This is a genomic window from Microcoleus sp. A006_D1 (genome assembly GCF_036702805.1).
Taxonomy (GTDB): domain Bacteria; phylum Cyanobacteriota; class Cyanobacteriia; order Cyanobacteriales; family Microcoleaceae; genus Microcoleus.
In genome coordinates this window covers 57,672-105,756 of record NZ_JAUBVZ010000022.1, presented here as the reverse complement: position 1 = coordinate 105,756, position 48,085 = coordinate 57,672, and the positions used below count along the sequence as shown (strand labels likewise).

Here is a 48,085-nt window from a genome sequence, read left to right as displayed (position 1 = left end):
TGTCGCAGAAACCCGGTTTCTCGCCACGCAGCGGAAATTAGAGCGCACAAAAATCTCAGAAACCGGGTTTCTTCCGATATCTCTGGTACTTAACCGAAAATTGTCGCAGAAACCCGGTTTCGACGCACGCAGCTAATCTCAGATGACAAACGCCCAAACAGATGAGTTCAATCTATAATAAATCTATCCCAATTTAATTGGGCCTTCACGCTTCAACCTTCCCCTAACTCCCCCATGAACTCTGAACGCCAACCAGCCTATCTCAACCTGATTCATGAACTCCTCACCTGTCCCAACGGCGAAGAAGCGGAGATATTGAAAACTCACCCGGATTTGCTGGATGATGGCTTGGTGGCGGCCATGCTAGAAGAGGCAGATAATCTTAGGGAAAAAGGCGAACTAAAAAATGCTAATCGGTTGAAAAATTTTGCTGGGCTACTGGGTAAGGTGGATGGTGACTTCTTAGCGGGAATTGCACTAAGAGCGGAAGCAGACAGACTGTTAATACAAGGGAATCAGCAGAATGATATCAGTCGATTTCGAGAAGCTTTGCAGTTTTGGGAACAGGCATTAACTATCTATCTGGAAATCGGAGATCGCCAAGGAGAATCTCATGCCATCGGCAATTTGGGTATTGCTTACCAATCCCTAGGGGATTACAATCGGGCGATCGACTTTTATGAACAGTCTTTAGAGATTAAACAGAAAATAGGCGATCACAAAGGAGAAGGTGGCTCGCTTTGCAATCTGGGGAAAGTTTACAAATCCCTAGGGCAATATCACAACGCGATCAAGTTTTACCATAAGTCTTTACAGATTTTACGGGAAATAGGATATCGCGAATGGGAAGCTAATTCTCTCGGCGGTTTAGGCAATGCTTACTATGGTCTAGGGGATTACAATCGGGCGATCGACTTTCACGAACAGTCTTTAGTGATTTCACGGGGAATCGGAAATCGCCAAGGTGAAGCTGCTTCCCTCGGCAATTTGGGCAATGCTTACGAATCCCTAGGGCAATACAATCGGGCAATCGAGTTTTACGAACAGTCTTTAGTGATTGAACGGCAAATCGGAGATCGTCAAGGAGAAGGTGGCTCCCTTTGCAATCTGGGGAAGGTTTACCAATCCCTAGGGCAATATCACAACGCGATCGAGTTTTACCAGCAGTCTTTACAGATTTTACGGAAAATAGGATATCGCGCATGGGAAGCTAATTCCCTCGGTAATTTGGGCAATGCTTACTATTGCCTAGGGCAATACAATCAGGCTATCAACTTTTACGAACAGTCTTTAGTGATTCAACGGAAAATCGGAGATCGCAAAGGAGAAGCTTATGCCCTCAACAATTTAGGCGAAACTCTATTCACAATAAACAAATTCCCAGAAGCCGAAGCCAAACTCCGTGAATCAATCATAATTCACGAAACTATACGGTCTGAATTAGTCCATAATGACCACAAAGCATCAATTTTTGAAACCCAAATATCTGCCTATCGCAACCTGCAAAAAGTCCTAGTCGCGCAAAATAAATTTGACGAAGCCCTAGAAATTTCCGAAATGTCCCGCACCCGTGCCTTCGTAGAATTATTGCAACAAAACCTCTTAACAACTGACTTAGCAACCAACGAAATCACAAATACATTATCAATCGCCAAAATCCAACAAATCGCTCAACAAAAAAACTCCACAATCGTTGAATATTCGATTGTTGAACGAGACATTTATATCTGGGTAATCCAACCAAACGGCAACATCATCCATCGCGTCGCCAACCTCCAACCCCTCAACCAACCAAACCAATCCCTCAAACAAATCATCCTAAAAGCCCGCGTCTCCATCGGAGTAGAGGAAATCGATGAGGAAAAACAAAAAATTAAGATAGAATCCGAATACAAGCGAGACGAAACAGGCGGCTATCCCCTACTAAAAATACTTTATCAAATCCTGATCGAACCCATAGCAGATTTACTACCACCTGACCCCAACTCCCCGATCACTTTTATCCCCCACTACGAACTATTTTTAGTTCCTTTCACTGCCCTGCAATCCGCCAATAACCGCTATTTAATAGAAGATTATACCATCCTCACCGCCCCATCCATCCAAGTATTAGCACAAACCAGCCAACACCAAGAAAACATCAAAGGATTGAGACAAGCCGCCCTGATAGTAGGCGATCCAACTATTGCAGCAAAATTTCAAGAAAACCCCTACAAACTCCGACAAATATCGAGGGCAAAAGAAGCCGCCGAAGCCATCGCCGCGATTTTAGGAACCGCAGCAATTAGCGGAGAAAATGCCACCAAAGCCGCCATATTAGACCAAATGCTCAACACCCGCATCGTCCATTTATCCGCCCACGGACTCCTCGACGATTTCCAAGGTTCCGGCATTCCCGGCACGATTATTTTAGCTGCTTCAGGAGACGACGACGGCGCGCTGAATGCCGCCGAAATCCTGCAATTAAAACTCAATTCCGAACTGGTAGTATTAAGCGCTTGCAGCACAGGCCGCGGTACAATCACCGGAGATGGAGTCAACGGACTATCGCGCTGTTTCATCCTCGCGGGAGTACCGAGTATCATCGTCTCGCTGTGGAATATGGGAGTAATTTCAGCCAAGTTGCTGATGACTGAATTCTACCAAAATTTAGCGCGAGGCGATAACAAAGCGGCGGCATTGCGGTGTGCTATGCTAACAACAAAGGAGCAATATCCCCGTCCTAAAGATTGGGGTGCATTCACCTTAATCGGCGAAACCGAAAGTTTACCATTAGAAACTCAACAAATAGATTTAAGGAGGCTAAAAATGTCACTACCCGATAATTATACACCTGAAGAGATTGTCGCTGGTTTAGCTAAGTTATTGAAAACATCAGAACCGAAGTTATTTGTTAATGATTTAGCTGCGCTTGATCTGGAATCAACAGACAATGTGAATATTGTAGCAGAAAAAATCAGGGCATGGTGCGAAACTCGATCGCAAATTGAGGAGAATTTAGAGAACGAAATTGAGCAAGCTGGGCCTGGTGGTACTGATGGCGATGCACCGGAAGAAGTTGTGAGGGATTTGATGGAAGTGCTGATGGATAATAAGATGAGGTTGGGTTTGTCTCGGCCGTCGGTTTCGGTGGTTGAAACGGGTGATTCTGGGACGGAATCTTAGGAATTGCGTTTACCCAAAAGATAGCGGGCGATTGAAATCGCGCCTACACAAATGATGTCCGCCTCCGCGGACTAAGATAGATAGCGGGCGATTGAAATCGCGCCTACACAAACGATGTCCGCCTCCGCGGACTAAGATTGAATTAATATCTTGCAACCTGCGGAGGCAGGTTTTGTCTGTGTAGCCGCGATTTCAATCGCCGGGGCATTTATTGCAACCTGCGGAGGCAGGTTTTGTCTGTGTAGCCGCGATTTCAATCGCCGGGGCGTTTATAGCCGCGATTTCAATCGCCGAGGCATTTATTGCAACCTGCGGAGGCAGGTTTTGTCTGTGTAGCCGCGATTTCAATCGCCGAGGCATTTCGCCAAATATTTTTCGCAATATGTCTTATATTCCACAAGGTTTGATTATGAACGAACCAACGCAAATCAAAAATCCCAGCATCACTCTCTATCCTTTCCACCTGCGAAATGACGGAGACGAAGGCTACCAACAACCAGCGAAAAATGCCCAAGATGTCTGGCAAACCCTAGCCGATAATGTCGGCGAAAAATTAAATTTTCCTGAACTCAAATCCCTCCGAGATCAGCTAATCTGCTACAAAGACGGACAGTATCATCCAGCGGGCGAAAATGGGAATTTGAGCGACCAAAAACTGCTACCCAATGGCAAAATCTTAAGATTTCAGCCGCTTACTCTGTCCGATAATCTCAAACTATACGGCTCGATTGACGCAAGACGAATTCACGATACCTACGCCGCAGACTTGACTTTTTACTATAATAATGCTACGATTTTAGTGGCAGATTTAAAGCAATTTAATCCCCAAGGTTGCCTGCTACCGAATAAAATTCAAGCATCCATCGGACAAACATTATTGCTGTATGCAGAGCCTGTTGGGTTCTATAATGATTCTGCTTGTTGCGCGCTGGCTGAGGAATGCGTGCGGGCTTTGGTCGGAGAGGGAATCGCACCGGAATTGAAGTTAACCGTCGCCGGGAAGTTGTTTGGTAGTCCGATTTTTGAATATGATAATATTGCCAAAGAGTGTCATATCTTAGTGTGGTTTCAACAGCATCCCGATACTTTGAAGTCGCTAACATCAACTTTTAACTATTATTTGATCAATTTACTGTGTGCTCGCAGTAAAGTCTTGTTTGTCTACAATCAAGCTGAGCAAAGCTATCGCCTCGGACAACAAATCGCGAGCAAGTTAGAAAAATTACTGCCAGAATTTACTCAAATTGAAGCGCAAGCAAATCGAGAAGTTAAACTCACGGATTTAAAGAATTTGTTGGCTGCAATCAGCAGTCTAGTATTTGAATATGCTCAGGAATTGCGACATTTGCGAGAATTCAGTATTACGATTGATATTAATGCCGAAAATTATGCCCAAAATTATGCTAAAATTAAAGCATTGTCCATTGCTGGCGATGATTTGCAGTTTTTGCATAAGTTTCGGAGATTGTCCGATCGCAAATATCAAAGTCAAATCCAAAAATATTTAAACTACCTGATTGCGAATCAAGATTTGTTCCAGCAGACAATTTCCAGAATCAGCAGCATGGTGGCAATCGAACAGGTGGAATTGGACGCGGAACAGGCAAAAAGCGATAAAAATAGCGATCGCCAACTTGAGAATATCATATTTTTTGTCGGAACTGCGATCGGCGGCGGCCAAATCTTTTCAGCCGCCTATCCCCTAATCAAGGATACACCGATTTACTGGCGGCCAGATTTTTCCCTCCCGCTTCATCCCTTCACCGCCACGATTGTATGGAGTTTGTTTTTCGGTTTAACATTCGGCTTGCTGATATTGGGTATCCTGCTGCTGATCAGAAAAATATTGCACAGGTAGGGGCGAGTTTGACCAGCAACATTTATCGGCACCCAGCAAATCAATAAACATCATCCCGCACCACAAATGACTCTCTTAAGGAAAGATCAGAATAACCGGCTAAGGATTTATTAAATATTTGAAACTAGGTATGAGGTTTAAATAATTTAATATTTTGAATTCTTCAATAATCCAAAATATCAAATCTAAAATTACTAGGTTAGCAATCTAGATTTTGCTGTAATTGCTCCCACACACCACAAAATAGCATTGACAATCTCTGAACGCTGGATGTCCTCTTCAGCTAAAAAAATCGCAAACTCTTCCTGAATATTCAGGTAATCTGCAAAAGCATAAAGCACGCGCTTGTACTCTGTGGGCATCGGTGTTAATGTGACTTTAACTAAATTTAACAGCGCGTTCAAACAGTTAAGCATAATCCCAGATTCGTCAATATCTTCTGCATCGAGCAAGTACAGCGTTTCTGCAATGTCGCAAATAGCGTCTAATTGTGTTGGCGGCGTTCCCAGTTTGCTGATATTAATATCGCACAATTGGAGAGCGTTAATCGCTAGTTCTGGACGGGTAAAAAATACAAGTTGACCGCCGGCGACTAAAGGTGGCTCTTGTTCTCCATAGACAATTAGAGTGTATAGATTGGGTGTTTCGGTTTCGGGGTCGATGCGGAAACCGAACAGCCACAGCAATTTTTCTTGATTTGGGTTGGCTGTTTGCAGGGTTGTTGCGATTTTTTTGAGTTGTGACATGATTTTTTAATTCCGCTAAAATTTCTGCTATTAAACCTAGTTTATAGGCAAAATATGGGTGTTGTTGATAAATCTACAAATAAACTGGGTTTAAGCAGCAATAATCCGCAAGTTTTGTCTACAAATTTTGCTGAACAATAGCGCAGCATTCAACAACCGTTGCTCTTTTTTCCATGGCTGCAACTAAAGCTTCGTAAGCTGGTTTATTGCTTTCAATGAGGTTTTTTGCTCGCAGCGAACCCCAGTTTTGTTTGAGTTGAATTTCGGAACTGGGACGGCGCAGTTGTGTTAAGATTGCGCTGATTTTGGTGCGGTCTTCTGCGCCTCCTTGTGCACTGCCATAAACAATTTTTTCGGCGACTATTCCTGCCATCCACACGGTGCAGTATTGGTCTAAAAGTTGGACAGAAAGAGTGCCGTTTTGCAGTTGAGATGCTAATTGTTCGTCTGCAAATCGGACGCCGCCTTGGGCTGTTTGACCTTGTTTGAATGCTTCCCAAGCATTGAGGGCGTAGCTGGTTACGGGAATTCCTAACAGGTGGGCGACGAGGAAGTGTCCTGCTTCGTGGTGGAGGATGCGATCGCGCTTTTGCTTAGAACTTCCGCCCACCAAATCTACTAAAATTGTACCGCCTTGACCTTGCCACTGGAAACTGTCGAGGGTGGCTAGCCCCAACAGGCAAAAAGTGGCGATCGCAGGTACGGCCTCTGGTATGTTGAATAGGGGGCCCAATATTACCGAAACAACGATCGCGAAAATAGAAATAGCGATAATATTCAAAGAAGTGTCTTTCATAATCGGAATTGATAACTGGGAGTTGGTAATGGGTAAACTGGTTTGAGATGTAGAATCAGGTGCGATCGCGCATTCTTGTTTGGCGCCGTGTCCGGTCGAGCTCCGCGCCCGGACTTCTGACAAAAACACCATCTTCCAGTTTGACTGAAAATTGCCGATCGCAAGCCACCAATCTGAAAAAGATATTAAAATAAATTAAAGTCAAGTAAAAGTGTTAGTGGAATCCTTCATGTCAGTTTTGGCAGCGATCGCAGTTTTAGGTATCTTGATTGTCGTTCACGAACTCGGCCACTTCTTGGCGGCGAGACTGCAACACATTCACGTCAACCGCTTCTCCATTGGTTTCGGCCCCGTCCTCTGGAAGTACCAAGGCCCGGAAACCGAATACGCCCTCCGCGCCTTTCCCCTGGGAGGTTTCGTGGGTTTCCCGGATGACGATCCAGACAGCACAATTCCCCCCAATGACCCGAATTTGCTGCGAAATCGTCCCGTGCTCGATCGGGCGATCGTGATTAGTGCAGGGGTAATTGCCAACTTAATTTTTGCTTACTTCCTGCTGGTAGTGCAATTGACCACCGTCGGCGCGGCATCCCTGAATTACCTCCCGGGAGTTAAAGTCCCGGAAGTCGCCGCAGAAGTCAGTTCGGCCGCCAAACAAGCGGGAATTCGATCGGGCGACATTGTTCTGTCCGTTGATGGCAAGGAATTGGGCGCGAACGGCGAAGCAATCAAATCTTTAGTCGCAGCAATCCAAAATAATCCCAAGCAACCCTTGGCGTTGGAAATTCAGCGTGCAGAACAAAAATTTGTGGTGACAGTCACTCCCGAATTGTCACCTGACGGTAAAGGTAAGATTGGCGTGCAGCTAACTTCTAACGGGACTGTCGTGCGGCAGCGGGCGGGAATTGTAGAGGCATTTAGCAAGGCAGCGACTGAATTTGAGCGCATTGTAGTGCTGACGTTTCAAGGTTTTGGGCAGTTACTTAGCAATTTCAGCCAGACTGCCGAAAAGTTGTCCGGGCCAGTGGCAATTGTGGCTATTGGTGCAGGGATTGCGCGATCGGATGCAGCGAGTTTGTTTCAGTATGCGGTGTTAATTAGCATCAATTTAGCTGTGATTAATATCTTGCCTTTACCTGCTTTGGACGGCGGTCAGCTCGCTTTTCTGTTAATAGAAGGACTGCGGGGCAAACCTCTGCCGAACCGTATTCAGGAAAATGTGATGCAGACTGGTTTGGTACTGTTGCTGGGCTTGGGAATTTTCTTAATTGTTCGCGATACTGCTAATTTGGCTGGCTTTGATTTGATGCAAAGTCTTCGGCAGCAGTAGTCAGTTGATAGTTGACAGTTGGCAGTTGGCAGTTGAAAGTTGACAGTTGGCAGTTGGCAGTTGGCAGTTAGCAGTTGGCAGTTGATAGTTGATAGGTATCATTAGTGATTAGTCAGCAGCCATTAGTCATTACACCACTGATGACTGCTGAGTAATATAAATTAACCAGTAAAATTGGAGAAATAGCAATGGTCACACAACTGCAATCTCCCGAAAAAGCAAAGATTATCTATCCAGATGATAACGGTGAACCAATGTCAGACAATACCGAACAGTTTCGATTGATCGTCTGGATTAAAGAAAACTTAGAACTGTTATTTGCCAGCAGGGCTGATATTTTTGTAGCGGGAAACTTACTGTGGTATCCAGTAGAAGGAAACAACAAAATTGCTCAAGCGCCAGATGCGATGGTAGCCTTTGGAAGACCGAAAGGTTATCGAGGCTCCTACCAACAATGGAATGAAGATAACATTCCGCCGCAAGTCGCCTTTGAAATTTGGTCGCGGGGAAATCGCCTGACTCCGATGCTACAAAAACTGAGATTTTACGAACAGTACGGCATAGAAGAATATTATCTTTACGATCCAGCAAATGTGGATTTGACTATATGGGAGCGTCGAGAGGAACGATTAGAACCAATCGAACAAGTCAACGGCTGGGTAAGTCCAAGAATGGGAGTGCGGTTTCAAGTATCAGAAACTGAACTGGAAATATTCAGGCCTGATGGAACACCGTTTGTGAGTTTTGTGGAGCTCGCTCAACTTCGAGAACAAGCAGAATCAAGAGCCGAACAAGAACAGCAAAGAGCCGAACAAGCAGAATCAAGAGCCGAACAAGAACGGCAAAGAGCCGAACAGGCAGAAACTATGCTGGAGCAAGAACGATCGCGATCGCAGGCTTTAGAAGCTCGGCTCCGAGACATGGGAATTGACCCCAATCAGTTGTAAATGACTAATATCAAGTTGGGAGCATCTCAGTTTTAATTTTATAGTGCTGTCCCCGATCGCGATCACGACTCACGATCGGGGACAGCACTGTATAATTCCGTAGTTACCGGAAAAAATATAACTAATGACTGATGACTGATGACTGATGACTAATGACTAATGACTAATGACTAATGACTAAAAAGTTAAGTTTAAAACAAAAATCGCTCGAAATTCTGATTCGCCTCAAACGCCTGTATCCAGAAGCCCCTTGCACTCTCAACTACGAAACCCCCGTGCAGTTGCTGGTGGCGACGATTCTGGCGGCTCAGTGTACCGACGATCGCGTAAATCTGGTAACGCCGGCTTTGTTCGATCGTTTCCCGGATGCGGAGGCTTTGGCAAATGCTGATCTGGATGAATTGGAGCGTCTGGTGCGATCAACTGGTTTTTACCGCAATAAGTCTAAAAACATTAAAGCTGCTTGTTGGGCGATCGTCAATAAATTCAACAATCAAGTTCCGCAGCAAATGGAACTGCTGCTAGAATTGCCCGGAGTCGCCCGCAAAACGGCTAATGTCGTTCTCGCCCACGCTTTTGGTCTTCATCTGGGCGTGACGGTAGACACTCACGTCAAGCGTTTGAGTCAGCGGTTGGGATTGACCGAACACGCCGATCCGATTCGGATCGAGCGGGATTTGATGCTATTGTTGCCGCAGCCGGATTGGGAAAATTGGTCGATTCGGTTGGTCTATCACGGTAGGGCGGTTTGTAATGCGAGAAAGCCGATTTGCAATATTTGTGAACTTGCAGATTTGTGCCCTTCTGCTAATAGTTAGATTTGGCACCAGTGTCAGCAACAGGCAAGATGCCTGTTCCATAATTCGGAGCTATATCTCCCTGGCACCCCCCTTAAAAATGTGGGAACCAGAAATAAATCAAAGTCCCCCTTTTTAAGGGGGATTTAGGGGGATCTGGCCTCGGCTGTGAACGAGAGATACAAAAGTTTTTAAGAGATTGTTGACACCAATGGCATCTTGCCTGTTAGCAAAAAAGCTTAAATTCTTGTGGAACAGGCATCTTGCCTGCTGCCAAAAATCTTGTTAACAAAAAAAGTAATTAAAATAAAAGCGATCTAAAACCACCACAATATAGTAAAATAGTAGATTGTGATTTATCTAAGGATATAAACAGATTATGGCTAAAAAGAGCATGGTCGAGCGCGAGAAAAAGCGCCAAAGACTCGTAGACAAGTACGCTGACAAGCGCGAAGACCTGAAAGACCAGTTCAACCAAGCTCCGAATCAGATGGACAAAATGGCGATTCACCGCCAACTGCAACAGCTACCCCGCGGCAGTTCGCGGACTCGCCTCCGCAACCGCTGCTGGGCAACTGGTCGCCCCAGAGGTTACTATCGCGATTTCGGACTGTCTCGGAACATGATGCGAGAAATGGCTCACGAAGGTCTTTTGCCCGGTGTTGTGAAGTCTAGCTGGTAGTAAAAAGAAGGAAGTTCGGCAACGGATTTCGTAACGGATTTAACGGATAGAAGAAAGAAGGGTTTAGTTATCGTTGCGAGAGAGGGAAGAAAGAAGAAGGAATGAAGAAAAACTTATGAATAATCGGCAAGATTATATTTGGGTTTATTTTTGTTTCAGACTTTCTTCCTTCTTCCTTCTTCCTTCTTCCTTCTTTCTTCTTCCTTCTTCCTTCTGCCTCTTTCTTACTTCATTGGCCGCAGCATTTATCGATACCGAGACTTTCTAGTAATAAGTCGCTGACGGCATTGGCGATCGCAAATTCGCCGTAAAAGCTTTTAGAAAAATCATAGGCCTGCATTTCGGTGACGATCGCAATTACGAGGCTGCCCACGTCGTTTTCGCCTTCCATACGCTGGCGGAGATAAATTTGGGCGGCTCTTTTAGCTATTTGCTGGTTGGCGGCTTCTGGGATAAACTCAGAGTCTAGCCATGCGAGGAGTGTTTCTTGCAGCCATTGACTTTCTTGTTCGGGGTTTTGGGCGGGCGGTAAGGTAATAGGTTCGATGGTTTCAGACATGATTATTCCTAATTGCTAATGTTGACTTTGAAAGGTTAGCGGACAAATGACAACTGATAAATATATGCAATATGATATACCGTCAATTATACAGGGATACGCGCAAGGTTACTTCTTGATGGCGAATGATGGGGAGGAGAGTTTGGGGTGGTATTCGAGCCGCCAGCGGGCGCTGATACCGCTGGATGAGAGATTTACCTATCCGCGATCGCTGGGCCGGGCGTTGAATCAAAATCGGTTTTCGGTGGCTGTGAACCGCGATTTTGGGGCGGTGGTTGAGGGTTGTGCCGATCGAGAAACGACTTGGATTTCTAAGGAGCTCAAGCAGATTTACTGGGGTTTGTATGAGGCCGGTTGGGCTTACAGCTTCGAGACTTGGTGCGGCGACGAATTGGCGGGCGGTATTTTAGGACTGTCTATAGGCGGTGCCTTTATCGGGGAGTCGATGTTTTTCCGAATTCCCGAGGGTTCTAAGGTGGCGATGGTGAAGTTGGTGGAGAGATTGCGCGATCGATCTTATCTACTTTTTGACGCTCAAATGAACAATCCCCACTTGGAAAGATTCGGAGCATATACTGTCAACGAAAAACAGTACAACACTCTTTTGCAAGCAGCTTTAAAGCGCCGATGCTCGCTATTGTGAATATTCTTGTCAGGCAAATAGCACTGCCGCTTCCTCACCCGATATGCCTACTTCAAATAATAGTATAATCAAGCATAGATAATTCTCGGAGACAACCACAATGCAAGTCACAACCGAAGAAATCATTTATCCATCCAGCGACGGTGAACCAATGGCAGAAAGTACAATTCAATACAAATTAATTGTCACCATCAAAGAAGGTTGCGACTCGCTGTTTGAAGATGACCCCAACGTGTTTGTAGCAGCCGATTTACTCTGGTATCCGGTTGAGAGAAGAAATGACATTTCTCAAGCACCAGATACGATGGTAATATTTGGTAGACCAAAAGGCGAGCGCCGTTCCTACCTACAATTTGGCGAAGATAATATCCCTCCCCAAGTCGTCTTTGAGATTCGCTCCCACAACGACAGCAACACAAAAATGCACAAAAAACTTTCATTTTACAATCGCTATGGAGTTGAGGAATATTACCTTTACGACCCCGAAATAAATGAGTTGGAAGGTTGGCAAAGAATTGAAGGAAGCTTAGAACCAATTGAACCGATGGAGGGATGGATCAGTCCGAGACTGGGAGTGCGGTTTGAGTTGCCAGAATCAGGGTTAGAAATTTATAAGCCTGATGGAGAAAAGTTTCTTTCCTATTCCGAAATAAATGCAGAGCGACTACTAGAGCGACGGCGCGCAGAACAAGAATTTCAGCGGGCCGAACAAGCCTCGCAGCGGGCCGAACAAGCCTCGCAGCGTGCAGAAGAAGCCTCGCAGCGCGCCGAAGAAGCCTCGCAGCGTGCAGAAGAAGAAGCTCAAAAAGCCGAACGTTTAGCCGCCAAATTGCGCGAATTGAACATCGACCCAGATAGCATCTAAGCCCAAACAACGAGTAGAAACCCGGTTTTTTAAAGAAATCGGGTTGCTGCGGATTGCAGTTATTTACTTTTTTCAGGGCGAACGGGGAGATTTGGTCGATCGCCCCCAACGAAAATCGCATATACTACAAGTTATAATACAGATATTCGAGCCAAAATCCTTGGGGGTGCAAAAGAATCCTAATCGCAGCCCCTTGAATGTGCAAAAATACTGAAGCAAACATTACTAAACTCTGCACGGAGCAATTGCTGTGGACTCCAGATACAACCCCCAATCCATCGAAGAAAAATGGCAACAGACATGGGCTGAGCAAAACTTAGACCAGATGCCAGAAGATACGGAAAAGCCTAAATTTTATGCCTTATCCATGTTCCCCTACCCGTCGGGAAACCTGCACATGGGCCACGTCCGCAACTACACAATCATCGATGTAATTGCCAGACTCAAGCGGATGCAAGGCTATCGCGTACTCAATCCGATGGGATGGGACGCTTTTGGTTTGCCCGCAGAAAATGCCGCCATCGAGCGCGGAATTCCCCCGGCAAAATGGACGTATGAAAATATTGCCCAGATGAAAGGCTTATTTCGCCGCCTGGGTATTTCTTTCGACTGGACAAAAGAAGTTACAACTTGTTCTCCCGATTATTATAAGTGGACACAGTGGCTATTTTTGCAATTTTTAGAAGCAGGATTAGCTTATCAGAAAGAAGCCGCAGTTAACTGGGACCCGATCGACCAAACAGTCTTAGCAAACGAACAAGTAGACAACGAAGGTCGTTCCTGGCGTTCCGGTGCGAAAGTCGAGCGCAAATTATTGCGGCAGTGGTTCCTCAAAATTACCGATTACGCCGAACAGTTATTAAACGACTTAGATAAATTGCCAGATTGGCCCGAAAGAGTCAAATTAATGCAAGCCAATTGGATTGGTAAATCAGTCGGCGCTTACTTAGAATTTCCCATCGTCGGCATGGATGAAAAAATCGCCGTTTTCACCACACGTCCCGATACAATTTATGGCGTGAGTTACGTTGTTTTAGCACCGGAACATCCGTTAACTCAGCTCGTGACCACCGAAGACAGAAAAGCCGCTGTAGAAACCTTCATCAAAGAAGTTGCACTGCAAAGCGAAATGGATCGCACAGCCGAAGACAAACCCAAGCGCGGCATCCCCACAGGCGGCACAGCAATCAACCCTTTCAACGATGAAGAAATCCCAATTTGGATTGCCGATTACGTGCTGTACGAATATGGCACCGGCGCAGTCATGGGAGTACCCGCCCACGACACGCGAGATTTCAAATTTGCCACTCAATATCAACTACCAATTAAAGTAGTAATTGTGGATGATGATGAAGTTCCGCTGACGGAAGCTTACACCGAACCCGGAATTATGATTAATTCCGAAAGCTTCAACGGCATGGATTCAATTAAAGGTAAAGCCGCAATTATTAGAGCTGCCCAAGATTCAGGTTGTGGTCAAGCGCGAGTGCAATATCGCTTGAGAGATTGGCTCATTTCTAGACAGCGTTATTGGGGCGCTCCGATTCCGGTAATTCACTGTCCTAATTGCGGAACAGTCCCAGTCCCGCAATCTGATTTACCCGTATTGTTGCCGGAAAATGTACAATTTACTGGTAAAGGTTCGCCCTTGGCAAAGATGCCAGAATGGGTAAACGTTCCTTGTCCAAGTTGCGGGACTCCGGCGCAGCGGGAAACGGATACGATGGATACTTTTATGGATTCATCGTGGTATTTTTTGCGCTATCCTGATGCTCAAAATCACGAGCAAGTCTTTGATTCTGCGAAGACGAATGATTGGATGCCGGTAGACCAATATGTCGGCGGTATCGAGCACGCAATCCTGCATTTACTGTATTCGCGGTTCTTTACGAAGGTTTTGCGCGATCGGGGTTTAATCGATTGCGACGAACCATTTAAGCGCCTGTTAACTCAAGGCATGGTGCAAGCAAAAGCCTACAAAAATCCTGTGACTGGCAAATACGTTGCTGCATCAGATGTAGACCCGGAAAATCCTAAAGATCCGCAAACAGGGGAAGCTTTAGAAGTCTTCTATGAGAAGATGTCTAAATCAAAATACAACGGTGTTGACCCCTTGGAAGTTATGGGGAAATATGGGGTAGATACGGCGCGGATGTTTATTTTATTCAAAGCGCCGCCTGAGAAGGATTTAGAGTGGGATGACGCTGATGTGGAAGGGCAATTTAGGTTTTTAAATCGCGTTTGGCGCGTGGTGACAGAGTTCTGTGGTGCAGGCGAGACGCCCATCCCACAATTACCGGGGACGGGCGGGATGCCCATCCCACAATTACTGGAGACGGGCGGGACGCCCATCCCACAATTAAGTAGTGCAGACAATGTGGAAAGCCTTAATTTGAGCAAAGCTGAGAAGGATTTGCGGCGGGCGATTCATACTGCAATTAAGGAAGTGCGGGAAGATTTGGAGGGCGAGTATCAGTTCAATACTGCTGTTTCCGAAATGATGAAATTGAATAATGCGCTGGCCGATGCTAAATGTAAGGATTCGCCAGTTTATGCAGAGGGAATTAACACTTTGATTTTGCTGTTAGCGCCTTTTTCACCGCACATTGCGGATGAATTGTGGCATTTGATTGGGAACAGCGAATCGGTTCACTTGCAAACTTGGCCTGTTGCCGATCCATCTGCTTTAATTACCGATGAAATTACGCTGGTAATTCAAGTTATGGGCAAGACGCGCGGCACTATTCAAGTGCCTTCTGGTGCGGATAAAGCTGCTTTGGAAAATTACGCCCGCGAGTCGGATTTGGCGAAGCGTCACATTGAAGGTAAGGAGATTAAAAAAGTGATTGTGGTTCCTGGAAAGTTGGTTAATTTCGTGGTAGCTAGATAAAGATGAGAAACCCGGTTTTTTGGATAAACCGGGTTTCTGAGACTTGCAGTTAAGAAGTAGCCCGCAAAACAATGAGCCTGCTAAAAATTACAAAACCGCGCTTTTTGAGATGGCTGTCGTCTTTAGTAAAATTTTTGGCGATCGCCTATCTAGTCTCTTGTATACTATTGTTTATCCTGCAAACTCGTCTCATCTTTAGTCCCACACCTGCGATCGCCAAAACACCCGATGCTTTCAACATCCCCTACGAAGAGGTCTGGTTGCCAGTCAACGGGCGATCGCCCAAAACGGAAAAAACAGAAAAAATTCACGGTTGGTGGCTGCCAGCAGCAAATCCACAGCCACTAGGAACCCTATTGTACCTGCACGGCAAGGGTTTTAACATCGGTGCGAATATCAATCAATCTTACCGCTTGCGACAATTTGGTTTTTCCGTATTGCTGATAGATTACCGGGGTTACGGGCGCAGTCAAGGCAGTTTTCCCAGCGAAAATCGGGTGTATGAAGATGCGGAAACAGCTTATAATTATTTAGTCAAACAGCGGCAATTGTCGCCTAGCAAAATCTTTTTGTACGGCCATTCACTGGGAGGTGCTGTTGCTGTAGAATTAGCAGTTGCACATTCGGAATCTGCGGGATTAATTGTTCAAAGTTCTTTCACTTCCATGCTGGATATGGTAGAACGCCAAAGTTTGATGCGGGTGTTTCCGCTGCGGCTGCTACTGACACAAAACTTTGATTCTTTGGCTAAGGTTAAATTGCTGCGAATTCCGGTTTTGTTTGTCCACGGGACTGCTGACCCTTTGATTCCGGCCGCGATGAGTGAAAAGTTGTATGCTGCTTCTCCTGAACCTAAGCAAATTCTGCTGGTTCCTAATGCTAAGCACAATAATGGAGATGCTTTTTTTAACAGCAGTGAATACGGCCAAACTATTGTTGATTTTGCAGAGAAATCTAGAATTAGATGAATAAGGTGTTTTTAGAACCGATCTGGAATCTGGACTTACGAATCAAGACCAAAGAAACCGGGTTTTTCACCGATATTAAAGGCTATGATGCAATATTTTCGTAAAAAACCCGGTTTCTGCCTCCACGACTATAAATGCAGATTACACGCAATCTATGTAAATTATTTCTACCTTATCTCCAACTTGTAGCTGCAAAACGGATTGAGCGCTGCCGCTGTTAACGGCAATTTCTAGCCAACCGTCAGAACCAACTATGGCTATTAAATCCCCTGGCTTGCTGTCACTGTAGGTTTTGCCACTGGGGATGCAAATTGTATCGGGACTATTGGTAATTGTCACTGACCAATTGTTACCTATAATGCAATCATTGGGGATATTTGTAATTAGATTGCCGTAGCGATCGACATATTGAACGCAACCTACCGCACCTGTGCCTGTAACGGCGCAATTTGGTATCTGTAGCTGCACTAAACTCGCAGCGCGTACCGCCCTTCCCAACTCTTCCAAAGCCACCCCATTCGCCAAGTGAGCGCCCGCAGCAGCGAAAATATCGCGACCGTGAAAGGTGCTGCTGGGTTCAGGTATGCGCCAGTATTGCGGATTTGTGAGCTCTACAGCGGCGATCGCACTTTCGCGACTTAACACCCCGCTAAACAACCCGTTATCCGGCCCGACAAGCAAGCAATTAGCACATTTAACCGCAATCCCGCGTCTGTTGCTACCCACACCCGGATCGACAACCGCAATATGTACTGTTTCTGGCGGAAAATAAGCAAAAGCAGTCATCAAACAAAACCTGCCCGCTGCAATATTTTGAGAGGGTATTTGGTGCGTAATGTCAATAACTTTGAGTTGCGGGTTGATTTGGGCGATCGCACCTTTCATCACTCCCACATAAACATCGCTCAATCCAAAATCCGTCAGCAGAGTTATAATTCTATTTTTAGACATATATCCAAAGGTAAGAATATGGTAGCACAGTGGGAAAACTTTCTGCAAAACTTAGGAGAATGGCACGGTTCCTTCACTCAGCTATCAACGCGGGGAGAGGTACTGCAAGATACTCCTACCATTATTGCTCTCGAAGGACTCAACGATAACAAAACTGTGCGGTTGAAACTGCGCCGCTTTTCCCCAAATCCTAGCGGTTTCGGCGAACCGGAAGTCAGCGAACTGGTTCGAGAATATCAGAGTTTGGGACGAGATATCCTATTTTTTGAGAATGGAGATTTTTGTCAGGGAACTATTCAACTAGCGCCTTATTCTGAGTCGGGCGCCGAGTTTGGTTTTATCTACAATTCTCGCCGGTTGCGCTTAGTCCAGCTCTACAATACCGACGGCAATTTATCCAAACTTACCTTAATTCGCGAAAAACAGCTCGATAAAAACGTCCCCGAACGTCCGCCTTTAACTGTGGGCGATTTGCTGGGAGAATGGCAGGGCGAGGCTGTGACCATGTATCCAGATGGGCGTTCTCCCGATCGTTATTCTACCAAACTACAATTGGATTTGCAAAATGGCGATCGCATAGTGCAGAAAATTACTTTTGGCAGCAATGCTAATGTTATCAGTTCTAGCGGCAGGATTGACGGTTCTGTGATCGATTTCAACGAAGGTGCAACGCCCGTACAAGTTTTGCTGCTTCCTGACGGCGGTTCTTGCACTTGTCCGGTGAAAGTTGAATCCAGAAAACCGATATTTTTTGAAGCCGGTTGGTTGGTAGAACCTGACTTGCGGTTTCGGATGATTCGCAGTTACAATGACAAGGGTGAATGGGTAAGTTTGACTTTAGTTACTGAACGGAAAAAAGGTCAATCGCACTAATCTCAGAAACCGGGTTTCTTCCTAAATTTATCGTACTCAACCGAAATTTGTCGCAGAAACCCGGTTTCTCGCCACCCAACAAGAGAAATTCGATCGCACTAATCTCAGAAACCGGGTTTCTTCCTAAATTTATCGTACTCAACCCAAAATTTTCGCAGAAACCCGGTTTCTCGCCAAGAAAGCGACAGAAATTAGAGCGCCTACTTACGACAAACGAAAGTTTATCTAACAGCAAATATTATTCGCCGGACTTGGTTTCCTGAGTTTGCGATTGAATCACAGAACTCCAATCATCATTGTTAACAGCAGCATCCAGATGCTGGTGTCGTTCCCCATCAATTTTAGCGGCTGTTTCTAACTCTTTAGTAAGAGTAGAATCTGCCATTGCTTTACGCAATTTCAGCTTCTTTTCCTCATAAGCTTGTTGCTCTGTGGCCGACATTGCCGATCGCGCTGCTTGACCTACCGTACTCGCCCACATCTCGCTCTGGGCACCGTTTCCAGGCGGAATGCTGCCGAGTTCTGCTATCCAAGCATCCCGCAAATTTTCCATTTCTTCCCGTTTAGGGAATTTGAAAGTTTGCACGCGCACAAAAGCACAATTTTCCGCGCCGTTTTCGGCGATGTGACCGTTGATTGACAGCAGGATATTTCGCGAATAACCTATATACTCAGTATTACCGGAAGTGTTCGTGACAGCGTAAACGCCGGCGACTTTTGCGTTAGTTGCTATTTGGCGCCACATATCGATCGACATTACTTGCGTGCCGTCATTTTCTACTTCAGAAATAGCGTTTTCTGCGCTGTGTTCTGAGTCGGAACTGTATAAAAAGTTGTGCAGTCCTTCATGGGCGACAGGTACGTTTTGATGTTCAATTGCTACATCTAGATCGGCATTCACTTGATTCACTTCCATAAAACCCAATTCCTCAAAAAGTGGTAACTTTACTAATTAAATCTCTGACCTTATAAGCTGTTGCAGCATTAAATTTTCTCTCAAACAACAATCAAATTATTGTGGGGCGTTGCTCCGAGCATCACCCCGAACCTCCAATTTAAATGCCCAACAGCTTACCTATTTAACTTGCTGCAATTTGTTGCAATTCCTCGTCAGTCAATTTAACTTCGATCGCCCCCACGGAGTCCTCAATACTCGATACTTTTGTGGCCCCGGGAATCGGAACGACGCAGGGCGATTTTGCCATCAACCAAGCTAATACTATACAGTAAACTGAAACGTTTTTTTCGGCTGCTAATTTCGCGATCGCGGGCATATCTTGCAAGCTGGTAGCGCGGCGGCTTCCCCCCAAAGGACTCCAGGGAAAAAATGTCAGTTTTTCAGCTTCGCAATATTCCAGTACGCCGTCGGATTCCGGCTGTCTGTGCCACGGATTGTACTGATTTTGCACCGAGACAACTTCTACTGTATCGCGGGCGCGTTTGATCTGCTCTACAGAAAAGTTGGAAACTCCGATAAATCGAATCATTCCTGCTGCTACTGCTTCTTTTGCGGGTGCTAGGGCTGCTTCGATTGTATAGGCTGGATCGGGCGAGTGGTACTGCCAAAGGTCGATCGGCTTTTCGCCGCCCAGCGCTTCAAAACTTTCGCGAATTGCCTGCCGCAAATGGTGAGGATTACCGTTGCGCGTCCAGGCACCTTGAGGCCGCATTAAGCCGCCTTTCGTGGCCACAGTAACGGCGCGAATATCTCCCGTGTACTCTTGCAAAGCTTTAGCAATCAGGTGCTCGTTGTGGTGTTTGTCCGATTCATCTTGGCAGTAGGAATCTGCGGTGTCAATCAGGGTGACGCCCAAATCGAGGGCGCGCTGAATTACCGCAATTGCTTGCGATTCTGGCGGCCTGCCCTTTAACGACATCGGCATACCACCCAGACCGATCGCACTGATATTAAAATTGCTGTTGCCCAGTTTTTTTCTTTTCATTCGTTTGCCCTCATTTGCGTGGTTGATTGAGAGTTTAGATTTCAAGGATATCTTGATATTCTACTATTTTTTTTAGGATTTAACTAGATAGGCAAAAAATATTTGATCCGTCGGCTGTACTGAATTTTAAGTGTATATTTAAATTTCCTACTTTCCACTGGTCAAACCTTCTCTCCTTTTTTCCCTCAAACATCACAGACAATCTCTTGCCGCCCTGGAACTTTCCTGCTTACTTAACTGGAAGCGCTGGTGTAAAAGCGGAGTGCAAATTGCCAGAAATATCGGGATAAAACTAACAGCCCGATCGCCAAAATTCCCGCCCCTGCGATCCAAACCATGTCACCTCTACCCAGCATGGCTTCTGCCGGCACAGTCGTCAAGAAGGCAACGGGAACTACAAATGTAAAGAAAAATCGATAAGCTGCGGGATAAGCTGCCATGGGAAACCTGCCCGCTTCTAACAATCCTTTCAAGACTTCGGTAACGTTGTAAATCTTAACAAACCAAATGCTAGTTGCACCTAACATAAACCAGATACTGTAAAGAGTAATAGTTCCGAATAACAGCGGGATTGCTGTTAAAAAATAGTTGCCGATTCCTACTCCCAATTTGTTAGCAGCATACAGCACCAATCCGGCGCCGAAGATTAAATCTGGGATGCCCCAAGGGGAGACTGTGTTTGCAGATAGCCAGAATTGCGAACTGATGGGTTTGAGGAGTACGAAATCGAGAGTACCTTGCTGCACTCGATCGACAATACGGCTGAGGTTGGGCGCCAGAAAAGTTGACGAAAACCCCTGCAATATCGTAAAAATGCCGAGTACAACTAAAGCTTGTTCCCAGGAATAGCCAGAAAAAGTGTAGCCGGTACGGTAGAACAAAAACAGTCCGAACAAGCTACCAGCAAGGTTTCCCAGGCTGCTGAGGGCAGCGAGGACAAAGTTGATGCGGTATTCGAGCTCGGCTGCGATCGCCGCACCCCAGAACAATTTCAGTACCTGGAAATATCGTCTCATGTTTGTCGCCATTTTTTGTCCTTGAAATACTTAAATTCCCTCCTATTGTAAAGGTTGTGTGAAGCCTGCTACTGTACTGACCGCTTATTTCACTATAATTTTAAGTTATTAATACAGCTTACTTAAGTATTTTCACTGATAAATAGTATTAAGTTGTTTAACTAAATTTAAACAAAAATTACAATTCTTACTTTAACTCAACTTTAAGCGTGTAGTATTCGCCAAGAATTCAGCTTATTTCATCTCTCAGCACGAAATCTCGCTTTACTTATTAGTAATCCTGATATGTTACAACGCTTAACATTATAAATATTTGAAAAGCATCTAGCCATACCCAAAAGGAACACTTAGGATAGTGCATACGTACTCGTAAGAAATACGTAATCAGTAATACGTAATCATACGTACAAAAGAGGGTGCGAGAAATTGACTTAAGTAACAACACGTAAGGGAAAAAAAAGACATGGATGTTGTAACATTATCCAGACTGGGCGTCAAGCACACCAAGAGTGCAGTAGCCGAATCGCTGCGGATCAATACAGGGCTAGACATGACAACCCCAGTCACTTTTTACGGGATTGTTAACGAGCGCTGCAACGTTAAATGCCGCCAGTGCGAGTATTGGCGGCTCAAAGAATATAAAGACGAAATGACGATCGAAGATTGGCAAAATGCCCTCTTAAGCGTCAAAGAATTTGTCGGAGAATTTTCCATCAACTTTAGCGGCGGCGAACCTTATATTAAGAAAGGTTTTCTAGACTTACTGACATTTGCCAACAAAAACGGCATTCACGCCGGTGTCACCACCAACGGCTATTGCATGACTAAGGAAAATGCCGCGAAAACTGTGGCGGCGCGTCCTTTTAATGTGAATATGTCCGTTGACGGGCCGAATGCAGAATTGCACGATTATTTGCGAGGCCAACCCGGATTGTTCGACAGACTTTCCAAAGGAATCGTTTATCTGCGCGAAGAACAAGAAAAACAAAACGTCCTGTTTCCGATCAACGTCAAACCCACTATCAACCGCCTCAACTTCCGCCACCTAGAAGAAATTGTAACCTGGGCGAAGGGAATTGGAGCCACGACGGTGAACTTCCAACCAGTCAACCGCTGGACTCCAGAAACCTATTCGGAATTGTGGATTGAAGAAGCAGACAGGGAAGAATTTTCACAGGTAATTGAGCGCTTAATTGAGATGAAGAAAAATGGCGCGCCAATTATGAACAGCGATGAAGTATTGCGCTTGATGGTTCCTCACTTCCAAGAAGAAAAAGCTCCTGATTCAACTCGTCCTTGTCGCGTTGGACTGCGCAATTACTGGATTGATACGCGCGGCGATGTAAAATTGTGCGATGAATATCCGGTGATTGGCAATGTGAAAGAAGCCAACGCCCGCGAGATTTGGTACGGCGAAAAAGCGCAAGAAGTCCGCCGGGATACTTTGAATTGCGGCAAGCTTTGTCTGATTACTTGCGTCTCGCAAAAGACTATTTTGGACAAGGTAAAAATGGGGATGAAGTTATTAAAAAATTGACGCGGGAACAGTGTTATTATCGCTGGGGATTCATGGTAGCCGGGTTTTTTACAAAAACCCGGTTTTTTGTTGGATGAATTGTAATTTTGTAGTTCGATCGCGCCAGCGCAGTCAAATAGGTTTGTAGTCCGGACTGAATTCCTCGGTTTTTGGAATTGCTCTCGCTGGGTGGGAGTAGGTTTATTTCGATTGTGGGTGGGAACTAAAGATTATTGGTGAAACTTCGCCCTAGCTTTTTCCCAATTACCAGAAAGAATTGGTTTAAAGCCGGAACCCTTGTATGGCTCAATTAAAATCAGACTATTCATTACTCCAATCCTCGGACTTCTTTTGTCAACTGTCCCAGGTCAACTATCAACTGTCCCAGGTCAACTATCAACTGTCCCAGGTCAACTGAATGAACAAATCTTCAGGCTCGTCCCGATCGCCAAAAAAAACTTAGTATTACGGCGTAGCGCGAGTTATACTCCTACTGGAAAGACTGCGACTGCCCAAAAATCCAGAAATCAAAGTTTATGAGCAACACTTCCCCCCCTGAATCAGCCGCCAACAACCCGGAAACAAAAAAACTCAGCTTCTCCACAAAACTAGCTTACGGTGCGGGAGACCTCGGCCCCGCAATTACTGCGAATGTTCTGGTATTTTTCCTGCTGTTTTTCTTTACCAACGTCGCCGGTTTGGGTGCGGGAACTGCAAGCAACATTTTGCTGATCGGTAAGGTTTGGGATGCCATAAATGACCCGATTGTAGGGGTTTTAAGCGATCGCACTTCTCATCCCTGGGGCCGCCGCTATCCTTGGATGGTATACGGCGCAATTCCTTTCGGGATCTTCTTCTTTTTGCAGTGGATTGTTCCTAGCAAAGATCCCACGATACTGTTTTGGTACTATGTGGCGATCGGCATTTTGTTTAACACCGCCTACACCGCCGTCAACCTGCCTTACACCGCCCTCACCCCTGAATTGACCCAAGACTACAACGAACGCACTAGCCTTAACAGTTTCCGGTTTTCTTTCTCGATCGGCGGCAGCATTTTGTCATTAATTATCGCGCAAATTATCTTTGCCTTAGTTAAAGATGACATCCAAAAATACTTAATCTTAGGTGCACTCTGTGCAGTTATTTCAGTATTGCCTTTGTACTGGTGCTTTTTCGGAACCCGCAAACACGTTCTCGCTCAATTGCAAGCAAATCCAGTAGACGACAGTTCAACATCGCTGCCGATCGGAGAACAGTTGCGGATTGCCTTTAACAATCGCCCTTTTTTGTACGTAATTGGAATTTATCTCTGTTCTTGGCTGGGAGTGCAATTAACTGCTTCGATTTTGCCCTATTTTGTGATCAACTGGATGAATCTGCCGCCAGCAACTTTTACCCAAACTGCGATCGCAGTTCAAGGCACTGCACTCGCCATGTTAACTGTTTGGAGTAAAGTCAGCGAGCGATACGGCAAAAAAGCCGTATATTTTATGGGCATGAGTTTGTGGATTATCGCCCAAGCTGGACTGTTTTTCCTGCAACCGGGACAAGTAGTCCAGATGTACCTGCTAGCAGTTATGGCAGGTGTGGGAGTTTCCACTGCTTATCTCATACCTTGGTCGATGATACCGGATGTGATTGAACTCGACGAACTCCAAACAGGCGAAAGACGTGAAGGCGTGTTCTATTCGTTTATGGTGTTGCTGCAAAAAATTGGTTTGGCAGTGGGTTTGTGGTTGGTAGGACAAGCCTTAGAAAGAGCTGGATTTCTCGCCACTGTTCAGGGACAGCCTGCACCCGTACAGCCGGATTCTGCACTGTTCGCGATTCGAGTTGCGATCGGGCCGCTGCCCACAATCGCTTTAATTGGCGGCATGATTCTCACCTATTTCTATCCGATTACCCGCGAAGTTCATGCAGAAATATTGTTGAAACTTCGAGAAAAGAAAGCACAAAATCAGTAAGCTGCAATCAACTTGAGCTACCCAAGTTGCTGTCCCATTTAGAAATCTATCTGCATTCAGGATTGCTCAGGAGCTGTTTCTATCTGGTATCAAATATTTAGGCAATGCAAGTCTAGTCAGCCTCACCAAATAATAGCCTGTTGTGCATTTGATACTGATGTAAGTGTAGCTTGTCCACCGCCGTCGGATGGCGCATCGCGGCGATGGTTTTAGCAAGAGTTGAAGAACCCTGAAACCCGTATTTCTCGACCAAAACATCACATCGCCCAGCACCGTCCGATCGCCCACCGCCACTTACAAGGCTGGATTTTTTCGAGATGTCGATCGAGTATCAACTCGCAATTTATTAATTTTTATGTCACTTCCTACCATTGAGAGTAGTTTGTGATAAAATTATAACGGGTGCTTATCATGTAGAGTCGAGCAATTATCCTGCTAGTCAAAAAGTTGATCACTAAAAGCAGATACAAATTTTTCTAGCAAATGGATTGGATTATTTACGGTGAGAAAAATCGGCAGCATAATGTTAATTATTATATCTACGTGGAAAATGCAAAACTTGTTAGCCGGTCAGGAAAGCGGGTAAGTTAACAGGTGCTGCTGCCGTTGGTGGCGATCGAAAAAATGGCAGAGATGACAAGGCAATACCAGGGCGATTGGCGGCCCGGGTGTGACGGCAAATTGTAAAAGTTTGGTAAAGTTATAGCGCGATCGGCGGGCCCGGGAGGCGACGACTCCGAAAACGCCAGCAGTGCCTTGCAGCAAGCCTAAATACCACCACCAAACAGCAGACAGCAACGCAGTCGGAGACAACTCTCTCTTCATTTAGAAAAAAAAAATTGCAGCCGGCACAAACGGATTTAGTTATTATTGTATGGGTGAAATGCGATCGCCAGAAGTATGAGAAGGAGGTAGAACAGACCTATAATTTCCTGTGATATCCTGAAGTCAATGGTGAAACTATCAACCAGAAGGCTGGCAAAATAAAGCTGATTTTACCAAAAAAATATCCAAGAGGTCAACATGGAAACAGAACAGGACTCTCATATCGTACCCATTAGCAACCAGAGCCGACAGGTGCAGCAATTTTCCGTTGACGAGGGAGAAGAGTTAAGCGCGGCGCCTCAGAAAGGATTGAATCTCAAGCCGTTGTTCAGGACTTTTGGGCGACAAGCCCTAGTCATTATTGGGATTATCGCTCTAGCAGGCGGTGGAGTTTATTTTCAGATCAAGCAAGGCAAGAAAACATATCAAGGCGATTTTCGGATGCTGGTGGAACCCGTGACAACGGAGGCAAGACTTGCCGACGCATCTGCCCTCGCCAATCGCGGCGAGGGGGGGGCAGTGCCTAATCGAGAATTTTTTAGTTTGGACTATGCAACTCAACTTCAAATTCTCCAGAGTCCTCAGATGCTGTCGGCTATTGCTAAACAAGTCCAAAAAAAATATCCAGAAGTTACTGAGGAAATTCTTAAAAAAGGATTGCTCGTGTTGCGCCTCGGAGACAATGAGATTACACAAACTAAAATTTTGGAAGTTCGGTTCATGGGGCAGGACCCAAAATTAGTTGAGTTCGTTTTACAAGAAACTAAAAAGAAATATTTAAAGTACAGCCTTGACGAACGCAAGACTCGCATTGGTCAAGGTGTTAATTTTATTGAAGACCAGCTTCCGGGACTCAACAAGCGCGTAAATGACCTGAAGTCGGAGTTACAGGTGATACAGCAGCAGCAAAAGATTACCGATCCTAAAGAACAAGGCGCGCAATTGATCGTGCAAGTTCGCACCGTAGAAACTTTAGAGTTAGAAACTCAAAGGCTGCTGCAGGAACAGAAAACGCTGTACGCTAACTTGCAAAAACAATTAGATTTTACACCAAATGAAGCTATTGCCGCTTCAGCTTTAAGCGAAGAACCTCAATATAAAGAGTTGCTGACCAAGGTTAAGGAAGTAGAAGGTCAGATTGCTGTAGAAACAGCTCGTTTTAAATCTGCTAACCCTATAGTGGAAGCTTTAGAGCGCAAGCGGGCAAATTTAGTAGCTTTGCTCAACCAGCAAACTGAGCGAATTTTGGGGCAAAATTTAGTAGGCACTCAAGCCAATGCTAAAGTTCAGAATTTTCAAAATTCGATTCGCATAGGCTTGATCAAACAATTGGTTGATACTGCTAACCAAGTTCAAGTTTTAGAAGCTCGCAGTCAGGCGATCGCCCAAACTAAAATTAATTTGACCCGACAAGCCAGAGAATTCCCCAGTATAGCCCGCCGCTACAACGAACTGCAACAGCAATTAGACATAGCCTCCCGCAGCCGCGATCAACTTTTAACTCAGCGGGAAACTCTGCGCGTCCAAGCAGCCCAAAGCCAAGTACCTTGGGAAATAATTTCCGAGCCCCAGGTACCCAAAGATCTCAAAACAGGCAAACCGATTCCTGTTGCCTCGAAAAATGCAAACAAATTTTTCATGGCAATTGTTGGGGGGCTAGTGTTGGGTCTGGCAACAGCTATTATCATTGAAAAGTTCCGCAATATTTTCTACTGTGCTGATGATGTTAAAGATGCGGTTGATGCGCCTTTATTGGGAGTAATTCCTCGTGACAAAAATGCTAAAAAATTTCCGCCTTCTATTGCTAATGCCTATGCTTATCTTGAAGGAAAAGAAGGGAATAAAAAAATTGCTTCGGAATTTATAGAAGCTTTTGACTCTCTTTATACTAATATCCGCTTTCTTTCTTCAAATCGAACGATTAGCTCTTTGGCAGTTGGTTCGGCTACCGCTGGCGAAGGCAAATCTACCGTTGCTTTAAATTTAGCTCACGTGGCAGCGCTGGCGGGTCAGCGAGTGCTGTTGGTAGATGCCGATTTGCATTCGCCCAGCCTGCACTTGCTGTTGGATCTGCCTAATGTCAAGGGATTGAGCAATTTGCTCGAAAATAAACACGAACCCAATGAAATTATCCAGCGATCGCATCTAGCAGATAGTCTGTTTGTATTAACTGCGGGTATTCCTGTTCCCGGTACTGCTAGACGGCTTGCCTCATCTGGGATGCAGTATTTAATGGATGAACTTCACGCAACATTTGACTTAGTTATTTACGATACGCCGCCGCTGGTTGATAGTAAAGATGCGAATTTTTTAGCGGCGCGCACAGATGGGATACTGATGGTTGTAGCAGTTCGCCAGGTCAAGTTTTCGGTAGTCAAAAAAGTTTTCAGTCAATTAGAAAATTTTGGCATACCCTGCTTGGGCACAGTTGCCAATCACGCCACTAAAGGCAAGAAGTATCAAGCATCTCAATCATCAGTTGTGGCAGATAAAAATGAATATTTGAATTTGGCACCAGTAGAGTCTGGCATCCGCAAACTAGCTCCCAAAAAAGAGTGATATCATGTCCGAAAAGGACGACCACAATCAGATTGGTTTGTAGTGAAGACGAAGAGTCCTCACTACAAACCTTTACACATTGCGGGTAATTGACCAGGCGTGGTATGAGAGTAAAAAAGATGACCTCACCCCAAAATTTAGATTAAGGTTCAATCTCCCAGATTTATCTGTGGAGTAAATCTCAAATCGAAAATGGAAAATCTCAAATAAACTGGCGGCGGACTAATTTTCATCCGGCTGGGTGGGAAATGTGACGGTAAAATTAGTCCAGCCATTGCTGCTTTCAACCTCAATTTTTCCTTGCAACTGTTCCACAAGTTTTTGAACCAAAGCTAAACCCAAACCTGTACCTCCTTGTTTCCAGGGATCGGCGTTGGGAACGCGATAAAATTTCTCAAAAATTCGAGGCAATTCCTCTGTCGAAATGGACGATTGATTGCTGAGTGTAAATTGGATGGAGGAAGCCTGAACACTTGCTTGTCGCGGATTTTTCCCTTGTCTTCCATCTTCCATTTCTCCATTTTTGCACTCTACCCTGAGAGAGATTTCGCCGTCATTGGCAGTATATTTGCAGGCATTGTTGAGGAGTTCTGCTAAAATTCGTCCCAAACTAGCGCGGTTAGAAGAGATAGTGGGGAGGTGGCGATCGCACTTTACTCGCAAATGCTGGTGGCGGTTCTGGGCGCGGGTGTAAAATGGGTCGATAATAGTAGGCAGCCAGACTTCTAAGTTTACTGGTTCGAGGTCGATCGGACAAGTTGCTGCTTCGAGCCGCTGCAAATCGAGTAAAGCATTAATCAAATCGGTTTCTCTAGTACATTCTGTTTCTAAAATTTCTAAATAAATCTGGCGTCGGTCTGGTGTGGGAGAAATTCTCAGCATATGAATAGCCATTTTCATATTAGCTAACGGCGTCCGCAGTTCGTGAGAAACTGTGCTGAGAAATTCATCTTTGAGGACATTTAAATGCTGGAGTTCCTGCACTTTTAGCTGCAATTCGGCGGTGCGTTCTTGGACTTGGCGTTCGAGGTCGGTGTTGAGATTTTGTACTTGCTGATAGAGTTGGGCTTGCTGAATGGCGATCGCGATTTGAGTTGCCAGTTGCAGCAGCAAATCCAATTCCGAAGGCTGCCACTGCCGGGTTTTGGAACACTGATGGACGCACATCATCCCCCACAAATTGCCGTCTTGCAAAATTGGTACAATCAAATAAGCTTTGATTTGTGCTTGCTGCAAGCGCGCATATTTTTCGGGACTCAAACTAGCTTGGTCGATATCTGGGACGGCATAAATCTCCTGTTCCATCGCAAATGCAGCTTCTTGCCACATACGATCTGGCATCATTTCTCCCAAGATAGAAGACCAGTTGGGCGCAACGGATTCTGCTAAAAAAATGCCGAAATTGCTCGACTCCAAACGCACGATCGCTACTCTGTCGGCGTGCAAAACTTGCCGGACTTCATCGACGCTGGCGTGGAGAATTTCTGCGAGGTTTAAGGATTGGTGAATCCGCAAGGAAATTTGAGTTAACAGCCGATCGCGCTGCACCTGTTCGTGAAGTTTGGCAGTCCGTTCGCGCACCTGCTCTTCCAATTTGGCATTGCGGCTTTGCAGCAGTTCCAATTTTTCCGATTGCAGTTGATAAACTGACTGCTGCAACTGTTTGACAACTCGGTACATTTCTGTGGGATCGAGGACTCTGAGCAAGCTGGTTTGAGTGATAATTCCCAACAGTTCGCCGCGCGCCCCGCACACGACCAACCGCTGCACTTGTTGCTGCTGCATTTGTTTGTGCGCCGTCCACAGTGAATCGGAAGGTTGTAGAAATTGCAGGGGAGTTCTCATGACTTTTTGAGCTGGGGTTTGCTCGAAATTTAGTTCGAGAAACAGTGCCTGCACGATGTCGTATTCGGTAATAATTCCCAGAGGTTGGTGAAAGGAATATTGAAAAATGGAGGTATAGTCATCTTTCGGCTTCTCCATTGTTAATTCTTTATTTTTTGTAATGACTACGCAACTGACTTGATGCTCTGACATCAGTTTGGTTATGCTGAGGAGCGAGGCGGTGTGGGGCGCTGTAATTGGCGTAGTCATCAATTCTGCTACCCGCCGCAATTTGAGAATGTTGGAAGGCTGCAATACTTGGCGAATTCTTTCCCGCGTCAGCACTCCTACCAAGTGGCTCAATTGATTGACGATCGGCAAATAGCGAATCTTGTGCTGGCGAAATAACGATAAAGCGGTAAACACGTCTTGCTCGTCGGATTCTGTGAGGGAAACCGACACCGGGGACATGACTTCGGAAATTGGTATTTTGTGCGAGGCTCCTTTTTGCTGGCTGTCTATTTTGCCAGAAGCGATCAGCCTCACTAAGTCGGCGGGAGTCAGTATGCCGATTAACAGCCCGCGGCTGGGGTTGTCGGATAAGTTGCCTGTGGTAATAGTCTGCTGGTTTTGCACGACGAGCACGCAGCGCGCCCGCACCTTGTCCGGCGCGGTTGTTTCGCCCGTCGCCCCCCGGTCTGCGGGTGCAGGTGTTTTGACTAGGGGACAACTGTTTTGCAACTGACTCATCAGGGCGATCGCCACTGCTAAGGATGTTTCTGGCCCCGCAGTTAGGGGGTAGCGGTCGATCGCTTGTTCTAAGGCTGAGGAGTAAAAAGGCGGGTGATAAAAGGGCATAGTTGATTGCAGGTTGTCGGAGGGCGGAAGCGCGATCGGGCAAAGCCTTAGGGAACGGCCCAAACACCTCGCCTGTGCTTGAATTTTAAATAATAGACTTTCTAATTTATTATTTCTACGCAATCTGAGCTTTAGATTAATGGTGTCACTAATACGCAATCTCACCGATCTGAAATCCTGGGGCGGTTTTTACTGCCTGCTTTTTTTCGTGAGACTCCCCTATAATCAAAATAACCCGAATGTAAAGTTTTACTACAAGATTTACCATAATGACAATTTTAAGCTTAGAGCAAATTGCCGCCAAGTTAGAAAGCGAAAATTCAGCCGATCGCATGGTGGCTTTGGCAAACTTGCGGAACGTGCCGGCAGCAGAGGCTGTACCTTTGATTAAAAAGGTGTTGAATGACGAAAGTTTGCAAGTGCGATCGATGGCTGTGTTTGCTCTCGGGGTCAAACCGACAGCAGAGTGCTATCCTATTCTAGTCAAATTGCTAGAAACTGACCCGGATTACGGCATTCGCGCTGATGCTGCGGGTGCTTTAGGCTATCTGGAAGATATCAGAGCTTTGGAGGCTTTGGTGCGGGCTTTTTACGAAGATACTCAATGGTTGGTGCGCTTCAGTGCGGCTGTTTCTCTGGGAAATCTCAAAGATCCCCGGGCTCGCGACGTGTTGCTGAAAGCTCTCGAATGCGAGCAAGTGGTGATCCAGCAGGCGGCGATTTCGGCTTTGGGGGAAATTAAGGACATTGGTGCGATCGATCGCATCCTCAACTTTGCTCAGTCAGAAGATTGGCTGACTCGCCAGAGACTGGCTGAAGCTTTGGGTCATTTGCCGAGTGTCAAGAGCGTTTCGGCTTTAAAATATTTAGAAAAAGACAGAAATGCCCAAGTTTCTCAAGCGGCAACAATTTCTCTCGATCGCCTGTCAACAGCAGAAGCGTAAAAATTTGTAGAGGCGGGTTCACCGAAAATCTGTAATTTAAGCAGTAGAATCAGATCAACCCGCCCCGGCTGCGATGTTTGAAAAAAGTTATTGTTTTGGGAGAGGGAGTTAAATGCCCTACAGTCAATTTAGCGTCGAACAAATTAAGACAAATTTTGGCATAACTTTTACTAGAACAGTTGGCTTGTTTGCCGATATCCCTGAAATAGAACCCAGCAATTTTTTGCAAGAAACTTTGCAATTTAATCTGCCTTTAGCACTAGAAATCAATTCAGAGAAAGCTCGCTCCGAGCTAATTGTCGCGCCGATATTAGTTGAAATCAAAAAACGGCTACCGGAACGGATGAGTTTATTCTCTGGTAGAGAGTTCAATGTAGATGCTGCTAGGGGTTTGAGCGGTTATTGCGATTTTTTAATCAGCCGATCGCCCGAACAGCTAGTCATTGAATCCCCAGCGATCGCCTTGGTTGAAGCCAAAAATGATAATATTCAATTCGGCTTAGGAGAGTGCATGGCCGAAACCATCGCAGCACAAATATTTAACGAGCGTCACGAAAATGATATTCAGACAATTTATGGAGTTGTGACAACTGGGAGTATCTGGAAATTCTTTAAGCTAGAAGGAATTGCGATCGAAATTGACACAGACGAATATTTTATCAATAATGTTGCTAAAATCCTCGGTATCTTAATAAATTTTATCGACTCTTGAGTGAAACCAGAATATACGATCTAAGCTGCTGCGTGCAAATCGCAAGTTACAATAGTTGTTAATATCCTTTAACCAAAGCCAGCCATGAATCAAGCGCCCAATCCTTTTAACTCAAATCCCTCCAATCCGCTAGACCCCTTGGAGCAAGAACTTGACGAGCAAGGCGAAGAAATGCCGAGACAGTACCACCCAGCTACTAAAAAAACTCTGCAAAAAGCCTTTCTCATCCTGGTAGTTGTTGGGGCAATTATTGGGGGAATTTTATCTATAGGGGTGATTTCGCTGCTGCAAAAAGCCGGACTTACTGATGTGCCGGCGCGGGTACAGACTCCGAAGTAATATCGACTCGGAAGGATCTGTCGATGCTAAATGCACCAATCTTCTGGGATGAAGCTTGAGAAATGATGATGTTTGTATGGATTTTTTCAAAATAGACTTGAATTGCAAAAATACTTAGGACGCTGCTCAAAGCCCATCCCACAAACTTTTTTTTCTTGTGGGATGGGCTTTGAGCAGCGTCCGAAAATTTGATTAAAAGGACTTTTGCAATTCAAGTCTAATATAGCAACCGCGCCCGACGGTAAAGACGTTCTTAATTGCTGAAACCGTTGCTTTTCTTCCTTCTTCCTTCTTCCTTCTTCTATAATTGATGCTTAAAAATTCTACGGCTGCGCCAGATGCGATCGCGCGGCAGATTTCCGAAAAACTGGTCTCCGCTGGCTTTCACGCTCTTTCTGACCCCCTGCGGATTCAGATTTTGGAGTTGCTGCGGGAACAGGAGTTGTGCGTTTGCGATCTGTGCGATCGGCTGGGAGTCCCTCAGTCTAAACTCTCTTTCCACCTCAAAACCCTAAAAGAAGCCGCTTTAGTCCGCAGTCGCCAAGAAGGCCGCTGGATCTACTACAGCCTCAATTTAGCTCAGTTTCTAGCCCTGGAACAGTACCTCGCCGAGTACCGCCGTTTCAGTCAGATGCTGCCGGCGCGCCCTTGTTCTGACGCGGGTTAACCCATCAATATTTTTTGATAAGTAGACTCATAGAGCCCCTTTTATATACTTGACATATCAAATTTTATTGATATGATGGATTGAAACCAATAAGTTGACCTGCATCACAGGGGATTTAAGCCCCCACCTTTAGGTGGATTGTTTTTAGGCAGGGGATTTAAGCCCCAGCCTAAAAACTTCGCACTCCGAAGTCAACTGTCAACTGTCAACTGTTAAAGCGATGGGTGCAACAGCAAAGAAGTTAGCTTTTAGCGAAAATCGAGATTGCAGGCGAGAAGCGATCGCCGAATGCCTCGGCACGTTTATTCTAGTTTTTGCAGGCACTGGCGCTGTGATGGTGAACAAAATTAGCGGTGGTTCTGTAACTCATTTGGGCGTTAGTTTTGTATTTGGTGCAGTTGTAGCCGCGATGATTTATGCGATCGGGCACATCAGCGGCGCGCACTTTAACCCAGCGGTAACATTAGCATTTTGGGCGAGCGGGTTTTTCCCAAAATACAAAGTTTTGCCTTACATTTTGGCGCAGTGTGCGGGGGCGATCGCAGCTTCCGCACTGCTGCTAATTACTTTAGGAAAAGTGGCAAATATTGGTGCAACTATCCCTCTTAACGGGCACTGGTTGCAGTCTCTAATTTTAGAAACAGTTCTGACTTTTATCCTGATGTTTGTGATTCTGGGTTCGGGACTTGACAGGCGCGCTCATATCGGTTTTGCGGGGATAGCAATTGGGTTAACTGTAGGCTTAGAAGCTGCATTTATGGGGCCGATTACGGGAGCGAGCATGAATCCGGCGCGATCGCTCGGCCCGGCTTTAATTGGCGGCATTTGGGAACACCACTGGGTGTACTGGGTTGCTCCGATTTGGGGCGCACAGTTAGCAGTCGCTGTTTACCGACAAATGTCTAACGGATTTCGGGATTTTAATTGAAAGCATCATGGCAAATTTCACGCACAAACCGAGAATTTTGTTTTTATACGGCTCTTTAAGGGAGCGTTCTTACAGCCGTTTATTGGCAGAAGAATCGGCTCGAATTATTGAGGGCTTCGGTGCTGAAGTTCGGTTTTTCCATCCTCTGGAATTGCCGATTTATGGCAGCGTTCCCGATACGCATCCGAAGGTTCAAGAATTGCGGAAATTGAGTTTGTGGTCGGAGGGTCAAGTCTGGTCTAGTCCAGAAATGCACGGCAATATTACGGGCATTCTGAAAAACCAAATTGACTGGATTCCTTTGAGTATTGGGGCTGTGAGGCCGACTCAAGGCCGTACTTTGGCGGTGATGCAAGTTAGCGGCGGTTCGCAGTCTTTTAATGCTGTTAATACTTTGAGGATTTTGGGCCGCTGGATGCGGATGTTTACGATTCCGAATCAGTCTTCGGTTGCTAAGGCTTATCAGGAGTTTAATGATGATGGGACGATGAAGGATTCGCCTTTTCGCGATCGCGCGATCGATGTAATGGAGGAATTGTACAAGTTTACCTTGCTGTTGCGGGAGCAAACGGACTATTTGACCGATCGCTACAGCGAACGCAAGGAACAAGCGGCTAAGGAGGCGATCGCCCTAGCAAATCGCGCCCTGGAATTACCCGGCGATTGAAATCGCGGAGAATCACCCGGCGATTGAAATCGCGGCGACACAGACAAAACCCGCCTCCGCGGGTTGAAGAATCTGGGATTTCTCTTCAGTCTGCTGAGGCAGACTTCGTTTGTGTAGCCGCGGTTTCTAACCGCCGGAAACCCGACAACAACCAATAACCAATAACCAACAACCAATAACTCACAACAACAAAAAACCATGAAAAAAGTAATGTTCGTTTGCAAAAGAAACTCCTGCCGATCGCAAATGGCAGAAGGATTCGCTAAAACCATCGGCAAAGACAAAATTGCCGTCACCAGTTCCGGCTTAGAATCAAGCAGAGTTCATCCGACAGCAATTCAAGTCATGTCAGAAATCGGGATTGATATCACCGACCAAAAATCTAACGCATTAAGCGAATTCAATGCCGAAGATTACGATGCAGTAATTTCTCTGTGCGGCTGCGGCGTGAATTTACCCGAAGCGTGGGTTGTGCGAGAAGTATTTGAAGATTGGCAACTCGATGACCCCGACGGACAACCAATCGAAACTTTTCACCGCGTTCGAGATGAAATTAAAGCACGAGTTGAAAAATTAGTTGACTCTCTCAAACCAGATTAATCTCGAAATTATCATCCTTGGCTTGGAGTGGCGATCGATTCTCAACTGACAAATTTTAACCTGTCGCTGTCGCATCCAAAAAATTAGTGCTAAATTATGAGAGGCGTTCCCCCGGAACGCCTCTACATTCGTTGCGAGCCAAGACTAAAAAATTTAGCACATGATTCAGACCGCCATCACGCCTTTCAGAAACAAACTCAACTCAGCTTTAACTAAAAAGCAGATTACAGTTTTACAAATTAATCTGGGGAAACGCTGCAATCTCGCTTGCACTCACTGTCACGTAGAAGCTAGCCCAACACGAACAGAAGAACTTTCCCCGGAAATTTGCGAACAATTAGTTGAAATCATTCGCCGTTTTCCTCAAATTCAAACTGTTGACCTCACGGGCGGCGCTCCCGAAATGCTTTACGGTTTTAAACCGCTGGCGGAAGCTGCGAGGGCGATAGGTAAAGAAGTAATTGTTCGTTCTAATTTGACGATTTACTTTGAAAAAGGCTTTGAAGATATTCCCGAATATTGCGCGCATCACCAACTTAGAATTGTGGCGTCGCTGCCCTGCTACCAAGCTGATAATGTTGACAAAATGCGCGGTAGCGGTGTTTTTGACAGTTCGATTCGGGCGCTGCAAAAGCTAAATCAGTTGGGATACGGGAAAAACCCCAATTTAATTCTGGATTTGGTATACAATCCGCAAGTGCCGTCCACAGAAAAGTTTTCGTTAACACCGGAACAGGGCAAGTTACAGCAAGATTATCAGGTTTATTTAGCCGAACATTTTGGGATTTGTTTCAATCAGTTGTTCGCGATTACTAATTTGCCGGTGGGACGGACTAAGTTTCATTTGGAACACAAGAAACTGCACAAGCCTTATCTGGGGTTTTTGGAGGATAATTTTAATCCCGGTACTCTGGATCATTTAATGTGTCGCAATGAATTGTCGATCGACTATTTGGGCAATGTCTACGACTGCGATTTTAACCAAATGGAAAATCTGCCCGCGAAAACTGGCAGCGGGGAAAGGATAACTGTTGCTAAATTGCTGGAATCTGGTAGTTTAGATGTGATTCCAGAGGTGCAAACTGCTGCTTATTGCTACGGCTGTACGGCGGGTAGCGGTTCTAGCTGCGGCGGTACTTTGATTTGATTTAAGGGAAAATTTGCGCTTATAGCAGTTTTCAATTCTGTGAAATACAGGACACGGCACTGCCGTGTCCCTACCCTGCAAGCAATTTAGACTGAGGATTTTAGGTAATGAATGATTCGGAATCGCCTGCTGAAAATCCGCCGCCATCCAACAGGTGGAAGCTGTTTTTAGGGATTGCTTTAGCTGCGGTTTTGATTGTGGCGGCTAAGTTTTTCAATTTTCAAGGAATTCTGACAAATGCGCTATCGGCGATCGCCAATCTCGGCCCTTGGGGCCCGGCAGCTTTTATTCTGATTTACATTGTCGCAACGGTTTTATTTATCCCAGGTTCCTTGCTGACTCTCGGTTCTGGGGTTTTGTTCGGAGTCGTTGGTGGTGCGGTTTGCGTTTCCATCGGCTCGGTTTTGGGCGCAACTTGCGCTTTTTTAATAGGTAGGTATTTAACTCGCGATTGGGTTTCCAAACAGATAGAAGGTAATCCCAAATTTCAGGCGATCGACTCCGCAGTTGCCTCTGAAGGATGGAAAATTGTGCTGCTGACGCGGCTTTCGCCCATTTTTCCGTTTAATTTGCTTAACTATGCTTTTGGAGTCACGCAGGTGTCTCTCAGAGACTATTTTTTCGCATCTTGGATTGGGATGATTCCCGGAACTGTGATGTATGTTTATATCGGTTCCCTGGCGGGGAGTTTGGCTGCAATTGGAGCACAAGGGCGATCGCGCACTACTGCTGAGTGGGTTCTGTACGGCATTGGTTTGCTCGCCACCATCGCCCTCACCGTTTATGCAACCCGCTTGGCCAAAAAAGCTTTAGACGCAAAAATTTCTCCTTGAAGCCCCAGCGCAAACTGGTAAAAATGTCAATACGGTTTTGCCCATACATTATAATACATTGCTAATTTAAAAAAATCCGTATTTTCTCTGTGTTATTTACAAGAATTTTGTTATACAAACGAGATAGATATTAAAGATATCGTAAAGCACTAACCTGAAGTAGGTAAACCCAAGGTCGAAATATAAAAGTGATGCCAAAATAGAATGCGATCGCGCGATCGGAATAAAAAATGTTGGCAGTCAGGAATGCAAGCCCTTACTACTTGCCTGATATTAATTCTGCCGGATGACGAAGGACAAATGCCGTTCGATCAATTCGACTCTCGACGAGAACATTTGATGATGCAAAAGCCAGCAAATCAAGCCCGAGCTGTGTCAGCGCAGCCGCCCCACCAAACAAAAAAGCTGCGCCGCCTTTGGCAAAACATCAGCAATTCTGCTCAATCGCGGTGGCAGCAAGCGAACAGTCTGTGGCAGCACAGACGGCAGCGCCGCCATTTGCTGACCCTGCTAATTCTGGTCGGCACGGCTTTAAGCATTAGCACAACTGCTTGCATCAGCTATTTTTTTGTGCGCGGACTAATCCTCGACAATTTAAAAGAAATAGCACTATTAAAACTAGAAAAAGGTACTGACGAAATCGACCGCTGGCTCAGCAGCCGCAAAGCAGAAATAGAAACCATTGCTTACGATCCTACGGTTCGCACTCTCAATTGGAAATTAGTCGAGCCCCGGTTGCAAGGAGAAATATACAGGTTAAAAGAGTATTTCGTCCTGTCATTAATTCAACCCGACGGATCGCTAATCAACACTCTAGGCAACCGCGCGAACAGCAAAGACCGCCAACACTTTCAAAAAGCAATGGCCGGGCAGCTCAACGTTTCCGACCCGCTGATCGGCCGCAGTACAAAAATTCCGTCGATCGTCATTTCAGCTCCTATTTGGGCCTTGCCTCCCGCTCCCAATCAAGTAATTGGAGTCCTATCGGGCAGCATTAAATTAGACAGAATAGCATCTGTGGCTAATAGCTTGCAGTACGGTTCAGACAGTTATGCTTTTGCGCTCAATTCAGAAGGAGTGCCAATTGTTCATCCCAACAATAACTTAATCGGAAATATCGATCGGCAGGCCCCAAGCTTTTTACAGTCACAAGACCCCGCACTCTCCACAATTGCGCGGCAGATGATCGATCGCCAGACGAACATCGAACTGGTAAAAATCGATCGCAAATGGGTGTATGTAGCCTATGCTCCCCTGGATGAAGTTAACTGGTCGATGGCTTTAGTAATTCCCCGCGAAAATATTGAATCCCAACTGCAAGCATTAAATTTGCTGACATCCGTCGTCGCCGGACTGCTCGTCCCGGCAATGCTCGCAGCAATTTGGCTAATTTACTCTTCGGAAAACAATCGCGCCCAAGCGGAGCGAGAAGCCATGCTCAACCGGATTGCCGGACGCATTCGGGCTTCTCTAGATTTAGACGAAATAGTGCAAAGTACAGTCGAAGAAATAGTAAATTTGCTGCATCTAGAACGAGCGGCTTTTGGTTGGTACGAACCGCAAAACAAAATATTACAAATCCTGTGGGAATGTTGCCAATCTGATTGTCCGACACAAACCATAAAGTTTGAGCCTTACTTTGTCGGAAATTTGTCAGTACGGAGCGGTCAATCCGAGCCAATTATTCTTTCGAGCGACACTTGGGCCCAGGGTGCAAGCCAACCGCTGGAACTTAAAGCTAATAGCTATTTAGCCGTGCCTGTCCAGACTCAAAACCCGCCGCAGGGTTATTTAATTTGCAGCCATGCTACTCAGTGGTTTTGGAGCGGGGAGGAAATCAAACTGTTAAAAGCTGTAGCAGACCAACTGGCGATCGCCATTACTCAAGCTCACCTTTACAGTCAAACCCAAGACCAAGTAAAACTGCTCAATGGTGCCTTAAATGAACTTAAAAAAACTCAAACTCATTTAGTGCAGAGCGAAAAAATGTCATCTCTCGGTCAAATGGTTGCCGGGATAGCGCACGAAATAAACAACCCGGTTAACTTCATTTCGGCTAATTTGCCTCACACTACTAAATATACTAAAGATTTATTAGAGTTGGTGAGTTTATACAAACAAACATTCCCCGAGGTTCCCCCGGAAATCGCAGATTTTGCCGAAGAAATCGAGCTGGAATTTATCGAGGAAGATTTGCCGCATATATTGAATTCTATGAAAATAGGCACGGAACGCATTCGCACCATAGTTCTTTCGTTGCGCAACTTTTCTCGCCTCGATGAATCTGACAAAAAGCAGGCGGACATTCACGAAGGTATGGAAAATACCTTGCTGCTGCTCTCCAACCGCATCAAAAATAGAATTTATATAGTTAAAAGATACGGAAAAGTGCCTTCAGTCGAGTGTTATCCGTCTCAGCTAAATCAGGTGTTTATGAACTTGCTGAGCAATGCGATCGATGCCTTGAACGAGCTCGATCGCCTGGATAAAATTATTACTATTTCCACGGGCATCGTTCGCGAAAATGGCGGAAAATTTCTGAAAATCGCGATCGCCGATAACGGGCCTGGCATTCCCGACAGCGTTAAAGACCAAATTTTTAACCCATTTTTTACTACCAAACCCGTGGGGCAAGGCACTGGTTTGGGATTGGCAATTAGCTACAAAATTGTAGTGGACGGACACGGCGGCAGCATCAAAATTTCTCAACCTCCGGGCGGCGGTACGGAGTTTTTGGTGAAAATTCCGATTATTAACGAGCCTCAAGAAGCAAGCAGGAAGAGGGAAGTTCGGCAACGAGCAATGTACGGGAGTTCATTCAGTTGACCTGGGACAGTTGACAGTTGACAGCACTTAACAAAAGAAGTCCGAGGATTGGAGTAATGAATAGTCGGATTTTAATTTCTCCCTACAAGGGTGGAGGCTTTAAACCAATTCTTTCTGGTAAACGCCAATCAATCGCAAATCGCCAATCAATCGCCAATCTAAAATCAATCGCAAATCGCCAATCAATCGCCAATCGCCAGTCTAAAATCTAAAATCGACTGACTGAGTGGCTGTCGTTGGCTAAAATTAAAAGAGTTTTTGTGAAAGGAGTTTTATGGCTGTTGGCAAGGATACAATTTTCGAGCGCTTTTTGTCGCCCCTGATTCGACTGGCGATCGACGAAGCAGCACTGAAACGACTCTACGAAGGTATCGACTGGGAAACAGCGGGCGATCGCCACCGACAACCCAACCTAGTTTATCCCGAATATTACAGCAGCCAAAACTTTCACGGCATCAAAGGCGGCTACCTCAACCCCAGTGCCGCCGTTTCCTACGATCCAATCACCCAATACGTTTTGCCTCCCCACGAAACAGTAGTCAGGCAATGCTTAATTGACGCTGTGCGGGTGAAACCGCGCCGAATCATCGATTTGGGATGCGGTACCGGTTCGACCACGCTGATGCTCAAGCAGGCTTTTCCCGAAGCGGAAGTTATCGGGCTGGATTTGTCGCCTTATATGCTGGTAGTCGCCGAAATGAAAGCCCAAAAAGCCGGCTTAAAAATTGAGTGGTTGCACGGAAATGCCGAAAGCGTTGGTTTTCCTGACGCCAGCTTTGATTTAGTCGCAGCTTCTTTGCTGTTTCACGAGACGCCCCCTGCTGTATCGCGGGCAATTTTGCGAGAAAGCTTCCGACTGCTGAAGGTTGGGGGACAAGTGGCAATTTTGGACGGAAATCAAAAAACTTTGCGGCAGACAGAGTGGCTGACTGATATCTTTGAAGAACCTTATATTAAGTCTTACGCCACTGGTAGTATGGATGCTTGGGCGGGGGCTGCTGGATTCGGGGCGGTGCAAACTCAAGAACACTGGTGGGTGCATCAGGTGACGCAGGGCGTGAAACCTCTTCCTGGGGAAGATTTAGAACCTGTGCGTCAGGGGAATGTGTGGAATTTGGGCGATATTGCTCCTGATTTTGATGGCGATTTACCGGGGATTCCAGCTCCTGCTTGATTTGTTGACTGTTAACTGTTAACTGTTGACTGTTAACAGTTAACTGTTAACTGTTAACTGTTAACTGTTAACTGTTAACTGTTTATTGGCTATTAGTTATTAGCAGCCCCAAGCCAGTAACAAATAACAAATAACAAATAACAAATAACAAATAACAAATAACAAATAACTAATAACTCATAACTAATGACTCTAAAAGCAGTTTTATTTGATTTTAATGGCGTCATGATTAATGACGAGTCAATTCACGAGAAAATAATTGATAGACTGATGCTGGATGAAAATCTCCAGCTAAAACGCGGCGAGTTTCGAGAAGTTTGTTTGGGGAGGAGCGATCGCACTTACATTACCGATCTGCTGAAGCGCCGGGGACGATATCTGACAGAAACATACCTCGATCGCTTGCTGCTTGGCAAGGCCAAAGCTTATCAGGAAACAATAAACAGTTTGCAAACATTGCCAATTTATCCGGATTTGGCAGAATTTATTGACAAAATTCGGGTTTCGGGACTGAAAATGGCGGTAGTTAGCGGGGCAATGCGATCGGATATAGAATTGGTGTTAGAGCGATCGGGTTTGGCTGCAAATTTTGAGTTAATTGTCGCAGGCGACGACTTGGCGGCGAGCAAACCCGAACCCGACGGCTATCTGTTGGCGGTGGAACTTCTCAACCAGAAATATCCTGCTTTTAACTTGCAAGCGATCGAGTGTTTGGCCCTAGAAGACACTTTTGCGGGGATTGCAGCGGCGAAAAAAGCGGGGATGCAAGTAGCGGGAGTGACTCACACTTACCCGTTTCACATGATCCAGCGCCAAGCTAATTGGACGGTGGACTATTTTGCTGATTTAGAGTTGGACAGAGTGGCCCAACTTTGCTCGATCGCCCCCACTGAGCCGGCTACATAAAAAACTTGACGTTTTTAGCCGTTACGTGCTAATGTGAATGACGGTTTGAAAAATTAAGAGCAAATGCGAGCTGTAAGCTTTTAAGATTCGGCAATCGGGCATCTAAAATGCTTGCATTGAAAGTCAATGAGGGGAATTAGCTCAGTTGGTAGAGCGCTGCGATCGCACCGCAGAGGCCAGCGGTTCGAGTCCGCTATTCTCCATAACTCAGTGGACAGTTGACAGTTGACAGTTGGCAGTGGACAGTGGACAGTTGGCAGTTGGCAGTTGGCAGTTGGCAGTGGACAGTGGACAGTGGACAGTTGACTCCGAAAGCAGTTGCAGAGTAGGGGCATCAAAGCATTTATGCTTGACGGGTATCGGCTCTATTCATCAGGTTATTTATGTCCGCGCCCGATGTGGCGGTTGCTATATTTGTAGAAAGGGCGATCGTCACCTGGTCTGAAATTTGCCTGTGAATGTGCGATCGACCAAGTTACACGCTAACTCCTAGCATCAATAGCCTGTTTGTATAAAAAAAGCGGTTTTCTAATTTCACACTGATGGCGGAATAGACATATTTTAGTCTCTCAACCCGGTAGCTGCCTAACTTCCAGCATCAACAACCTGTCTGTATAAAAAAGTGGCTTTCAAATTTCCGACTAATTGCTAAAATCACGGATATTTGATGTGTAAGCGCGGTTTCTGCCGCAGTTGCCATCAATCCCCACACAACATTCATTTTGTCAACAATAATATTTTTTGTATCTAAACGTACAACACTCTTCTTGAGCTAGTCTTAATATCAAGTCGCTATGTGTTATTATGCTCAAGAATCTGACTCATCTATTCAAGAGTAACAAGAAAAAATGACAAAGCGATTTGATCGGCGGAAATTTCTTTTATACAGTTCTGCTACCCTCACATCAAGTTTATTTCTAAAAGCTTGTAGAACTCAGACTCCAACAGCAACTCCAACCGCTTCTCCAACAACACCAGGAACTACACCAGCAGCAAGCAGCGGAAACACGATCAAAGTAGGAATTTTGCATTCCTTGAGCGGCACAATGTCAATCAGCGAAAAAAGCGTTGTCGATGCCGAACAATTAGCGATAGAAGAAATCAATAAAGCTGGCGGCGTCCTCGGAAAACAAATCCAAGCAATAGTAGAAGACGGCAACTCAGACTGGCCGACTTTTGCCGAAAAAGCTAAAAAATTGATCGATCAAGACAAAGTTGTCACCGTGTTTGGCTGCTGGACATCCGCCAGCCGCAAAGCAGTATTGCCAGTATTTGAAGAAAAAAATCATATGCTCTGGTATCCCGTACAATACGAGGGTCAAGAGTGTTCAAAAAACATCTTTTATACCGGGGCGGCGCCGAACCAGCAAATCGAGCCAGCAGTTGACTGGCTGCTAGAAAATAAAGGCAAAAAATTCTTCTTAGTCGGATCGGACTACGTTTTTCCCCGCACCGCAAATACCATTATCAAAGCACAGCTAGCAGCCAAAGGTGGCGAATTGGTTGGGGAAGATTACATTCCTTTGGGCGGTACAGAAGTCACGCCAATTATCACTAAAATTAAGGCAGCTTTGCCCGACGGCGGCGTCATTTTCAATTCGCTCAACGGCGACAGCAACGTCGCATTTTTCAAACAATTGCAGGGTGCAGGTTTGGGGCCGGACAAATATCCGTCAATGTCGGTCAGTATAGCCGAAGAAGAAGTAAAGGCGATCGGCGTAGAATATCTCAAAGGCCATTACGCCGCCTGGAATTACTTCATGACTGTGGAATCTCCCGCGAATACAAAATTTGTGGCAGCTTTCAAGGCAAAATACGGCAAAGACAGAGTGACGAACGACCCGATGGAAGCAGCTTACATCATGGTTTACCTGTGGAAGCAAGCCGTCGAAAAAGCAGGAACACCAGACGATTTGGAAAAAGTGCGGGCAGCAGCTTTGGGTCAAACTTTTGACGCGCCAGAGGGCAAAGTAACGCTAGAAGCTAACCATCACCTTTCTAAATTTGTGCGGTTGGGCAAAGTGAGAGAAGACGGTTTGTTTGAAATCGCTTTTGCTACGCCAGCAGCAGTGAAGCCGGTGCCTTGGAATCAGTTTGTCGCTGAAACAAAAGGCTTTTCTTGCGATTGGTCAGACCCCGCAAAAGGTGGAAAATTTAAAACCCCTTAACTAGAGCAGAGGAAAGTTCGCCAAGTAGCAATGTACGGGATGTAACGGAGGTAACGGATAGAACGAATCAGGAAGTTTGTAGGGTGCGCAATGCGCACCTTACCCCTTACATAACAGCACCAAATATTATCGCAAAATAGGAGGAGAAAAAGTGGCGATCGGCTTATTAGACGGTTTATTCAACGGCATTAGCATCGGCGCTGTTTTACTAATTGCAGCCCTGGGACTAGCAATTATTTTCGGGCTGATGGGCGTGATTAATATGGCTCACGGCGAGTTGATGATGCTGGGGGCTTATACAACTTTTGTAGTGCAAAATGTCTTCAAAAATATCGGAGGATTGGCTTTTGAAATGTATATTTTATTTGCCATTCCCCTAGCTTTCTTAGTGGCGGCGTTGGTAGGATTAATTCTCGAACGCGGAGTGATTCGCTATCTTTACGGGCGCCCGCTAGAAACTCTGCTGGCAACTTGGGGCGTAAGTTTGATTTTGCAGCAGTTTGTCCGCAGCGTCAGTTGGGTGCTGGTAATTGGGATTGGGGTGTTTTGTTTGCTATTTTTTGGCGGCTTGCAGGTGCTGAAGCGTCGCCCGGATTTCGATCGCACTCGCAGCACATTTATCGCCATAATTTTACCTCTGTCTTTGGGTATTTCTTGGGCGGTAAGCGCATTTTTAGGGGAAACTTACAAACTGGCAGTCACTAAACCTTGGTTTGGCGCTCAAAACGTTGATGTGACTGCGCCTGCATGGCTGCGCGGCGGAATCCCGCTCGGCACTTTTCAGTTGCCCTACGCCAGACTTTTTATCATTGCGCTGACAGGAATTTGTTTGGCAGGAATTTACCTATTTTTGCAAAAGTCTGTGTGGGGATTGCGGATTCGCGCTGTGACGCAAAATCGCAGCATGAGCGCTTGTTTGGGAATACCTACCGAGAAAGTAGATGCGCTGACTTTTGCTTTGGGTTCGGGGTTGGCTGGTGTTGCTGGCTGCGCGATTAGTTTGATTGGTTCGGTAGGCTCAAATACCGGACAAAATTATATAGTTGATACTTTTATGGTGGTGGTTGTGGGCGGTGTTGGCAAGATTATGGGCAGTGTAGTTGCTGCAATGGCGATCGGCACTGCAAATTACTTGATAGGTTCGGGAACTTTAGCAATAATGTTCGCTCCGATCAAGCCCTTAGCTGATTTCTTCACATTTTTTGCCACAACCAGCATGGCAAAAGTGATGGTATTTGCCTTAATTATGGCTTTTCTGCAAGTGAAGCCGGGAGGGATTTTCCCGCAGAAAGGACGCACGGTTGAGAATTAATAACTACAGGTTTGAGCGAAAAACAATGGAGAATATACAACGAAAGGCACTGGTAAAAGAAGCGGCAATTGTCGGGGCGATCGCCCTGATCCTGATCTTGCTCATCCCAGGAATACTTCCCGACGTTCGCCTCAACCAATTGGGAAGATTTTTAGCACTAGCAATTGCAGCTCTCGGGATAGACTTGATTTGGGGATATACAGGCTTGCTGAGTCTGGGACACGGCGTATTTTTTGCGATCGGCGGCTACGCCTTCGCCATGCACCTAAAACTGCAAATTCCCCCAACCGCCAGCACTCAATTGCCCGAATTTATGAGCCTCTACGGCGTCACCGAACTGCCTTGGTTTTGGCAACCATTTTACTCTTTTCCCTTCTCAGTAGTCGCAGTATTCCTCATCCCCGCCATCTTAGGCGGAATTTTGGGTTACTTAGTATTTCGCAATCGAATTCGAGGCGTTTACTTTTCAATTCTTACCCAAGCAGCAACAATTGTATTTTTCAACTTCTTTAACGGCCAGCAAAAACTGATTAACGGCACCAACGGACTCACCGACTTTAAAACCCTGTTCGGAGCCACAGTAAACGGTCGAGATACTCAATATATTTTCTACATTCTCACCATACTATTTCTAGCAGCAACTTACGCCCTCTGCCGCTGGCTGACAAGCGGGCGTTTCGGGCGCTTGCTATTAGCAATTCGCGACGACGAAGTGCGCCTGCGTTTCTCCGGCTACAATCCCACAGGATACAAAGTTTTAGTATTTGCAATATCCGCCGGTTTAGCCGGAATAGCAGGCGCATTATTCACCGTACAAACCGGAATTATTTCGCCAAAAGCGATGGATATAGCATTTTCGATCGAAATGGTAATTTGGGTAGCAGTCGGAGGCCGCGCCACATTATCGGGAGCAGTATTGGGCGCACTCCTGGTCAACTTTGGCAAAAGTTTCTTGAGCGAACAATTTCCCGAAGTCTGGCTGTTTTTCCAAGGCGCGCTATTCTTAATAGTAGTCACAGTCTTGCCCGACGGCTTAGTCGGATGGCTGCAACATCACGGTTTCGACCAAATCCGCCACTTGTTCAGAAGACCTAAGTACGTATCTACTTACCCCAGCCTAGAACAAGACTCCGAAGTACAGCTCGAAAAAGAAGAACTCGAACATTGAGTGCTAAACGATAATGTACGGTATGGCGGATTTCTCAGCAAAGATTTTGTAGTAAAATACTCAGTTATTTAACCTGTGGGGCAACATATGGCAGATATAATTGACTACAAAATCTACGGCGACGATTTGCAACTCATCGAGATTGAACTCGATCCCAAAGAAGGCGTGAGGGCGGAAGCTGGAGCCATGACATACATGGAAGGCGACATCCAAATGCAAACATCCACAGGTGGCGGATTATTTCAAGGTTTCAAACGGATGCTGACAGGAGCGGGTTTTTTCATTACCACCTTTGTCAACGCCGGAAATCGCAAGGCCCGCGTCGCTTTTGCCGCTCCGTATCCGGGTAAAGTAATTGTTCTCGATTTAGGCAAACTTGGCGGTAAATTTTTGTGTCAAAAAGACTCATTTCTCTGTGCGGCCAACGGGATTGAAATTGAGGTAGCTTTCACCAAGCGGCTCGGTGCTGGTTTCTTTGGCGGAGAAGGCTTTATTCTGCAAAAATTGCAGGGTGACGGGCTAGCTTTTGTTCATGCGGGAGGAACAATTGTTGAGAAAAATTTGGGAGTTGGTGAAGTGTTGCGGGCGGACACTGGTTGTTTGGTCGCTTTTGCGCCGACTGTAGATTACGATATTCAGTTTGTGGGCGGGTTTAGAAATGCTCTATTTGGCGGCGAAGGCTTGTTTTTGGTCAAGCTAACTGGGCCTGGTAAAGTGTATTTGCAAAGTCTGCCGCTCTCGAAGTTGGCTGAGCGGATTATGGCTGCAATGCCGACTGCAATGCCGAGCAGTTCTAGTAGTTTTGTCTTAGAATAAACTGGCTGTAGGGTGCGTCATTTAGCATATTTTGGGGCGTGTCCAGAGACTATTGGCTGACGCACCTGACCAGGAAAATCAAAAGGGTATCGGTTTTTATTCATTAGTGAGTTAACTGCTAATTATGAATGCAAAAGTATTAGAAATAGAAAACTTGACTGTTAGCTTTGATGGTTTTAAAGCCATCAACGGTTTAAATTTCAGTATGGATGCGGGCGAACTGCGAGTTATCATTGGCCCCAACGGTGCGGGGAAAACAACTTTTCTCGATTCGATTACCGGGAAGGTGCAGCCGACGGAAGG

Annotated in this window: 40 protein-coding genes and 1 tRNA gene (1 of these 41 running past the window's edge); 32 read left to right on the top strand and 9 right to left on the bottom strand. The window is 45.7% G+C overall.

Annotated elements, in window-relative coordinates; all coding sequences use genetic code 11:
• Positions 1 to 234: 234 nt before the first annotated feature.
• Together QUB68_RS27135 and QUB68_RS27130 are read left to right on the top strand one after the other, a co-directional pair.
• Positions 235 to 3,165 (top strand): CHAT domain-containing tetratricopeptide repeat protein, encoded by a 2,931-nt coding sequence (locus QUB68_RS27135; RefSeq protein WP_332998036.1) that lies wholly within the window; start codon positions 235 to 237, stop codon positions 3,163 to 3,165.
• 382 nt (positions 3,166 to 3,547) lie between these two features.
• Entirely contained in the window at positions 3,548 to 5,023 is a 1,476-nt protein-coding gene (locus tag QUB68_RS27130; protein ID WP_332998035.1) for a hypothetical protein, read from the top strand.
• 194 nt (positions 5,024 to 5,217) lie between these two features.
• Here the strand turns inward: QUB68_RS27130 and QUB68_RS27125 are convergent, their stop codons facing one another.
• Together QUB68_RS27125 and QUB68_RS27120 are read right to left on the bottom strand one after the other, a co-directional pair.
• Positions 5,218 to 5,769, bottom strand: a complete 552-nt coding sequence (locus tag QUB68_RS27125; RefSeq protein ID WP_332998034.1) for a hypothetical protein — start codon at positions 5,767 to 5,769, stop codon at positions 5,218 to 5,220.
• Between the two features lie 118 nt (positions 5,770 to 5,887).
• Entirely contained in the window at positions 5,888 to 6,565 is a 678-nt protein-coding gene (locus QUB68_RS27120; RefSeq protein WP_332998041.1) for an ATP-dependent Zn protease, read from the bottom strand.
• A 229-nt stretch (positions 6,566 to 6,794) separates the two neighbouring features.
• Here QUB68_RS27120 and rseP point away from each other — a divergent pair, with 229 nt between their 5' ends.
• The 4 genes from rseP (at position 6,795) to rpsN (ending at position 10,321) form a co-directional block, all read left to right on the top strand.
• The gene (gene rseP, locus QUB68_RS27115; protein ID WP_332998033.1) at positions 6,795 to 7,895 is read left to right on the top strand and encodes an RIP metalloprotease RseP; all 1,101 of its coding nucleotides are present in this window, start codon (positions 6,795 to 6,797) and stop codon (positions 7,893 to 7,895) included.
• Positions 7,896 to 8,083: 188 nt separating this feature from the next.
• Positions 8,084 to 8,842 carry a Uma2 family endonuclease gene (locus tag QUB68_RS27110; RefSeq protein ID WP_332998032.1) on the top strand — a complete coding sequence of 253 codons (759 nt, stop codon included), beginning with the start codon at positions 8,084 to 8,086 and terminating at the stop codon, positions 8,840 to 8,842.
• Positions 8,843 to 9,015: 173 nt separating this feature from the next.
• Positions 9,016 to 9,660: an endonuclease III gene (gene nth, locus QUB68_RS27105; protein WP_332998031.1), complete on the top strand. Its 645-nt coding sequence runs from the start codon at positions 9,016 to 9,018 to the stop codon at positions 9,658 to 9,660.
• Positions 9,661 to 10,018: 358 nt separating this feature from the next.
• On the top strand, positions 10,019 to 10,321 hold the full coding sequence (gene rpsN, locus QUB68_RS27100; RefSeq protein ID WP_332998030.1) for a 30S ribosomal protein S14: 303 nt from the start codon (positions 10,019 to 10,021) through the stop codon (positions 10,319 to 10,321).
• 229 nt (positions 10,322 to 10,550) lie between these two features.
• On the opposite strand, the gene QUB68_RS27095 is transcribed toward rpsN, so the two are convergent.
• Positions 10,551 to 10,880: a hypothetical protein gene (locus QUB68_RS27095; RefSeq protein ID WP_332945506.1), complete on the bottom strand. Its 330-nt coding sequence runs from the start codon at positions 10,878 to 10,880 to the stop codon at positions 10,551 to 10,553.
• A 64-nt stretch (positions 10,881 to 10,944) separates the two neighbouring features.
• Here QUB68_RS27095 and aat point away from each other — a divergent pair, with 64 nt between their 5' ends.
• From aat to QUB68_RS27075, 4 genes are all read left to right on the top strand, one after another.
• The gene (gene aat / locus QUB68_RS27090) at positions 10,945 to 11,523 is read left to right on the top strand and encodes a leucyl/phenylalanyl-tRNA--protein transferase (RefSeq protein WP_332998040.1); all 579 of its coding nucleotides are present in this window, start codon (positions 10,945 to 10,947) and stop codon (positions 11,521 to 11,523) included.
• 100 nt (positions 11,524 to 11,623) lie between these two features.
• Entirely contained in the window at positions 11,624 to 12,388 is a 765-nt protein-coding gene (locus QUB68_RS27085; RefSeq protein WP_332998029.1) for a Uma2 family endonuclease, read from the top strand.
• A gap of 250 nt (positions 12,389 to 12,638) precedes the next feature.
• Entirely contained in the window at positions 12,639 to 15,278 is a 2,640-nt protein-coding gene (gene leuS / locus QUB68_RS27080) for a leucine--tRNA ligase (protein ID WP_332998028.1), read from the top strand.
• A gap of 71 nt (positions 15,279 to 15,349) precedes the next feature.
• Positions 15,350 to 16,246: an alpha/beta hydrolase gene (locus QUB68_RS27075; RefSeq protein WP_332998027.1), complete on the top strand. Its 897-nt coding sequence runs from the start codon at positions 15,350 to 15,352 to the stop codon at positions 16,244 to 16,246.
• Positions 16,247 to 16,387: 141 nt separating this feature from the next.
• Here QUB68_RS27075 and QUB68_RS27070 read toward each other — a convergent pair whose 3' ends face one another.
• A complete protein-coding gene (locus tag QUB68_RS27070) occupies positions 16,388 to 17,197 on the bottom strand; it encodes an SAM hydrolase/SAM-dependent halogenase family protein (RefSeq protein ID WP_332998026.1) in 810 nt (269 codons plus the stop codon).
• A gap of 18 nt (positions 17,198 to 17,215) precedes the next feature.
• Between QUB68_RS27070 and QUB68_RS27065 the strand changes: the two genes are divergently transcribed.
• Positions 17,216 to 18,070 carry a DUF3598 family protein gene (locus tag QUB68_RS27065; RefSeq protein WP_332998025.1) on the top strand — a complete coding sequence of 285 codons (855 nt, stop codon included), beginning with the start codon at positions 17,216 to 17,218 and terminating at the stop codon, positions 18,068 to 18,070.
• A gap of 238 nt (positions 18,071 to 18,308) precedes the next feature.
• Here QUB68_RS27065 and QUB68_RS27060 read toward each other — a convergent pair whose 3' ends face one another.
• The 3 genes from QUB68_RS27060 to QUB68_RS27050 all read right to left on the bottom strand — a co-directional run bounded on the left by QUB68_RS27060 (position 18,309) and on the right by QUB68_RS27050 (position 21,029).
• Entirely contained in the window at positions 18,309 to 18,986 is a 678-nt protein-coding gene (locus QUB68_RS27060) for a GIY-YIG nuclease family protein (RefSeq protein ID WP_332998024.1), read from the bottom strand.
• Positions 18,987 to 19,149: 163 nt separating this feature from the next.
• On the bottom strand, positions 19,150 to 20,013 hold the full coding sequence (locus QUB68_RS27055) for an aldo/keto reductase (RefSeq protein ID WP_332998023.1): 864 nt from the start codon (positions 20,011 to 20,013) through the stop codon (positions 19,150 to 19,152).
• Between the two features lie 233 nt (positions 20,014 to 20,246).
• Complete coding sequence (locus QUB68_RS27050) at positions 20,247 to 21,029, bottom strand: ABC transporter permease (protein ID WP_332998022.1); 783 nt, start codon at positions 21,027 to 21,029, stop codon at positions 20,247 to 20,249.
• A gap of 463 nt (positions 21,030 to 21,492) precedes the next feature.
• On the opposite strand from QUB68_RS27050, the gene QUB68_RS27045 reads away from it, so the two are divergent.
• Complete coding sequence (locus QUB68_RS27045) at positions 21,493 to 22,566, top strand: radical SAM protein (protein ID WP_332998021.1); 1,074 nt, start codon at positions 21,493 to 21,495, stop codon at positions 22,564 to 22,566.
• A gap of 515 nt (positions 22,567 to 23,081) precedes the next feature.
• Complete coding sequence (locus QUB68_RS27040) at positions 23,082 to 24,509, top strand: MFS transporter (RefSeq protein ID WP_332998020.1); 1,428 nt, start codon at positions 23,082 to 23,084, stop codon at positions 24,507 to 24,509.
• 570 nt (positions 24,510 to 25,079) lie between these two features.
• On the opposite strand, the gene QUB68_RS27035 is transcribed toward QUB68_RS27040, so the two are convergent.
• On the bottom strand, positions 25,080 to 25,334 hold the full coding sequence (locus QUB68_RS27035; RefSeq protein ID WP_332998019.1) for a hypothetical protein: 255 nt from the start codon (positions 25,332 to 25,334) through the stop codon (positions 25,080 to 25,082).
• A 198-nt stretch (positions 25,335 to 25,532) separates the two neighbouring features.
• On the opposite strand from QUB68_RS27035, the gene QUB68_RS27030 reads away from it, so the two are divergent.
• Positions 25,533 to 27,893, top strand: coding sequence for a GumC family protein (locus tag QUB68_RS27030; RefSeq protein WP_332998018.1), 2,361 nt, complete (start codon positions 25,533 to 25,535; stop codon positions 27,891 to 27,893).
• Positions 27,894 to 28,115: 222 nt separating this feature from the next.
• Here QUB68_RS27030 and QUB68_RS27025 read toward each other — a convergent pair whose 3' ends face one another.
• Entirely contained in the window at positions 28,116 to 30,575 is a 2,460-nt protein-coding gene (locus QUB68_RS27025; RefSeq protein ID WP_332998017.1) for a CBS domain-containing protein, read from the bottom strand.
• Positions 30,576 to 30,844: 269 nt separating this feature from the next.
• Between QUB68_RS27025 and QUB68_RS27020 the strand changes: the two genes are divergently transcribed.
• From QUB68_RS27020 to urtD, 18 genes are all read left to right on the top strand, one after another.
• The gene (locus QUB68_RS27020) at positions 30,845 to 31,519 is read left to right on the top strand and encodes a HEAT repeat domain-containing protein (RefSeq protein WP_332998016.1); all 675 of its coding nucleotides are present in this window, start codon (positions 30,845 to 30,847) and stop codon (positions 31,517 to 31,519) included.
• Positions 31,520 to 31,631: 112 nt separating this feature from the next.
• A complete protein-coding gene (locus QUB68_RS27015) occupies positions 31,632 to 32,231 on the top strand; it encodes a hypothetical protein (RefSeq protein ID WP_332998015.1) in 600 nt (199 codons plus the stop codon).
• A gap of 84 nt (positions 32,232 to 32,315) precedes the next feature.
• Entirely contained in the window at positions 32,316 to 32,570 is a 255-nt protein-coding gene (locus QUB68_RS27010) for a hypothetical protein (protein ID WP_332998014.1), read from the top strand.
• A 310-nt stretch (positions 32,571 to 32,880) separates the two neighbouring features.
• Positions 32,881 to 33,237 carry an ArsR/SmtB family transcription factor gene (locus QUB68_RS27005; protein WP_332998013.1) on the top strand — a complete coding sequence of 119 codons (357 nt, stop codon included), beginning with the start codon at positions 32,881 to 32,883 and terminating at the stop codon, positions 33,235 to 33,237.
• 220 nt (positions 33,238 to 33,457) lie between these two features.
• Positions 33,458 to 34,165: an MIP/aquaporin family protein gene (locus QUB68_RS27000; protein ID WP_332998012.1), complete on the top strand. Its 708-nt coding sequence runs from the start codon at positions 33,458 to 33,460 to the stop codon at positions 34,163 to 34,165.
• Positions 34,166 to 34,172: 7 nt separating this feature from the next.
• Complete coding sequence (gene arsH, locus QUB68_RS26995) at positions 34,173 to 34,832, top strand: arsenical resistance protein ArsH (RefSeq protein WP_332998011.1); 660 nt, start codon at positions 34,173 to 34,175, stop codon at positions 34,830 to 34,832.
• 198 nt (positions 34,833 to 35,030) lie between these two features.
• Positions 35,031 to 35,432 (top strand): arsenate reductase, glutathione/glutaredoxin type, encoded by a 402-nt coding sequence (gene arsC, locus QUB68_RS26990; protein ID WP_332998010.1) that lies wholly within the window; start codon positions 35,031 to 35,033, stop codon positions 35,430 to 35,432.
• A gap of 160 nt (positions 35,433 to 35,592) precedes the next feature.
• The gene (arsS, locus tag QUB68_RS26985; protein WP_332998009.1) at positions 35,593 to 36,579 is read left to right on the top strand and encodes an arsenosugar biosynthesis radical SAM (seleno)protein ArsS; all 987 of its coding nucleotides are present in this window, start codon (positions 35,593 to 35,595) and stop codon (positions 36,577 to 36,579) included.
• A gap of 107 nt (positions 36,580 to 36,686) precedes the next feature.
• Entirely contained in the window at positions 36,687 to 37,412 is a 726-nt protein-coding gene (locus tag QUB68_RS26980) for a TVP38/TMEM64 family protein (RefSeq protein ID WP_332998008.1), read from the top strand.
• 246 nt (positions 37,413 to 37,658) lie between these two features.
• Positions 37,659 to 40,238 carry an ATP-binding protein gene (locus tag QUB68_RS26975; RefSeq protein WP_332998007.1) on the top strand — a complete coding sequence of 860 codons (2,580 nt, stop codon included), beginning with the start codon at positions 37,659 to 37,661 and terminating at the stop codon, positions 40,236 to 40,238.
• A gap of 274 nt (positions 40,239 to 40,512) precedes the next feature.
• Positions 40,513 to 41,412, top strand: a complete 900-nt coding sequence (locus tag QUB68_RS26970; protein ID WP_332998006.1) for a class I SAM-dependent methyltransferase — start codon at positions 40,513 to 40,515, stop codon at positions 41,410 to 41,412.
• Positions 41,413 to 41,598: 186 nt separating this feature from the next.
• Complete coding sequence (locus QUB68_RS26965; RefSeq protein WP_332998005.1) at positions 41,599 to 42,318, top strand: HAD family hydrolase; 720 nt, start codon at positions 41,599 to 41,601, stop codon at positions 42,316 to 42,318.
• Positions 42,319 to 42,448: 130 nt separating this feature from the next.
• Positions 42,449 to 42,521 (top strand) — tRNA-Ala (locus tag QUB68_RS26960).
• A 645-nt stretch (positions 42,522 to 43,166) separates the two neighbouring features.
• Entirely contained in the window at positions 43,167 to 44,486 is a 1,320-nt protein-coding gene (gene urtA / locus QUB68_RS26955; RefSeq protein ID WP_332998004.1) for an urea ABC transporter substrate-binding protein, read from the top strand.
• Positions 44,487 to 44,643: 157 nt separating this feature from the next.
• The gene (locus QUB68_RS26950; protein ID WP_332998039.1) at positions 44,644 to 45,798 is read left to right on the top strand and encodes an ABC transporter permease; all 1,155 of its coding nucleotides are present in this window, start codon (positions 44,644 to 44,646) and stop codon (positions 45,796 to 45,798) included.
• Between the two features lie 25 nt (positions 45,799 to 45,823).
• Positions 45,824 to 46,966, top strand: a complete 1,143-nt coding sequence (gene urtC, locus QUB68_RS26945; protein ID WP_332998003.1) for an urea ABC transporter permease subunit UrtC — start codon at positions 45,824 to 45,826, stop codon at positions 46,964 to 46,966.
• An 87-nt stretch (positions 46,967 to 47,053) separates the two neighbouring features.
• Positions 47,054 to 47,782, top strand: a complete 729-nt coding sequence (locus QUB68_RS26940; RefSeq protein ID WP_332998002.1) for a TIGR00266 family protein — start codon at positions 47,054 to 47,056, stop codon at positions 47,780 to 47,782.
• A gap of 124 nt (positions 47,783 to 47,906) precedes the next feature.
• Positions 47,907 to 48,085: the 5' portion of an urea ABC transporter ATP-binding protein UrtD gene (gene urtD / locus QUB68_RS26935; protein WP_332998001.1), read on the top strand. 568 nt of this gene lie beyond the right edge of the window; only the first 179 of its 747 coding nucleotides appear in the window; it begins with the start codon at positions 47,907 to 47,909; its stop codon lies off the right edge, out of view.

Excerpts from the sequence above, each read along its gene's own strand:
- rseP (WP_332998033.1), top strand. The coding sequence starts at position 6,795 with ATGTCAGTTTTGGCAGCGATCGCAGTTTTAGGTATCTTGATTGTCGTT.
- arsS (WP_332998009.1), top strand. The coding sequence starts at position 35,593 with ATGATTCAGACCGCCATCACGCCTTTCAGAAACAAACTCAACTCAGCT.
- QUB68_RS27060 (WP_332998024.1), bottom strand. The coding sequence starts at position 18,986 with ATGGAAGTGAATCAAGTGAATGCCGATCTAGATGTAGCAATTGAACAT.
- QUB68_RS26940 (WP_332998002.1), top strand. The coding sequence starts at position 47,054 with ATGGCAGATATAATTGACTACAAAATCTACGGCGACGATTTGCAACTC.
- QUB68_RS26970 (WP_332998006.1), top strand. The coding sequence starts at position 40,513 with ATGGCTGTTGGCAAGGATACAATTTTCGAGCGCTTTTTGTCGCCCCTG.
- QUB68_RS27070 (WP_332998026.1), bottom strand. The coding sequence starts at position 17,197 with ATGTCTAAAAATAGAATTATAACTCTGCTGACGGATTTTGGATTGAGC.
- urtC (WP_332998003.1), top strand. The coding sequence starts at position 45,824 with ATGGAGAATATACAACGAAAGGCACTGGTAAAAGAAGCGGCAATTGTC.
- QUB68_RS27015 (WP_332998015.1), top strand. The coding sequence starts at position 31,632 with ATGCCCTACAGTCAATTTAGCGTCGAACAAATTAAGACAAATTTTGGC.
- QUB68_RS27005 (WP_332998013.1), top strand. The coding sequence starts at position 32,881 with ATGCTTAAAAATTCTACGGCTGCGCCAGATGCGATCGCGCGGCAGATT.
- QUB68_RS27055 (WP_332998023.1), bottom strand. The coding sequence starts at position 20,013 with ATGAAAAGAAAAAAACTGGGCAACAGCAATTTTAATATCAGTGCGATC.
- QUB68_RS27025 (WP_332998017.1), bottom strand. The coding sequence starts at position 30,575 with ATGCCCTTTTATCACCCGCCTTTTTACTCCTCAGCCTTAGAACAAGCG.
- QUB68_RS27045 (WP_332998021.1), top strand. The coding sequence starts at position 21,493 with ATGGATGTTGTAACATTATCCAGACTGGGCGTCAAGCACACCAAGAGT.
- QUB68_RS27075 (WP_332998027.1), top strand. The coding sequence starts at position 15,350 with ATGAGCCTGCTAAAAATTACAAAACCGCGCTTTTTGAGATGGCTGTCG.
- QUB68_RS26980 (WP_332998008.1), top strand. The coding sequence starts at position 36,687 with ATGAATGATTCGGAATCGCCTGCTGAAAATCCGCCGCCATCCAACAGG.
- QUB68_RS27095 (WP_332945506.1), bottom strand. The coding sequence starts at position 10,880 with ATGTCTGAAACCATCGAACCTATTACCTTACCGCCCGCCCAAAACCCC.
- QUB68_RS26965 (WP_332998005.1), top strand. The coding sequence starts at position 41,599 with ATGACTCTAAAAGCAGTTTTATTTGATTTTAATGGCGTCATGATTAAT.
- QUB68_RS27000 (WP_332998012.1), top strand. The coding sequence starts at position 33,458 with ATGGGTGCAACAGCAAAGAAGTTAGCTTTTAGCGAAAATCGAGATTGC.
- nth (WP_332998031.1), top strand. The coding sequence starts at position 9,016 with ATGACTAAAAAGTTAAGTTTAAAACAAAAATCGCTCGAAATTCTGATT.
- QUB68_RS27035 (WP_332998019.1), bottom strand. The coding sequence starts at position 25,334 with ATGAAGAGAGAGTTGTCTCCGACTGCGTTGCTGTCTGCTGTTTGGTGG.
- QUB68_RS27135 (WP_332998036.1), top strand. The coding sequence starts at position 235 with ATGAACTCTGAACGCCAACCAGCCTATCTCAACCTGATTCATGAACTC.
- QUB68_RS27085 (WP_332998029.1), top strand. The coding sequence starts at position 11,624 with ATGCAAGTCACAACCGAAGAAATCATTTATCCATCCAGCGACGGTGAA.
- QUB68_RS27050 (WP_332998022.1), bottom strand. The coding sequence starts at position 21,029 with ATGAGACGATATTTCCAGGTACTGAAATTGTTCTGGGGTGCGGCGATC.
- QUB68_RS27110 (WP_332998032.1), top strand. The coding sequence starts at position 8,084 with ATGGTCACACAACTGCAATCTCCCGAAAAAGCAAAGATTATCTATCCA.
- QUB68_RS27030 (WP_332998018.1), top strand. The coding sequence starts at position 25,533 with ATGGAAACAGAACAGGACTCTCATATCGTACCCATTAGCAACCAGAGC.
- arsC (WP_332998010.1), top strand. The coding sequence starts at position 35,031 with ATGAAAAAAGTAATGTTCGTTTGCAAAAGAAACTCCTGCCGATCGCAA.
- QUB68_RS27120 (WP_332998041.1), bottom strand. The coding sequence starts at position 6,565 with ATGAAAGACACTTCTTTGAATATTATCGCTATTTCTATTTTCGCGATC.
- QUB68_RS27010 (WP_332998014.1), top strand. The coding sequence starts at position 32,316 with ATGAATCAAGCGCCCAATCCTTTTAACTCAAATCCCTCCAATCCGCTA.
- aat (WP_332998040.1), top strand. The coding sequence starts at position 10,945 with ATGCAATATGATATACCGTCAATTATACAGGGATACGCGCAAGGTTAC.
- arsH (WP_332998011.1), top strand. The coding sequence starts at position 34,173 with ATGGCAAATTTCACGCACAAACCGAGAATTTTGTTTTTATACGGCTCT.
- rpsN (WP_332998030.1), top strand. The coding sequence starts at position 10,019 with ATGGCTAAAAAGAGCATGGTCGAGCGCGAGAAAAAGCGCCAAAGACTC.
- QUB68_RS27125 (WP_332998034.1), bottom strand. The coding sequence starts at position 5,769 with ATGTCACAACTCAAAAAAATCGCAACAACCCTGCAAACAGCCAACCCA.
- QUB68_RS26975 (WP_332998007.1), top strand. The coding sequence starts at position 37,659 with ATGCAAGCCCTTACTACTTGCCTGATATTAATTCTGCCGGATGACGAA.
- urtA (WP_332998004.1), top strand. The coding sequence starts at position 43,167 with ATGACAAAGCGATTTGATCGGCGGAAATTTCTTTTATACAGTTCTGCT.
- QUB68_RS27040 (WP_332998020.1), top strand. The coding sequence starts at position 23,082 with ATGAGCAACACTTCCCCCCCTGAATCAGCCGCCAACAACCCGGAAACA.
- QUB68_RS27065 (WP_332998025.1), top strand. The coding sequence starts at position 17,216 with ATGGTAGCACAGTGGGAAAACTTTCTGCAAAACTTAGGAGAATGGCAC.
- QUB68_RS27130 (WP_332998035.1), top strand. The coding sequence starts at position 3,548 with ATGTCTTATATTCCACAAGGTTTGATTATGAACGAACCAACGCAAATC.
- QUB68_RS27020 (WP_332998016.1), top strand. The coding sequence starts at position 30,845 with ATGACAATTTTAAGCTTAGAGCAAATTGCCGCCAAGTTAGAAAGCGAA.